Below are 57671 nucleotides of genomic sequence, written 5' to 3'. Positions count from 1 at the left end.
CGTAAACCATTGTAGGAACAATAACAATACTTCTTATGCCTTTGTTTGCAGATTGCAAAACATAATTGTTAATCAGTATTCTTGAGGCCATTTCCAGTCTTGGCTGCAAAGGAAAATCCTCTCTGAAGATAAAATCACTTTTTTTACCATTCTCTCTTCCTCCAAAAATAGCAGAACCTGAAGTGAAGATAAGTGTTTTATGACTTCCTTCCAGAGCTTTGATAAAGTTATCCGCAGCGTAGGCATCATCTGCTGAATCAGCATTGTGAATAACTGCATCTACACCGGAAACTGCTGTTCTGATCAGATCTTCATCATGAATATTCCCCACAATGGTTTTGATTCCTAATGATTCCAGCTGCTGAACATGAATTTCATTACGAACCAGGCCTGTCACTTCATAATTCCTGTCAAGGAGTTTTTTTGCGATAGTTCCGCCAATATAGCCGGTAATACCTGTGATCAGTATTTTTTTCATGATACCAGTTCCGGTTTCAATTCTTTTTCAAATACATTTCTTACATGCTCTCTGTACAATTTCATATCACGCTCTACGTCAGCATTTTTCTCTACATCATGAAAGTGAAAGCTTTCCATTTTTTCTAAGGATACAAAGGCATTCATTCTGTGGAAACCGAATAACGGGCCTTCATCCACACTTTTTTCACTGAAAAATTCTCCGGGAAGCGTGAAGGCAGTTGCAGGAGCATTCCAGCTGGTAGTCAGCATATATTTTCTTCCTCCAAGCATTCCTCCCGTACCGTAATTAATTTGAGGATTTTCAGCTTTTCTACCGTCACTCATATAGATTCCTTTGGCATGACCTGCTGTGAACACTTCATCAATATATTTTTTGAACCCGTTAGGAAGCTGGAACCACCAGATTGGAGTATGATAAACAATGTAGTCTGCCCATACAAACTTTTCCACTTCTTCATTTTTATCGTAGTTTTCACTTACATTGGTTATCTTTACTTCTACGTTCTCGAATTCTTTAAGAACCGTTAATGTATTTTCTGCAATAGTCTGATTATATTTTCCTCCGGAATGTCCGAAATTCTGTCCTCCGTTGATGATTAGTACTTTTTTCATTTTTTTATGATTGTTTAAATTTTACTCTGCAAAGTTAGAACGGATACTTGTATAATAAAAATAATATAAATTATAGAAAAGTATTATTTAAATGATAGTTTGTTGGATTCAAGGTTTTGGGTTTAAAATTTAAGGTTGTGTGTGAATAGTAAAAGGTCAATCCGCTTCACTAGTGAATTGGTTACGTGATTCGAGGTTGTGGGTGACAAATTTGTTAATTGATGCAAGTGTTGCTGACCAGCAGCTAATCATTCACCATTGACTTTGCGCAGCAAAAATTGACCATTCACCATTGACTATTTCCCTTTTCATGGTAAAATATCATATTCTCTCTGAACGGGAATTCCTTTCCGTCATGTAAATTTGTTTAACAAATTGAAGGACAATGATACAGATAGCTGTTTTTAGTGATGTACATGGGAATCTTCCTGCATTGGAAGTGGTGTTGAAGGATATAGAAGCAAGAGGAATTCATCAGAAATTCTGTTTGGGAGATCTGGTAGATTTTGCACCCTGGGGAAATGAGGTGATTGAAAAAATAAGAAATCTGAATATTCCTTGCCTCATGGGAAATCACGATGAAAGAATTGCTTTTGATATTCCTGTTGTTCCTTTGTCTAAGCATTCAGAAGAAGAGACCAGTGCTAGATTTGTAGCAATCGATCATTCTAAAAAACATATTACAGAACTGAACAAAAAGTTTCTCTCCGAACTTCCTTTTCATTTAAAATTAAATTACAAAACAGGTAACAAACACTGGAATATTCAACTGGTACATTCCAGTCTTGAAAGTAATGATACCTACTTATATGAATCGGAAAAGGATGAGGTTTTTGCATGTATGCTGAATAAAGCAGAAGCTGATCTTATTGTGATGGGGCACACCCATTTATCCTTTAAAAAACAGTTTGAAAATAATACATGGGCTGTCAACTGTGGTTCTGTAGGACGTTCCAAAGAAGAAAACAGACTCGCTTCTTATTTGGTTTTGACTTTAGATGAAGAAAAAATCTCTCCGGAAATTGTACAATTACCTTATCCGATTGATGAAACTGTCCGCCAGATAAGAGAAAGCGAAATACCAGATTATTATGCTTCCTTTTTAAAGAATGAAAAAGTATCAATATTATAATTATTTTGTAATTTTGAATTATAATATTAATAATTAAGTCATGGTTAATTTAGAATGGTATCGTACTTTTAAGGCGATCTATAAAACCGGGACATTAACGGGCGCTGCTGATGCGCTGTTTATTTCACAGCCAGGAGTAAGTCTTCACTTAAGTTCATTGGAAGCTTATGTAGGATACAAATTATTCGACAGAACGGGTAGGAAAATGATCCCTACAGAAAGAGGGAAAGTATTGTTTAATGCGGTTGCCGAACCACTTATTAAGCTGGAAGATGTAGAGAAAAACTTTCAAAAGTCTACAGAAAAGCATACTCCAACCATTAGTGTAGGAATGTGTTTTGAAACATTTCAGACTACTTTGGAACAGTATGTTTCTTCATTACCTTTTAATCTCATTATCAGTTTTGGAGAATATCCGGAAATGCTGGATCAATTGGACAAAGGGATTCTCGATCTTATCATCACTCCGAAAAAAGGATCTTCACCCAATATTGAGCACGAAGCATTTTCTTCCGAGCAGATCATCCTGGTAGGAGGGAAGGGTGTAGATAAAACAGCTTTCAATAAAGTGTTGAAAACAAAAGATGCAGAGCAGATTGAAGAATGGCTGAAAAATGAAAAATGGTACGGAACCACCGGAGATATGGAACACCTTTTCCAGTACTGGATATTGAATTTTGGTCATAAACCCAATTTCCGTCCCAATTATATCGTCCCGAACATGAATTCAATCATCCGTTGTCTGAAAGGAGGAACAGGGCTAGCCGTTGTTCCCGATTTTCTATGCAAAAAAGATATTGAAAGCGGTGATATTCAGCTCATCTGGGAAGGGAAAAAGAAATTTGAAAATACCCTGTATTTCGGATGCCGTAAGAAAACCAATTATCAAACCGAAATTGAACATATCAAAGGGTTATTCCGCAAGGTGATGGCTTAATAAGACCATGTCTTTCATCTGTAAACCGTTTTCATAGATAGGAGCTGGATAGTTTTCAATAAAGAAATCTTTCAAAACTCCACTTTTAATGAAACCGTTTTTCTCATAAAATCTGATTTGTTGGAAGCCCGTGTTCGAGGTTCCAACAGTCAGTGTTTTGTAATGATTTTCTTTCGCAATTTCTTTTGCTTTATTCATCAAGATGCTTCCGATTCCTTTGCTTCGGTAGCTTTCAATCACAGCAACGTTTTTAATTTCCAGTTCAGAATTATTTTTTCTGTATAATGCCATCACAGCAATATTTTCTGTACCGTCATGCAACAGATAGATGTCAGAGCTGAAAATATATTGATTAATCGCTTCCTTGGTCTCATCCGCCAACAGCAATAAATGATAAGGAATCTCTGAATCAGAAGGTAATAGACTGAAAGTGAAATCTTCCATTTACAGGCTCATATGAATAAGTGGATAATCTTTTCCTGAACCATCTTTCTCAGACCTTCCCGTCTTTTTGAACCCCATTTTTTCATAAAACCCGATAGCTTGGGAATTTTGTTCATTTACATCCACTTTCGTTAGTCCGGTTTTCTCTTTCATAAACTGATAAAGTATTTTTCCGTAGCCTTTTCCACGCGTGTCATTATGAATGAAAAGCATTTCCAGATTGCCTTCTGCTACAGATGCAAAACCTTTGGTGTCATTGTCTTCAGTAATTAAATAGACTTCCAGATGAGGAAGATAGTCTCTTGGAATGGCTTCTTTGAAATAATTGAAATCCTCCTGAGAAAGGAAATCATGTGTTGCTTTCACTGCAGATTCCCATATTTCCATAATTCTCGGATAATCCTCTGCTGTAGCCAATCTGATATTTTGTGACATGATTTTTAATTTTAAACAAAAATAGAGAAAATTTGAGGAAGTAAGATAGATGCTGAAAGTTAGAAGCTAGAAGTGACATGATAGGTTTTATCGACCACAATCATTTCCCTTCCATGAAGGGGTGGATTTTTGCAAAGCAAAAGACGGGGTAGTTTAAAGATTATCCTAAATCTCTTATAAAGCAGCTGTTTTTAGAAGAAACAGTAAAATTGGTAGGCAGAATTTTCAATTTTTTGTTGCAAATTTGTTTATCACTTTATATTAATCATTAAAATAAAGACTTATGCAAAAGAAAACCTATACAGGGCAGCCTGTGGTAACATTAAATAACGGAGTGGATATTCCGGCTTTAGGATTCGGAGTGTGGCAGATGGAAGACCTGAAAGAATGTGAAAATGCGGTAATCAAAGCTATTCAGACGGGATATAGAATGATAGATACGGCAGCCATTTATCAGAATGAAACAGCAGTAGGAGCTGGGGTAAAAAATAGCGGAGTAAACAGAGATGAGCTGTTTATCACCTCAAAAGTATGGGTTCAGGATCATGGATACGAAAAAACGAAAAGCGCTTTTCAGAGAACATTAGACAGGTTACAGATGGATTATCTGGATATGTACCTTGTGCACTGGCCGTACGGAGATTTTTTAGGTACATGGAAAGCTTTGGAAGAATTGTATCATGAAGGAAAGATAAAAGCCATTGGAGTATGCAATTTTACCGTTGAAAAGCTGGAAGAACTGAAAGCGAATTCTACGGTTTTACCAGTGATTAATCAGATTGAGCTGCATCCTGTATTCCAGCAGAAAGAATTACAGGTATATGACAGAGAGAATAATATCGTAACACAACCTTGGAGCCCACTAGGAAACGGTAACGCGAATCTTTTAAGCAACCCTTACTTGAAAGCTATTGCAGAGAAATACGGAAAAACAGTAGCGCAGGTCATTCTGAGATGGCACCTGCAGGAAGGATTTGTGGTGATTCCAAAATCTGTAACTCCATCCAGAATTGAAGAAAACTTTAATGTATTTGATTTTGAACTTACAGAAGATGAAATGAACGTTGTCCGTTCTTTAGATACAGGAAAAAGATTATTCTTTGATCCTAAAGATCCTGAATGGGAGCAAAAAATGCTAAACTCCGTAGCAGATATTTAATTTCAGAATTAAAAATAAAATACTCCCGCAGCTTTCACAGATTGACAGATTATGAATCTGAGTCATTGTGAGATCTGCGGGATTTTTAAATCAATACTATTTCCATGACAGCAGAAGAATTCATAGAAACACTCGCTTTATTTAAGAATGAAAAAGAGCTCAATAAAGTTGATAAGTTTTTCAAAGGAAATGATGGTGTTACCAAGAGCTTTGGCGTAAAATTCGGAGATGTTTTTACTACGGCTAAGGAATTTTCGGAAATGTCTTTAGACGGGATCAGCAAGCTTCTTGACAGTGATTTTTATGAAATAAGAATGGGGGCGGTAAGCATCATGGATTTTCAGGCAAGGAGCAAAAAAACGTCTGAAGAACAAAGGAAAGCTCTTTTTGATTTGTATCTGAACCGTCACGATAGGCTCAATAACTGGGATTTTGTAGACAGAGCTGCCCGCAATATTATCGGAGAATATCTTATGGATAAACCGAGAGATATTTTGTATCAACTTGCTTATTCCGACAGTCCTTGGGAAAGAAGAACTGCCATTGTAAGCACTCATGCATTTATCAGGAAAAATGATGTACAGGATACTTTTGCTATTGCAGAAATCCTTGTTCATGATCCAAACGAGCTTGTGAATAAAGCTGTAGGAAGCTGGATCCGGGAAGCCGGAAAAAAAGACAGAAAGAAATTGCAGCATTTTCTCAACACGTATGTGAAAACCATGCCTGCTGTTACATTTTCTTATGCAACAGAAAAACTGGATCCGGAATCAAAATTGCACTATAAAAACCTCAGAAAAGAAAAATAGCCCCTGATTCATCCAGTGCACAATAGATGTTTATTCCCAATCACAAACTCTAAACCTTGAACTTTAAATCTTAAATCACTTATGTTTTGGCCAGATACAATCAGTAAAAAACTAGGGATAGAATATCCTCTTATTCAGGCTCCGATGTTTGGAGTAAGTACCATAGAGATGGCTGTTGCCGCAACGAAAGCAAATTGTCTGGGATCACTGGCATTGGCTGATCTTTCTGCAGATCAGTCTGTGGAATTAATCAGAGAAATGAAAAGGATGACAAGTCGACCTTTTGCTGCCAATATTTTTGTACATGATATTCCGGAAGTGACAGATGCTTTAAAAGAAAAATATACTAGAACCAAGCAGTTTATTGAGCATTTGGCAAAAGAAAATGCTATAGAAGTACATCTTCCGGATCTTGAAGAGATCAATGTAAATACTTATCATGCGCAGATAGATGCTCTTATCGAAGAAAACTGTAAAATTCTAAGTTTTACGTTTGGAAACCTGGATGATCAAAGTATTCGGAAACTAAAGGAAAACGGAGTTATTCTTATCGGAACCTGCACTTCTGTGAAAGAAGCTTTGCTGCTTGAAAAGTCAGGTATTGATATCATTTGTGTCCAGGGAATTGAAGCTGGAGGACACAGAGGAAGTTTTGAAGCAGAGAATATTCCGCAGATTGGAGGTTTATCTCTGCTGTCACAAGTCTATGACAGCGTAAATGTTCCTTTGATCTATGCCGGAGGAATTTATGGAGCAAAAACATTACTGGCCGCTAAAGACTTAGGCGCACAGGGTTTTCAGGTGGGAAATCTTTTATTAACTTCTCAGGAAAGTGCTTTGATGTCTTTTGAAAAAGAAAGACTGAAAAAAGTAAGAGAAGACGAAATTGTTTTAACAAAGAGTTTCTCCGGAAGATATGCCAGAGGAATTAAAAATCAGTTTATAAAAACAGTTGAAAATTCAGAATATATTCTACCGTATCCTTATCAGAACAAATTGACAAATGCGTTGCGTAAAGCCGCAAAATCCCTTCAAAATGCAGAATTTGTATCAATCTGGCTGGGGCAGTCTATTCACAAATACAGTGAGCTTTCTACAGAAGAAATTTTGAAAAAATTAATCGAAACATGTGAAAAATAGATGAATATACTTTTAATGTGACCGTAATTTTATATTTTCGTAACTCAGTATTATTAAATGTAGCCTAAAGCTATTTTTGAGAAAATCTTTCAGGCATTTATTGAATAAATTATAAAACTAAACCAGCGAAAACATACAATGAAATTTTCAGAAGGAATTCAGAGATCACTTCCGTTCGGCTACCTCTTTCTTGTGGTGATGGGAATATTAAAAGAGAGTGTTTTCTATTATCAGATAGGGATTAACATTCTGAAATATTCAACCATTATGGACATTCTTATAAGTCCGATTGCTACTTTGGCCTCTCATCCGGTCATATTGATTGCCCTCCTTATTATAGTTGTATCTTCGTTTGCTTTTCCCTCCTTTTTGTCAAAACAAGCCAATAAAAATAAAAAATGGGCACTGAAGATGGCTTCCCTCAAAGAGCATGAAACCATGACTAAGGAAGCTATTGAAAATCATTTTACCAATATGTTTGTAAGATTTCTTGCGATGATGTTACTGTCTTTCTTCGTAGGAATAGGGTGGGGTGAAGGAATGGGGCTCACAAGAAAAATAAGAGAAAACAAACTTAAATACGATTATCAATTAAACTACGGAGATGAAAGCCCTGAACAGGTTTATCTGATAGGATCCAACAGCATGTATTATATTTATCTGGCAAAAGGAAATAAAACGATAAAAATTTCACCGGTTGGCTCCATTAAAAGTATTGAACTGATCAACAATAAAAAATTAAGATAAGAATATAAAAAACTAAAGACAATCTTTAGTTTTTTATATAGATCATTCTGTAAATTATTAATACCAATGAAATATTATATTGTTTTTTTGCTGTATTGATTAGATAAATTGGCTATTGAATATTCTGAGAAGGAAAATTCTTATGGATATATTCTGAAGGGGTAATATCTTCTATTTGTTTAAATACCCTGTTGAAGGTAGTTTGGTTTGAAAATCCAGCTTCAGTGTAGATATACATCAGAGTGATTTTTTGAAGATCGGTTTCGGACATCAGCTTTTTTACATAGTTAATCCTATATTCATTCAGATAAGCATTGAAATTCTGATATCCTTTGTTTCGTATAATTTTGGAAAGATAATTATAATTAATATTCAATTGGATGCTCAGCATTGAAATGTTAAGTTTTGGATCCTTGAATAGTTTTTTTGTAGTCATAATATGGTTGAGTTTTTCAAATACCTCATTAACGGTTTTATGATCTATTGGAGTTTCTTTTTTTATTGATTTTACCGCGTCCGGAAATTCTGAATGCTGATCTATTGATTGGGCATTGAAATCCGGCTCAGTTTTGTTGATACCGGTAAGGATCTGTAATTTATTAAGCTTGTCATGATAAATAAATAGCAAAACAATAACTGCAAAGGTATATATGAAGTTAAGTATATCCGAAACAATAACCTCATTATGACCATATTTTGGGAAATGTATGTCAAAAACAGTTAAGGTGATATAGCATGCCAAAATATTCCCCAGCATATAAAGCAGATATCTGACTGCTGATTTTTTTGAAAAAAATACATAAGCAGCAAGGGGAAGCGGAAATAAGGTTGCAAATAAACTGATTGAGTTATTCCAAAAAGTAAGCATAATATAAAAATGATAAGCTGGCGCAATAATCATATATGCTCTTATGATCTGATTGGCAGAATATCTGTTTTTGATAAGGAAATTACTGTAAATCAGAAAAATAAGCCCGCCTAAAAGATAATATACCATCTTCGGGATATAAATATAGAACTGAAAAACAACAATGAGTATAATCAGTATACTATATGTGAGAGTATTATACTGCTGAATGAATCTTTTCTTAAGACGTTCAGTATTTTCTAAATAAAAATCTTCCATTACAAAGTGCTTTCCAAATAATTTTCAAAAATATTTTATTTAAATATCTTTTAAACAATATATTATCTTTTATTCAGTTGATATTGAATTTTGATTGATTCTCTGTTTACCTGATTTATTCAAACCTGTAGTTTTGCATTCAATACGAACTGATTGTCTACTGAGGTTGTAATCAATTATAAATAAAGACCGATAAAATTTCTACGATTATTTGATGCTGTAAAATTAGTAAAAATACTGAGATGCATAAAATTAGTAAAAATATTCTTGTGATATTTTTTTAGTAGAATTCAAGTTTTCATTTAAAGTATTCCATTGCAGCGTAAATATGCCCGGTGTAAAATATACTGCAATTGATGTTCTAATATTTTAATAATCTTCAAATAAATGAAAAAATACAAAAAAATCTATTCTCTTTTTATCTTTTTAATCTCATTACGATTGATCTCTCAGGTAGGCATAAACACAACAACTCCTAATGCGAAAGCAGCGCTTCATGTGATGTCTAAAAATAATAATACCGGAGTCCTTTTCCCACTGCTTACAACTGCACAAAGAGATGCTATTGGTGCGTCTGCAACAGAAGATGGTCTTATTATTTATAATACAGATCAGAAATGTTATAATTATTATAATGCCGGAAATACAGTGTGGATCAGCTTGTGTGGAAACGGTCAAAAGGCAGTTTATACAACAGACTGTACCTCAGTTAAGATATATGGAACCTATACACAGGGAACGCCATTGAATAGCAATAATTATGTATCGCTACCAGTTACAGTAACTACTGGAGGGTCTTATAATATTCTTGCTAAGGCACCCAATGGATATTATTTCGAAAAATCCGGAGTATTTCCCGGAGCAGGAACCTATGTTATCAATCTTAATGGGGTAGGTACACCTGTTACAGGACCACAAACAGATACACTTTCTTTTTCATATGACGGAATTACAGATACTGCATGTACTTCTAAAACGATAAACGTTCTGGGCTCTCAGGTAAGTTACGGGATTAGCTGCTCAGGATCTTCAGTGTCTGGAACCTACAACAGTCCGGTACAGCTTGACTATAATACAAACACAGTAAGTATTCCTCTTTCTAATGTAAATACCGCAGGGACTGTTAGTATTACTACCTCTACCAGTAACGGAGTAAGCTTTACCACAACAGAAAATATTACAACATCCAGTACCAGCTTTACACTGCATGGGGTAGGAACTCCGGCCGCAGCAGGTATTTATTCCTATTCTTTTACCACCAATGGAGCAAATCCTCAGGTATGTACCTTTAATGTTACTTTTGGAACTACGGTAGGAAGTTTTGCCAATCCTGCCAACCGATGCCTTGAAATTTTTAATGCCGGAAAAACAACAGACGGTTACTATTGGGTGAAGGATGCAAGCTCTAATCCCTATAAAACGTATTGTGATATGTCTAATGGTGGGTGGACTTTGATTAAATCTCTTTCCGAAAGACAGATTTTGGTAGTGGAACAAACACAAAGTGAGTCATGGTCTACTCAGGTTGCCAGAAACGCAGTAACTACACAAACAGGGATCTTTAATGAATATGCATTTTCTTTACCTGCAGCAGCTGTGAGCAATATAGGTAATAATACTTCCACTTCAAAAGAATATCGTTTTTCAATCAAAGAAAAAGGACAGACAGGTACTACTTTATCGGATGTAGAAAGTTCTACAGTTGCTCCTGTAAATGATAACTGGTCAAAAAATAACTATTTGAACACAATTGTTACGGATGGTAATCTGGCAACGGGGAACTATACTACCTATGGAAATACAACTACAGGAAAATTGTTCGGATTTGATTTTGGAAAACCTGTTACAGGAGTTACTTTATATAAATTAAATGGTGTTGATTTTCAATTAAATATACCAGGATTGTACAGTCAGGCTAGTTTCTTCACCGGAATTTTTGGAGGAAATGGATATGCATCCAACAATACACCTGCCAATAATCTTACTTATACCTATCCGGGTGGGCAGACTTACACTTTCAATAAATATTATGTGAATGATCTTTTTGGATTATACATGAATAACGAAAGCCAGCTTAACCATCATATTGGAACTTGTTCAAACAGTACAGATGATTATGGAGGCGCAAGCTTCTGTAATAATGGCTGGGCAAACTGGAGACCCCATAATTTCAATCTTAAATCAGGAAATTACGAAGGCCGTATTATTCAGTATTGGATAAAATAATCGGAAAAATTATAAACTGTAAAAACACAATACTTATATTTTTCATCAAAAAGCTTCAGATTATTTTCTGAAGCTTTTATTTTTTTATTCACTGTATTCAATAATGAGCTGGTTCATCGCAGAACCGGTAAAAGTGGTGGTTGCCCCGCTTAAGTCATTCCATCTTCTTTCTGCGTTTCCGGTGGTATTATAAATGTGAGTAGATCCTTCAGTTCCCCCGGAATTATTTGGTTCTCCCGTAGCAAACCAATTTTCTGTGGTGGCAGGGTTGGTAGACCAGTTCATTCTGAATTCTTCTCCGGTAATCCATTGAAGCCTGTCCGGATTTCCAGGTCTCTGAATTTTATTAAAGCCAATCCATATATTATTAGCCAAATTATAACCCGTTCCCGAAGCTACAATATTAGTGGCAACCCAGATCCTTTCCGCATCGTTAGGCATCGTCACCAGATAACCTCCCATTTGCTTTCCGAAGCTGTAGGCATTGAACCAGTTAATCCCCTGTGAAAGCTGATAAGCACAATAGGTATGATTATTTCCTGTCCATTTTTTGCATCCAATCTCAGTGGCTGTACCACCTCCCGGTACAGCACCAGGCGGCTGAGGTCTTGTGGCAACTGGTTTCGGATCATATCCTAAAATAGAATTATTGAATCCTGATGCAGTTCCTCCGCTAATGTCGGTCCGGGTAATCTTCCTTACATTTCCATTGGTATCGGCAGACAGTATATCATCAGTGGCAATACCTTGAGGTAATGTACGGGTTCTTAGTTCTCCGTTGATATCAAATGCTTTGGTAGGAGTATTTGTATTAATTCCAACTTGAGCAATTGAAAAATAAGGTAAGATAATGAATAGTAAAATTGATCTTTTCATAGGTGTTTTTATTATTCATTAAACTCAATAATAAGCTGGTTCATAGAAATGCTGGAATTGGCAGTCAACCCGCCATTTAAATCATTCCATCTTCTTTCAGCATTGGCACTGGCAGCAAATATGTGTGTGGCTCCTTCTACGCCTCCCGAATTGTTAGGCTCCCCGGGATTAAACCAGTTTTCTGTAGTGGCAGGATTGGTAGACCAGTTAATTCTAAATTCTTCTCCCGTAATCCACTGAAGTTGATCTGGATTTCCCGGCCTCTGAATTTTATTAAAACCTATCCATACATTGTTAGCCAGATTATAACCTGTCCCTGAAGCCACAATATTAGTATTCACCCAGGTTCTTTCGGCATCATTCGGCATAGTTACCAGATATCCGCCCATTTGTTTTCCAAAACTGTAGGCATTGAACCAGTTGATAGCCTGCGAAAGCTGATAAGCACAATAGGTGTGATTGTTGCCAGACCATTTCTTGCATCCAAGCTCAGTGGCTGTACCGCCTCCAGGTAACGCACCTGGTGGTTGAGGTCTTATAGCTACGGGTTTAGGATCATATCCCAAAATAGAGTTGTTGAACCCAGATGATGATCCGCCACTAAGATCCGTTCTGGAAACCTTTCTTATGTTACCATTGGCATCAGTAGAGAGAATATCATCAGCTGCTACTCCTACAGGTAAAGTACGGATTCTTAGTTCTCCGTTTATGTCAAGTGTTTTTGTAGGAGTGTTTGTGTTAATCCCAACTTGAGCATTTGAAGCAAACGGTAAAATCATAAATAAGATAGCTTTTTTCATTTTTATGCTTTTTATTCATCTCAAATATATAAAAATATTTCGCAAAAATAAATCACAATTTATTGATTATCAATTAATTAAATGATTGTTTTAAAATTATATTTATATGTGAATTTGTTTATATATGAATATTTTTCGCTAATAATTATTTTATGATAAAATAAATGAAACATATTTTGATTATTTCGATAACTTGTTTTATTAAAAAAATAAAAAACTTCTTTCAGCTGAAAGAAGTTTTTATCATATTGAGAATTGTTTCTTAATGTTAAATTTTTAAACCAAAGTGGCCAAAGTGGTCATTATTTTGTTAAATCTAGACCACCGAAATTACCGGAACTCATCATCAGATAAACACCATCCGTTTTATCCAATGTATTCCAGTAAGAATGAAGATCTTCTGCATTCGTGAAAACCCTTAATTTTTCATTTTTGAATTTTTCTTTAATGAATTCTGGAGAAATTGGTTCCATTCTCTTGATCTTCAAAGCGTCTTCAGAGTAGAAAACAACTGCTTCTTCCAGACCGTCCATAGCGTGGTCATATTGCTCAAGGAAAGCCGGATTTAAGCTGGAATAGGTGTGAAGTTCCAGAAATCCGTACTTCTTATCTTTTTTAAACTGTTCTGCAAAAGCCTTTACAGCTGCCTTCACTTTACTTGGTGCGTGGGCAAAATCTTTATAAAGAGTTCCCTTATCTTCTCTTTCTACTTTTTCAAGACGTTTGGAAGCTCCTTTGAAGCTCATAATAGCCTCATAGAAGTCCTCATCCATAATGCCAAGCTGCTGGCAGATATGTCTTGCGCCTTCCATATTCAACAGATTGTGCGCTCCAAAAACAGAAAGCGGAACATCGCCCATTTCTGTTTTTAAATATACTTTACCATTGTTGATTTCGTATTCAGGCGTTTTATAAGGAATCTTTCTGAAATAGTTCTCAGCATTTTCGACTACTTTCACTACTTCAGCATCCTCTTCGTTGTACACCAGAACTCCGCCTGCTGTAATGCTTGCCACAAACTTTCTGAACTGATCAATATAATCATCAAATGTTTTAAAAACATTGATATGATCCCATGCAATACCGCTCATTAAAGCAATATTGGGCTGATACAGTAAAAATTTTGAACGAAGATCAATAGGGGAAGAAAGGTATTCATCGCCTTCTAGCACCATGAAGTCATTATCCTGAGTCAGTTTCACCATACAGTCGAAACCTTCAAGCTGTGCACCTACCATGAAATCTACATCTTTCTGGTGGAAATTCAGTACGTGAAGAATCATTGAAGTAATGGTTGTTTTACCATGTGATCCTGCAATGACAACTCTGGTTTTGTTCTTAGACTGCTCGTACAGGAATTCAGGATAAGAATATATTTTCAGACCCAGTTCTTTTGCTCTTGCCAGCTCAGGATTGTCCTGATGTGCATGCATCCCAAGAATAACAGCATCAATATCCGGAGTGATCTTTTCCGGGAACCAGCCCATTTCCTGAGGCATAATTCCTTTCTTTTCCAGCCGGGATTTTGAAGGCTCAAAAATAGCGTCATCAGAGCCTGTTACCTGATATCCTTTGTCTTTTAGTGCAATGGCGAGATTATGCATGGCGCTTCCGCCAATGGCAATGAAATGGGTTTTCAATTCTATTTACTGTTTTTTAACATTAGTATTTATGATCTGCTGAAAAGCTTCAAGAATATTGTTCCAATGGGTCTGATAATTTGGAGTAATCATACTGGCATCCGATTTACTGCCTTCATTGGCACCTTTCTTGACATTGATGGAAGTTGAAATATTGTCGTACAATTTTTTATGATCTTCCTGTATTCTTCTAAAATTATTCTGAGAAAGCACCTGATCCAGTTTTTTCAGATCTTCATCAGAGATTTTAAAATCCTGTTTGTATTTTTTACCCTGCCCTTCAAAAGAGTAATGTACATTATTGCCTTTTATGAGCATGTTTTCATATACGGGTGCAAAGCCTCCGCTTTTCGAATAGCTGATATCAAAATCCGAATATACCTTCTGGCTGTTGCATGAAACTAATACTATGATTGCGAATAAGATTCCAAGTATTTTTTTCATAATTTTTCTATTTACTTTAATTATTTGAGTCCTTTTGTTCTAATTTTTTAGCTTTAAGTTCTTCATCATAACTGTGTAATAGATTGAAATCTTCTGTCTGCTCAATGGCAGTCATAATTTTCAGTAAGATTTCCGGTGCTTTTTCATTATCATAATCAATATCCAAAGGAGCTTTGAATTCCATCGTAGGTTTTACACCGGTTACCTTTACGCGGAGTCCTTTTTTATCAAAAGCTCTTCTGAATCCGTTTATTTTGATTGGAATTACAATAGGACGCTGATTTTTTACCAACTTGGCAGTTCCTCTTCGTCCCTGTGCAAAAGCTGATGTAGTTCCTTGAGGGAAAGTAGCTACCCAGCCATTGTCCAATGCTTTCATAATATTATCTACCTCACTCATGTCTACCATTCTGTTGACATTCTTTCCTTCTGCTCTCCAAGTTCTTTTTACGGTTACAGCTCCGGCGATTTTGAAAATCTTGGGAAGAATACCTTTATTCATGGTTTCTTCTGCTGCTACATAGTAAAAATCGATCTTTGGGTTCAGTAGGTAGATAGGGTTTTTTATCGTGTTTAAATATCCGTTGTTCACCGCACAGAAGGCATGATACATTGCTGCCACATCCGCAAAATAGGTTTGATGGTTGGATACAAAAAGTACGTTGGAGTCCGGAAGATCCACAAGGTGTTCCGTACCGGTTATTTTTAACTTATTAAAGCCATTGAATCTTCTGTAAGAAACAATTCCTAAAATAAAAATAATAAACCTTTTCAAAAAATAAGGAGTTCCGAATGCATCGGTGAAAATATTTTTCTTCGCCATCTCTCAATTAAACACGATAGTGCAAAGTTACATTTTTTTCAGCAACTGGCTGAATTCACTTAATATCATTGCTGTAGCACCCCAGATGATGTATCCGTTGAAATTGATCACAGGAACCTCATGCCCGCTTGCACTGGGCAGAGCCATAAGTTCAGGGGTATCTGACAGGTTCAGAAAGGACGTGATGGGAAATTCAATCGTTTCCACAGCTTCTGTTTGCTGGAGAACGAAGGTAGGATCCTTTTTAGTGTAAGAAATATAAGGATAGACGTAAAAATTGCTCGGTGGTATATAAATAGGAGACATTTCTCTGATAATCCTTACATAATGTTTATCTATTCCTATTTCTTCAGAAGTTTCCCGAACTGCAGTTTCAGCAAAATCTCTGTCCATTTCCTCACGCTTACCTCCAGGCAGGGATATCTGCCCGCTGTGTCTGTCGTGCTCATTAATCGTTCTTTGAATCAATGGAAAATACCACTCGTTGTCTTTTAGATATAAAACAATATTAACAGCGGCAAATTTGGGATTCTTTGCCAATACTTCATCATAAGTAAAAACAGGGCGGTAGGGAGGTGAGAATACCCCATGTGCATGCTCGCCGGGAAGTTCTACACTTTTTATTTTTCGTAATAAATCTTTTCCAAAATTTTCCATAGCTCAAATTTAACAATATATATTGAAGAAATAAATGCCTTAACATTAATTAACCTATGCAGAAATTAGGGTTAAAAGATGGTTGTAATAAATTGTATTTCAAAAGCAAATCATCCTGATTAGTAAGGAGTGAAATTTATAATTTAAATATTAAAGTTTTAATTAATTTATTTTAATCATCATTTTTTATTTATTAATGAATGAAAAATAACGAATTATGGCAAAAAAATTAAAACCCTGCACTGTGATGTTTTAACGCTATACAAAAAGTGAAATATTGAGTGGAAGCAGGGCCTGCAAACCGTGTAATATTCACCGTTAACGGACTTACTTTTCGGCTGAAACAGGATACCGTATTTTCCCGTCACTGAAAACAATGACAGCTGTACAACGGCAATTGGTGACCCCTCCAACTATAAACCGTGACTTTTGAAATTTACACTTTGATGGTGGTTTTTCACTTTGATGTAGAGGTTACCTTTGCCTTACTATTAACCAATTAATTTTTACTAAGATGAAAAATTTACTTACAGGTGTACTTACACTATTCGCCATGAGTTTCGGATTTGCACAATTCAATATTGATGTGACTACCCAAACAGGAAACTTAAATGTTGCTACTGTAGACCAGACTGGTCTTTTGAACGTCAATTCTCTTACCCAAACAGGGAATCGTAATACTGCAGATATTGACCAGATTGGAATTTTAAACACTAATAATGCACAAAGTATCGGAAACAGAAACTCTATAGATGTGGATCAGGTGGGTATCGGAAACTCAAATGAAGTAATGCAGATGGGTAACAGAAACTCTGCTTCAACATGGCAGTTAGGAGTACTTAACTCTACAGAACAAACTCAGATCGGAAGAAGAAATGATGCTTCTTCGGTGCAGCTTGGATTAGGAAACTCAGTCGTTCAATATCAGGAGGGAAGAAGGAATGATGCTTCGGCTATTCAGGTAGGTAGCGGTAATGAAGCTTATCAAATTCAGCTTGGAAGAAGAAATGATGCTACCGGAGTTCAGGTAGGTGCTAATAATATCCTTGTTCAGTATCAGGATGGTAATGATAACAGTGCTACCCATACACAGGCAGGAAACGGTAATATAGCAGCTTCTGTTCAGGTAGGTGATGATAACACTTCTGTAGGAGTACAAACAGGTAATGCCAACCAGCTTTATCAGTTCCAGATAGGAGATTCTAATACAGCTATTGATCTTCAAAGTGGTAATGGTAACTTTACCTGGGTAACTCAAAGCGGTGATTCTCATATCCATTTAGGAACTCAGATGGGTAACGGAAACTCTATGGTTGTGAATCAATCCAATTAAGCCCTATAACACATACTGTAAATCTTAGAAAATTGTAAAGGAGAAACTGCAGTGTTTCTCCTTTTTACCTTCACTTTTCATTGGTTTACATGATGTATAATACAAAATAGGTCATGCTTACTTTAAAATGGAGTGCATTTGCTCTTTTCGCAGTCATGCGATTGCAGGCACAGGAAATAGACTGGAATAAGATCAACAGTAATACAATCTTTAATCTTATAGCCAGGCAGCAGACAGATCAGAGTTCTTACGGTTCCAATATCATTCAGATGGGTGATTATAACAATGCTGAGCTTTCTCTTAACGCCCGAACCAATATTGTGGTAAAACAGCTGGGAGATTTCAATACCCTATATTTTATCAATTCATTTACAGATAAAGAAACGAAAGCTGCCGTTACTGCACAGGGAAGCAACAATATTATTGATGTTACCGGAAGCAACAGTATTTCAGACGGAATTCAGATCAATGTAAAGGGAGATAATAAAACGGTTTTCATGCGAAATTATTAAAACACAAATGATGAAACTTTTATCTTCCCTTAGCCTGAGCACTTTTTTTGCCTTCCTGTCTGTATGGGGTTATGGGCAGGAAGATAAAAAAGTAAACGCAAGAATAGAAAGCAGTCTCCTTGAAAATCAGGTTATACTAAAGGCTATTGTAATGAACAATACCACTGTTTATAAAGAGTTGAATTATCTTTTGGTTTCTATAAAAAAAGGAAACGGGGGAAATCTCTCCAACAATCAGCAGAGTGGTAAATTTTCAGTCAACCCCAATGAAGTCAAAATATTATCAGAGATCAGTGTAAACCTGGAGTCAAAAGATGCATTGAAAGCTTTCCTTTATATCCGGGATGAAGAAACGCAAAAACTTGTAGCCAAAGACAGCCTGGAACTGAACAGTGATCTTTTTAAAAAGAAAACTGCCAGGATAGAAGAAGATGCGGCCTATGAACTGAGAGGGCTTACCATAGATGAAACCAAAACGAAGGTGGGAAAAGATTTTTATGATCTGTTCTATATGCAGTACAGCCAGCTTCCGGATAAGAGCAGCAGCGCCGTTACCATTACAGAACTTCCTCTTCGGGGAACAAGCGGCCAGATCAATATCCAGATTGAGGATAAAATCATTTACAGCTTTATGACCAATCCCGCAGAAGACTATTTGAAAGAACAGCTGTCCTACAGCTTAAAATATATCAAGGAATTTAACGCTAAGAAAAACCTTATTAAAAATGAATTTATCTACTAAAAATGTCCGCCATGAAAACCTTTATGATTATTTTGACCTTTATTGCGGGTATTTTCTACGGAAAATCTCAGCAGCTCGTCTATAAACCGGTGAATCCGGCTTTCGGAGGAGATACGTTTAATTATCAGTGGCTTTTAAGCTCTGCTAATGCACAGAATCAATTTGATGAAAAGAATGATTACAGCAATTTGCTTGATCGTGTAAACTCTCTTGACAGCTTTACCCAGAGTCTGAACAGACAAATTCTCAGTGAACTTTCAAGAAAACTGTTTGATGAACAGTTTGGTGATGGAAATTTAAAACCCGGAAATTACCTTTTTGGATCGCTTTATTTACAGATCACCAATACTAATCAGGGACTTTTAATCAATATTTTGGATACCAGCAATGGCGATCAGTCCGAGATCGTAATCCCAAAATAAGGAAATAACTAAAAATAAACTTACCATGACAACCTACACTTACACCAGAATCTTTTTCTGTAGTTTCCTGCTATGTGTTCTGCAGGCTTGTAGTTCAATATTTGGTTTACCTTCGGATCCCGAAAAACCAACAATGGGAGAGGTTACCTCTTCTACCGCCGAATTGAAAAATCTTCCTCTTCCCAAAGAGAAGATTGTAATAGGAGTCTACAAATTCAGAGATCAGACCGGCCAGTACAAGCCTTCCGAAACCGGAAACAACTGGAGTACGGCAGTTCCCCAAGGTACCACTACCATTCTCATCAAAGCACTGGAAGACAGCCATTGGTTTATCCCTATTGAAAGGGAGAATATTGCGAATCTTCTTAATGAAAGACAAATCATCCGCTCCACACGTCAGGAGTACATAAAGGATGCAGACAAAAACAGCCAGGCGCTTCCCCCTCTTTTATACGCCGGAATTCTTCTTGAAGGCGGTGTCATTTCTTATGACAGTAATATTCTTACAGGTGGGCTTGGAGCCAGATATTTCGGTATCGGAGCTTCCACACAATATCGTCAGGACAGAATTACCATTTATCTTCGTGCGGTTTCTACGCTTAACGGGGAGATTCTTAAAACGGTTTATACCTCAAAAACAATTCTTTCAACCAGCGTAAATGGAAGTTTTTTCAGATATATTGATACAGAAAGACTCCTTGAAGCTGAAGTAGGACTCACTCAGAATGAGCCTGTGCAGCTTGCTGTAACCGAAGCCATTGAAAAAGCAGTGAAATCCCTTATCGTGGAAGGAATCAGAGATAAAATTTGGGGGAAAGCAGTAGATCCTAATGGACCCTACCAAACCTTAATCAATGATTATAATAAAGAACAGGATCAAAATGATGGAAGAGTAATAGGGGGCAGGTATCCTGAAAACTACAGACAGAAGTTTTCCGTATTTGCCAATATTGAAGGTCAGAAAGTAAGAGATGATTATGTAGGTCCTAAAATGAACGTAGGAGGAAAAGTGGGATTCAAATATTTTCTTACTCCTTACTTAAATGTAGAACTAAACGGCAATTATTTTACGCTTGAAAATTCAAATATTGTAAAAAGAAATTACTACGGCCCTGAAGTGAATCTGGAATACCTTCTTTTCCCAAAATACAGATTCAGTCCATACCTGTACGGTGGAGCAGGAGCCATGTATTCAAAATACCAGCCTCAATATAAAGCACAATTTGGTGGAGGGCTGGAATATATGATCAGCCATAATGTTTCACTGAGAGCATCCGCCCAATATGATTTGGGCTTCAAAGACAATTGGGAAGGCCTTGTGAACGGAAAAAGAAAAGATCAGGCTTTACGCTTTGGAATAGGAATCAATTTTTACTTCGGAAACAAATAAAAACACGAATTATGAAAACGTTAATTAAAATACTCAGCATATTCATCTTTGCTTTTTGTCTGTTTTCATGCAATGAAGACCTTGTAGAACAGGCTCAAACAGGAATTTTAAAAGGAAAAGTCGTAAAAAGAGGCAGCAATGTGCCGATTCCTAATGTGAAAATTTTTACCAATCCTACGACACAGACGGTATTCAGTGGCACAGACGGTTCATTTCAAATCGATGCCATGCCGGTGGGAAATTATTCTGTGAAAGCAGAACTTTCAGGATATATTACAACCTTTCAATCAGTCAATATACAAAACGAAAATCAGGTGGTAACGGTAGTTTTTGAGATGGATGATGATACTTCATTGAATTCTCCTCCTACTACACCACAGTTGTTAAGTCCGATAGATAACGCAGTAAATCAACCCTTGAGCGTCGAATTAACCTGGAGCGCAACAGATCCGGATACAGCGGATGTCTTAAAATACAGTTTGACAATTAAAAATAATCTTGACACTAATGTGATTCAGGTTAATGATTTGACAGCGAACCACTATACGCTGTCAAATCTGAAGTTTGGTGTAAGTTACTTCTGGCAGGTGTCTGTTTCGGACGGCATTCACCAGCCAGTTTTAAGCTCTATCAGTAAATTTACCACCAATACAGTTCCTGCCAACAGGTATCATTATACCCAAAAACAGAATGGAAACTTCGTTATCATTTCCAGTGATGATCAGGGAAATAACTTCCAGTTTACCAATTCTTCCTACAACAGCTGGCGCCCACGTAAGAACAATAATGCAGGCCTCATAGCATTTCTTCGTACAGAAGGCGGTAGTACCCATATTTATACGGCCAATCCTGACGGTTCCAATCCTTTTAAAGTGACAACGGTTCCTGTAGCAGGCTTTAATAATTATGAAATGGATTTTTCCTGGAGTACCAATGGTAAGGAGATTATTTATTCCAATTTCAATAAACTGTACAGAATTAATAAAGACGGCAGCGGCCTGACCTTAGTGTATACTACTCCGGACGGAAGTATGATTTCAGAATGCGACTGGAGCTATGACGGAAGTAAAATAGCACTGAAAACCAATGACTATAATGGATATAATACCAAAATCTATGTAATAGATATGATGGGAAGTGTTCTTAAAACCGTATTGTCCGGTTCTGCCGGAGCAAGTGGTGGTTTGAATTTCTCTGTAGACGGGCAGCTTCTTCTCTTTACCCGGGATGTTTCAGGATATATAGATGGAAGTGGAAACTACCGCCAGTTGGACTCCCATATCTTTGTCTATAACATGGTGACCGATGTTGTAAGCGATATCTCTGCAGAAAGCGAAAAAGTACTGGGAACCAATGACCTTGATCCAAGATTCTCACCCAACAATGCACAGATTATATTTATGAATACTTCCAATGATAATATCTCGCAGAGAAACATTATGGTAATTGACCTGAGTAGTACGCTGACTGATCTTACCCGTACTTCACTATTCAGCAACGGAGAAATGCCGGATTATGAATAAGGTTTAAGATTCAAAGTTTAATGTTTTAAGTTTAATGTTGTTTATAATTTTCATTGACATTTAATTTAATAATGGACTTTACTTACGAAATGATTATTACTACTATAAAGTCCAGGTTTTAAGGTTAAAGTTCCAGTAGTGAGCATGAGATTGGAAATTCGGGTTGTTTGCAAATGAAATAATAAGGTCTAAGCAATATAAGTTTTTAGTAGCCCGGTTTTCAATCTCTTTTTCTCACTTCCAGCCTTAAAATAAAGTTTATGAATGAGCCACCTGTCTGGTTATGAATTTAAAACCCAGTGCAGGCACAAAAAAATTCCAGACTGGAAAGTCTGGAATTTTTTCTGAATTTTTTTCATGGAAGAATTTCAGTCGATGATATGATTCTCAATAGCATATTTTACAATTCCGACTGAGTTTTTGGCATTGAGTTTTAAAAGAATTCTTTTTCTATGTGTTTCTACCGTATTGATACTTATAAAAAGTTTTTCAGAGATATCTTTGCTGCTGTTACCGTCGCAGATGAGTTTAAGAATTTCCATTTCGCGGCGGGTAAGAGGTTCTCTGATATGGGGATTGTGCTTTTCCTGTTCACTGCTGATAAAGCTGATCATTTTTTCCTTCGCATGATCGCAGATGTAAATTTCATTAAGAAGCAGGATATTGATAGATTTCAGAAATTCATCGTAAGTGCAGTTTTTGTCTAGGTAACCTTTGATGCCTTTGTTGAAGAGTTTCCGGATGTCAATTACATCATAAGAGTTTCCTATGATGATGATTTTCATATTTTTATGTTCAGAAATAATATTTTCCGTCAGTTTGCAAAGTTCCGTCAGCATAAGCATATTGGAGCTCATGATAAGCATTTCCGGAGGTTGATCTTTTAAACGTTTGGTGAGGGGTTCTAAAGAATTACAAATGTCAATGGTACTAAAAATATTACTTTGTGAAAGTAGTTTTGATAATCCCTCTGTATACAGCATGGGTTCATCAAAAATGGTCAATCTTGGTTTCATCATGGTCTGTTTTGTTTATATAAAAATAGGAAAAAAACTTTACATTTTGAATAAAATTGATAAATATTTTCAAATTATTGTGTTTTTATTGATAGTAAAACATTATTTTTATTGATTTTTCATTAAATAATTCTCTTTTTGTGGAGTTTTTTTAGAGTTATCACTGTTAAAATCTATTATCTATCACGATTTTTAGTTGTTATTTTGAAATGTGGTACTATTTAACTAACGTGGTAGGGATATGCTTTACCGGAAAATTGACCGAGTTGGCAATGAAACAAAATTCGTTGGCTTTATGATGAAGCTGTTCCGCTTTTTCCTTCATAGATTCTTCTGCTACAGTTACTATAGGGTGTAAAGTAACTTCTGTAAAATATCCGCTTCCGTTAGATGTTTCTGCCATTATACCTGTAGCTTCATCGGTATAATCTGTTACAATAATACCGGTTTCAGAACAAAAATGAAGATACCACAACATATGACATGATGAAAGTGAAGATAACAGCATATCTTCCGGATTGTGTTTCGTTTTATCACCACGGAACGCCGGATCAGATGAACCTTCAATAATAGCCTTATTTTCTGCTGAAATAGTATGGCTTCTTTCATAATCTCTATAGCTGCTGGTTCCGGTTCCCTGGTTTCCTGTCCATTGGATGGTGATTTTGTAGTGGTGGTTTTTCATATTTTAAAGATAAGTAATAAATGATGAATGATGAATGATGAATGATGAATGATGAATGATGAATGATGAATGATGAATGATGAATGATGAATGATGAATGATGAATGATATTGTTATTAAATATCTGGATTCAATAGTTCAATAGGGGTAGGCTTTAACCCGCCTGATAAAATAATTTAATCGTTCATGGCTTTTAGCTAAAACTTAAATCGTAAATCATACTCTATAAGTATAAATGCAAAACAAAAAAACCTCCAGAAAACTGAAGGTTTTAAATTTTTTAATTAGAGAATTCTATCAATTCTTCTTTTTTAGCATTGTAGATTTTGTATTCTAAGTATTTAAAAGAATCTCTTGGAACAATGGTTACCCACTTTTTGTATTTGATAAACCATTTCATCTGGATACTTTTAATGCCTTTTGTAAGGTAGGCTTCCACAAATGGATGTACATGCAGGTAGATTTTTCCTTTTTCTTTCTGCAGGATGTTTCTTAAGGTTTCACCCATTCTTTCCACAATAACAATTGGAGCTACAATTTCTCCGTCTTTGTTCGGGTTTTCTTCTTTGGTGTCGATCTGTTTTTCCGGACGGTTTCTTTGTCTGGTGATCTGGATCAGACCAAATTTACTTGGAGGAAGTATTTTGTGGCGAGCTTTGTCGCGCTTCATTTCCTCTTTCAGATGCTCATAAAGATCTCTTCTGTGATCAGAATTCGGCATATCTATGAAATCGATAACAATGATACCTCCCATATCGCGGAGGCGAAGTTGTCTTGCGATTTCTGTAGCAGCCATTTTGTTCACTTTCAGTGCATGCTCTTTGTTAACGGCTGTTCCGGTGGTAATATTATTACCGGAGTTCACATCAACTACGTGAAGGGCTTCTGTGTGTTCAATAACAAGATAGGCTCCTTTGGAACTCGGAATGTTTACGTGTTTTCCGAAGCTCTGTTTAAGCTGTTTTTCAACATTGTAATATTCCAGAAGTGGAATATGGGAATCATAAAACTGGACAATATTTTTCTTTTCAGGGGCAATTACTTCTACGTAATTTGTCATTTCATTCACCATTTGCTCGTCATCGCAGATGATATTCACGAAATCCTGATTAAAATTGTCTCTCAAAATAGCTGAAGCTTTGTCTTCTTCGCTTAAAACTTTAGACGGAACTTTATTTCTCTGGATATTTTTAAAAGTGCTTTCCCATTTCTGAACCAGCTGGTTCATGTCATTATGAAGGTCTGCTACTTTTTTTCCTTCGGCTACAGTTCTGATAATCACTCCGAAACCTTCAGGCTTAATGCTGTCGATAAGAGTTCTCAGTCTTTCTTTTTCCTCAGTACTTCTGATTTTTTTGGAAATAGAAACTTTGTTGTCGAAAGGAATTAAAACCAGAAAACGGCCTGTGAGTGAAATCTGGGTAGAAATTCTGGGTCCTTTTGTAGAAATTGGTTCTTTAGTAATTTGTAACAGAACCAGGTCATCTTTTGCAATTACCTTATCTACTGTTCCGTTTTTGTCTATTTCGGGTTGTATCTCGAAATTCTTTAAGCTCGAAGTGCTTTGTTTTTTGGAAATAGTATCCTTTAAAAACTTTCTGTATGTAAGATACTGAGGGCCCAGATCCTGATAATGCAGAAATGCATCCTTATCATACCCAATGTTTACGAATGCTGCATTCAGATTAGGTGCCAGTTTTTTTACTTTTCCTATAAACAGATCTCCAACTATAAAATCGCTTTTGTCCTCTTGCTCATGAAGTTCACATAGTCTTCCGTCTTCCAGCAGTGCAATCTTTGTAAGATCATCTTCATGCGAAACTATTAGTTCTTTCTTCATTTTTTATTAAGATAAAATTGTTAAGATTATAGGAAGTGGATGTTTTTCTAGATTAATTCATCTATTAAATATAAGGATTTTGAATGAAAACCATTATATGTTTATTAAAATAATATTTGGAAACCCTCCGCTTTCCGAGGAATCTTATAGTTGCAAACAAAAATATAGTCAGTGAACTTTAAAAATTTAAATCCACCAACTATATTATTATATTGTAAATCTCGAGAAAAAGAGATTATTTTTTCTTATGTCTGTTTGCTCTTCTTCTTTTCTTTCTTTTGTGAGTAGCAACCTTGTGTCTTTTTCTTTTCTTTCCGCTTGGCATAATTTTAATTTTTTAGTAACTAGTTAATATTCAGTTAATGTTCTTATTTTACTGCAACTTTAGTTTTTACTTTCTCTACAAAAGATTTTGAAGGTTTGAAAGCAGGAATGTTATGAGCAGGAATCTCAATTGCAGTGTTCTTAGAAATATTTCTTCCTGTTTTAGCAGCTCTTGTTTTAATGATAAAAGATCCAAAACCTCTCAGATAAACATTATCCCCATTATACATAGAAGTTCTGATCTCCTGCATAAAAGCTTCTACAACTTTCTGTGTTTCATTCTTTTCTGTTCCCAACTTATTTGAGATGGTGTTTACCAATTCTGCCTTTGTCATTTCCTTATTTTAATTTTAAATTTTAGGTGTGCAAATTTAGTTAAAAAAATTGAATACTAGCAAATTAGTGGCAAAATATTTTTATTCAAATCGTTGAGCTTTTAATGTGTACGCTGTATTAAGGTACTCTTTTGATAATTTAACAATAAAATAATGTAACGGGATAAAGGTACAAAAAATTAATGAACAAAATTTAATAAATGCCAATGGAGATAAGCTCTGAAGGGTTTTCTTATGGTTGTTTTAAAATAAATATACCGCTTCTGCCTCCATCTGTGATCCGGAATTTAAGACAAGGAATCTGAAACAAGAATTTTTTTATAAACTGGAATTATAATATCCATTTTCTACACAGAAACGGATAAGGTGAAGCTTTGTTTTTAATCCCAGCTTTTCTGTAAGCCGGTTAATGTAAGTATCAATAGTTCTCGTACTCAGATTGAGTTTTTCTGCAATTTCTTTATTACTGAAACCTTCATAGCAGAATCTCATCAGCTGTATTTCAGACGGAGAAAGCTCTTCCTGTCCCTTTTTCTGTCTGTCCATATACTCCTGTACAGCAAGAGGCTGCTGCTCCCAGTCTTTGGAATAGGCATGATAATCAAAATCATCGGAAGCAATGCTTCCTTTAATAATATCCTTGATAATAGTGCTCTTTTTCTGACAATAGTAGATATTGGGAATCTTGGAAAGGATTTCTGCCATATCTTCCTGGTAAGTACCGGAATACGTGATGATGGGAGTTTCCGAATTGTTTTTTCTGATGTATTTGATGGCTTCAATTCCGCTCAGTACAGGCATAAAGAGTTCTATAATGAACACATCTTCCTGCCTTCTGTAGATTCTGTTAACAAGCTCGTGCCCATTGTTACAGTCGTTAAGAAGCATATAAAAAGGATTTTCCATAAGTGTTTTGATCATTATTTTCTTAAAATAAAAATCGCTGTCAGCAATGGAGAAACGCACGGTATTAGATAGTATTTTACTCATTCTTAATATCGATTTGGCGAATGATATTTAAAATTTAGAGGTCTAATTTAGGAAAAACTTATCAAAGAGGAAATTAATATTAATTTAATCAGGGTTTTCACGAAACAGGTCTGGGGAAATTACGTATTGTGCATAAAATTTTTTTTTTATATTTTCACAGGCCAAACAAATCGCAAATTATGTCTTCTAACAGGGAAAAAAAATTAAACAAATCTGACGTCAGAGTAGGCATTTGGAAGTTTATTCTGTCTTTTGTTGTTTTATCGGTTGTATCTTTTTCGTGCTTATTTCTCTTCTTTAAGAGTTATGATATACAAAGGGAAGGGATCAGCCGGGAAGCGGAAGCCTATAAAGAACTCATGCTTCGAAGTGACGTACTGAGAGACCACATTGATGATATCTACGACAAAATGAACCAGCTTAGCATTAATAAGGTGGAGAATGATGTATTCCTCAGAACCAGTATTATGGATAACGTGAGAGATGCCAAAAATATTATGGGTAAAGACAGTACCCAGAGCTTCAAGCATTATGCTGTACTGATGAAGCAGATTGTACCCATGATGACTTTAAAAGCCAAGATCATTGAAGTAGAGTACCAGAAAAAAACCGTCTTAAGGGATCTGGATGAATGTATGGGTAAAATAAAAGTGACCAACAACGAGCTTAGAAAAGACCCTACGAGAAATTTCACAGGAAGTAAAAGAAGAAGATAAAAAAGAAAAGAAATGCAAGGACAAATCACACTATCTAAAAAAGAAAGGCATTATCAGTTTTTTTATTTAATACTGATGCTTGTGACGGCGATGTTATTTTTGGGAATCATCTTCTTAAAAGGATTTGTATCTCCCTTTTCTGATGAAGATGTAAGAGGAATTCAGAATCTGGAGCAGAAAGCAGAATTTGAACAGCACCAAAAAGTGGTTTTACCTATTATGGACAGCACTTATTCCATGATTACAAAACTTACCAATGACGGTCCGCAGCCATTTGTGGAGAATAATATTCAGCTGGGAGTAAATGATCTTAACAGCTATTTTAACGGAACAGATGTAGTAGACATCCGGAAAGATGCCTATCCTCAGATTGCTAAATTCTATAAAATGTACTTTGATGACAAAAAAGTGATCTCAACAACCTCAGAAGACATCAAGATTTTCCAGAAACAGGTAGATGAATGCAGAATCGGATTTAAAGATAAGCAGAACAAACTTTATCAGCGCGAGCAGGATCTGAAAGCAAGAATGCAGTAAGCAAAGAAATACTAGGAACTTTAAATAAAACACATCACAATTACTAACTATGAATTATTTTCAAAAGAACAAAAAGAACATTATTATCGGTGTAGTGGCAACGCTGCTCATTGCGGCACTGGTTGCACTATGGCTGCAGAAAAAGGTAATCCATTCTGCGGATGATATTGTTGGGGTAGTTTATCCGTCTTCACTGGCGGTAGGAGACACGCTTTTATTCGAAGATAAGACCCAATTTGCAAAAACCAAAAGATGGAATTTCGGAGACGGTACTACTTCAGACAAAAACAGCGGAATTCACTTCTATAATAAACCGGGATACTATCAGGTAAGTTTAATCGTAGACAATAAGTACACGAAATCCTTCCCTGTAATGGTAAGCGCAAGAAGCGTTCAGAAAGCAAAAGATACAGCAAAAGCAACCACTACTATCGAAGCCGCAAGTCAGGCAATGCAAAATGAAAACGTGCCTTTCCGTGCTGTTTCTGAAGCCAAGCAGTTTGCATGGAAATTCGGAGAAACAGGAAATACAGACTCTAAAGATAAGTTTACATTCTATTCTTATAAAAAACCCGGAGATTACGTAGTAACTCTATATACTGAGGAAACTCAGGAGCCTATCTACCACCGTATCAAAATTCTTCCTGCTTATGATGCTCTTGCAGAAGAGGAAGTATCGGTAGAAGATTCTTATGCAAAAGTAGATAACGATTTCAAATATCACCTGCAGCAGATTGCCAACGGAAACAGTTTCAATATGCATTACAATTATCTGTTGAAAACCTATCTGTGTAACAATGAAAACACGGTTGTAAAAGTGAATGACAGCAAAGTGAATAACTTCTACATGTACTGTGCCGGTCTGCAGTTTGACAAAAATACAGTGATTCAGACGGTAAAAGTAAATCTGGATGATACGCAGAACTGTGTAACCAAAGTAGAAATCAATCAAAGCAAATAATATCATCCGGTTGTACGGATGCGCCAATCATTAAAGATAAAATAGGATGAAAAATAAATTTCCTCTAGCAGCATATTATATAGGTTTATCAGTATTATTGACGAGTTGCCAGGTAAAACTGCCGTCAAAGAAAACCCCGGAGCCGTCACAATACGGTCAGGTGGATGCTTCCCCTGTCGTAAACGGTTATCCTAAAAAGTCAGTTCCATGGATCGTTATTTCAGACCGATCCAGAAATACGGCTTATTTGGATAAAGATGACGAGAAATCTTACAAAGAAGTAAAGTTCCTTGAGCCTTTAATGGTTTTAAAACATAGAGACGGAATGGTAAAAGTAGCAGAATATGTACCTGATGCTTTAATGAAAAAAGTTTCGTCAAAATCTATCAAAACATACGGATGGATTCCGGAATCTGATCTTCTTCTTTGGAACAATGCCCTGAGAAACGAAAAAACAGGATATCCTGTAAGAGTTGCCGTAGTACCTAATAACAGCGAAGTGATCAGAAGTGCTGAAAGATATTACAAAAATGACTCTATCATGGTGTTCAACTCACCAAGTCTCATCGAAGCAGCCAATGTTAAAATTCCAAACGGACAAATTGTATATGTTTACAAACAGGCTGAAAACAACAAACGATTTTTAGTAGGTAAAAAGCCTTCCATTGATATAGACAGTATTGGAAAAGGACTGTACGGATGGGTGAGCTCTAACGTAATTTCGAGTTGGGGAGAGCGTTCTGCTATCAAATTGAAAAACACAACAGGAATTACAGATACCACTTTAGGAATTCACGAAGGACATCCGGGAGGCTCAGCATCAGATGCAGAAAATAAAACAGCTATTCTTCTTACGGATGTTAACAGAAGAACACCGCTGGAAAATATTTTCCCGGTAAACCTTCCGTTAGAAGAAACACCTAGTCTTGATACTAAAACAAAATATTTTACCAATATTTTAGATTACAGCAAAAACTTTGTATCTAATGTATTAGGAGAGCCTATTTATTTTGACCGTTACAGAGAAATCACAGAAAGAGATAAAAACATCAATATCGTTTTTGCATTAGACGTAAGTGCTGCCAACGCACCTTATGCACCTATCGTAAAATCATTACTGCAGGATCTTCAGCTTAGATTCGAAAAACCATCTTATTTCAGCAATGTTAAATATGGTGTAGTTTTATACAAAAACAATCCTTGCGGAAATAATGTTTCTGTATCCAACTTAAGTTCAGATTACAGCAAGATCACTACGTTTATTGATCAGAAAACAAATGAAATGAACTGTGCAAGCACCAGCGGATATCAGCCGGTAGGAGAGGCCCTTACTGCAGCAGGAAACCTTCTTTCAAACGTTGCAGATGAAACCAATATTGTAGTAACTGTAGGTACTTCAGCTAATCAAAGCGGGAATATGTACAGTGTGATCAGTTCATTAACGCAGGCTCAGGCAAGACTGATCATGTTCCAGACCAGTGCAAGATCATCAGATAACTACAATGATTATGTATTGATGGCAGAAAATATTGTTACCAATACTGCCAAGAACATTGCAGAACTTAAAAAGCAAAAGATCATTAATCAAAATGATGTTCTTACTAAAAATAATTTCAGCTTAGTAGAAGGCGATGAAGGATTCTTCTCATTGGCTTACCCTAAACAGAGTATGTCTCAGGGATTCGTTATTTTCCCTAAAAAAGGGGATATTACTACACCTGGATTCCTGAAGAAATCTGTAGACAGCCTTATTGCCCAGGTTACCTTAGACAATCAGACCGTTGATAAATCTCTGAATGAATATTTCCATTCTTCAGTAGGAGCGGGAAGAACAGATGTGGATTTAAAATACAAATATCTGTATCCGGGACTTACCAACCCTGTTTCTGCGGGAATTGCCGCACAGCTGATTAATTATGGAAGCCCGTTCCTTGTGAAAGGATACATTCCAAAAGATCTGAAAGAATTTACGCCCGCCATAGAAAAAGGAATTCTTATTTCTGAATCAGAGTATGACAACCTGAAAGCATTCTATACTGAAGTATACAGAAACACTCAGGCAGACCGTGCAGACTTTAATCAGGCAAGAGCGGTGAAAGAGTATGTGAAGCTTCTGAAGAAATATAATCCAACCATAAAGTTCCTGGATAAAGGAGCACTTTATGAATTACCAATGTCTTACGCTATTGGAATGAGTACAGGATTTGACCTTTCTGAAGAAGAATTAATGGCTAAATATAAACTGAAAGGCTGGAAAAAGTCTAAAATCGTTCCTAATGAAACGGTGAAGAATTATTTCTACCATTATAAAAATTTAGCTGACAGATTGCTTGCCAACAGAAACAATCCTGCTGTAAAGATTCAGCAGAACGGGCAGACTTTCTACTGGCTTAATGAATACTTTACGCCATCAAGAATTCCTACAGAACAGCCGGAATACACAAAGCATTAAGAAATTCATTTTTTTTAATATCAAAAAGCAGAAGTACCTACTTCTGCTTTTTTTGTAATACCCCAACCCTCAAACCTTTTCATCCTCAAACTCTCCAACAAAACACCTTGTATCCCAATTATTTCTCCTCCCGGTGCAAAACTATTTTTTATCTTAAAATTGGGATTTAATTTAAAATGCCGTATTCATGGATATTATAAATAAGTGTGTAAATCTATGATCGTAGAATTACGATATGGAATCGTAGAACTACTACAATTTTTCAGATTTATCTTAAAAAGTTTTTTTTGGCGGAAAAGAGCCTCTATATTTGTTCTACAATCACCGAATCAAAAAATATTACTAACGATTAAAATTTATTAATCATGGCCGAAAGAAATTCAAGAGGAATCTTAAAATTCAACAATGGCGAAGGACAAAAGCTGTTGAAAATGAACTACAGTGTATCGAGATCTACAGACGTTTCAGGACGTGTAGCATCAGATCCTTCTAACGCGCTCATCAAGGTTACAGTAGAAGCTACTGAAAAATCTGATATACTGGAAAGCTTGTGAAATGGTAAATACAAGCCTACAGTAGGAGAAATTACCTTCAATAAGTCTCACGAAGAAGGAACATTGATTACCTTGAATTGGCAGAACGGATACGTAATTCAGCATCAGGTTGATTTCGATGCCATTGATAGTGACAGTATGCTGATCAGCTTCGTAGTAAGTGCAGAGACTATTGACTATGGTACTTCTCGGTTTGCAGGACTTTGGCCAACCAGCTAATATTTATACACATTATCAACATTCATAAGAAAAAAGACTGTCCCTATTTAGGCGGTCTTTTTTTGCCTGAAGGAAAGTACGATCATAAAAACTGATAAAAAGATTGATCCTTTAAAACTAAATAACCTTAAAAATATCAATGAACAAAATCACTGAGCATCTGAAATACCTTTCCAAACTATCCGCGGTCTTCATCATCAATATATTGAAAATCTATGCTATTGGAGCTATTTCAACCATTATTGTACTCGTCGTGGGAATCTATATTTTATCAGAAAAGCTGGGACCGTCTTTGGGGGACAGTGGTGCTGGAGGATTTTTGATAACTACTATTACAGCTAAACCTCTTTCAGTAAGCCTTTTCTATCTGCTGATTATTATTGCTCCATTTTTTACGTTTGCTTTTGCTACAAAATATGCAATGTCTGTAGTCATTAATAAATTACTTCAAGATCATTCAAAAACCATTGTAATACCTTTTATAGATAAAGTTATATCAGTATTTAAAGCGAAGCAGCCATCCGTGATCCGGACAAGCGCAGATTTTGCAATAGCTAAAATAAAGCTCTTGAATGAGTTCAAAAATAGCTCAGAAAACAAAATACTCAAAAAAATAGTAGGGTATGCCCTGAACAAAATAAAATTTGATGAACTGAATCTGGGAGATGAAAATGCTGACTTCTCAGAAATTATTAAAAAAACGCTGATGGAAAAACTATATGAACTGGCAGAACCTTCAGCCATGTTGTTCTATATCTACATCGGACTGCAATGGCTCACCCTGATTTTATTGTATTTTTTGAATATATAGAAGACAAGAGGGTTTAGAGTCACAATTTGTCATGAATTTATAACATACAATGAAAGGCTAAAAACAAAAAAATGCCGTTATTACTTCTCTAATTGAAGAATTAACTATCTTTATCTCGTTTAGAATAAAATATTTAATTTTAGCTGGACAGAATAAGAAATTTGATTCCCGGAAATACGACGGGATGAAAACAGATCAATACCATCAAATCTGAAGCACATATAACAGAACGCAAATATATTAATATAAGAAAATTATAAATGGGAGTACTAGTAACCAACGAAACCGTAAAGCAACTATTCCATATTGCACAGTCGATAGCGAAGGAAAATTATAATGGAACCTACGGAGGCCCGCACATTCTGCAGGCTCTGATGCATAAAGATATCGGACTTAATGAATTCCTGAAAAGTATAGATAAAGATCCCGGCTATTTCTACGAATGGGCAGATGTCCGCATTGAAGAATATCCAAAAACTAACCATCTTCCAGATGAAGTAGGGCAGGATGACGCCATAGATACTTTAATTGAAGAAGCTGATGATATCCGTTTAAAATTAGGATTGGATGAGATTACACCTATCTGTATTCTTACAGCCATTGTAAAACCACAGGTTGTATTCTCGCTTCAGCAGTTGAAGTCACTTCCGTTGAGAGAACATGAAATTTTCAACCTGTACAGAAAAGATACGCCATTTACTGTTTCTGAAGATGGTGATTTTTCATCCTTATTTTCAAATAACGGCTCAGATTATTCAGACAGCTCATTTCCTTCCATCAAAAGCTATTGTGTAGACAGAACAGCACAGGCAAGAAAAGGAGACATTGAAAATATTATTGGTAGAGATAAAGAACTCAGAATGCTGGTTGAAATTCTTTGCCGAAGAAGCAAACCCAATGTTATCATCATCGGAGAACCCGGAGTTGGAAAAACAGCTTTGGTAGAAGGTTTTGCAACAGAAATTATGAAAGGAAATGTTCCTGAAATGCTTAAAAACGGTACCCTTTTAGAACTGGACACCGGGGCACTTTTAGCAGGAACTTCTTACAAAGGTGAAATTGAAGACCGCCTGAAAAAAGTAATCAATGAATGCAAGAAAATTGAAAAAGCCATTCTTTTCATTGACGAAATTCACACCCTTTTAGACCCGAAAGGAAGCATCGGAAACGTTGCCAACCTTCTGAAACCAGAGCTGGCCAGAGGTGAAATTACCGTAATAGGAGCTACCACTCAGGAAGAATACAGAAAAATTATAGAGCCGGAACAGGCTTTCAACCGTCGTTTTGAAGTTTTGACTGTCCTTGAACCGGATGAAAAAACCTGCGTGAAAATGATTGATGTACTTCTTGAAGGCTATAAAAAACACCATGGTATCGAAGTTGAAAAAACTGCTCTTCCGGAATGTGTACGTTTAGCAAAAAGATATGCAAAAGGTAAAAAGTTGCCGGACGCAGCTATTGATCTATTAGACAGAACAATGGCGGCCATCAAAATGCTGGATGAGTTATCAGAAAAAGAATTGGACAGCTGGAAAGAAAGCTACGATGCTATCTTAACTGAAGAATATGCAGACAGTAAAGATAAAGCAGATGAGCTGATCTGGACCTACAACCTGTTAAGAGATAAAATAAGCCCAATTTTATGGGGTTCATTGAGTGAGCAGCCTGCAATTGACAATTCTATGCCGGTAGATCAGATTCAAAAAATTATTGAAGATACCTACGCAGAGCTTTTACAACATGCTGCAAAGAAAAGAGAAAAAGTAGACAGACTTGAATTGGCTGCTGTAATGGCAGCTAAAACCAATATCCCAATCGGGAAAATCCAGGCTCAGGAAAAAGAAAAACTCCTTAATATGGAATCTCTTCTATTAAACAGGGTAGTAGGCCAGGATCATGCGCTAAAAATCCTTTCCGATGCTATTGTTGAAAACCGAAGCGGATTGAATAAACCAGGCCAGCCAATTGGATCTTTTTTCCTTCTGGGACCTACCGGAACTGGTAAAACAGAGCTGGCAAAATCAATGGCAGAATTACTTTTCAATGATGAAAAGGCAATGGTACGCTTTGATATGTCAGAATTTAAAGAAGAACATTCTGCAGCATTGCTATACGGAGCACCTCCGGGATATGTAGGATATGAAGAAGGGGGTATGTTGGTGAATAAAATCAGACAGCAGCCTTATACCGTAGTTTTATTTGACGAAATTGAAAAAGCCCATCACTCAGTTTTTGATGTATTCCTTCAGATTATGGACGAAGGAAAAGTGCATGATAAACTTGGGAAAGAAGGAGATTTCAGTAACGCATTGATCCTGTTTACCTCCAACATCGGAAGTGAAGAAATTGTAAAACAGTTTGAAGAAGGCAAAATTCCGGAATCATCTTCATTGATGCAGATTATGTCGAATTCAGGACGGTTCAGACCTGAATTCTTAGCGAGAATTACAGAAATTATTCCTTTTGCACCAATCACGGAATCCATTGCAGAAAGAATCTTTAATATTCAGCTGAAATCACTTCATACTTCACTGACTAGATTAGGAATTACCTTGAAAATCAGTGATGATGCCGTAAGAAGCCTTGCATTAGGCGGATTCAGCAGTAAGTATGGAGCAAGACAGATCTCAGGAGTAATCCGTGCACAGCTTGCCAGACCTATCTCCAAAATGATTGTTAGAGAAGAAGTAAAATCCGGCCAGACCATTTATGTAGACTGGAACAAAGAAGAAGATAAAATTAGCTGGAAAGTAGAATGATAAAGCAGAAAGGCAGATCTGTAAATTTGTCTTTTTGCCCATAAATAAAACTAAAATGAAAACAATTGTCAGAAATATCTTTACAGGTTTTCTATTATTAGGATCCGTTATCTTGATAAACGGACAGTTTCTTGCCGCCTCCGACACTTCGGAAAGCAGTGTGAAAAAATACAAAGGAATCATTAATGCCAATAAAGATCTTGTAGAGTTTATAGAACAGCTGCTGCTACAGAAAGGGCTTCCCAAACATTTGAGAAACCTGGCGCTCATAGAATCTCATTTTGACAGAAATATCACCTCCGGAGCCGGCGCAGTTGGAGTCTGGCAGTTTATGACGGCACATGCCAACCAGTATGGACTTACGGAACAGGGACGAACCGATCTTTATAAAAGCACAAAAACAGCTGCTATTTCTTTAAGTAACCTGTATAAAAAATATAATAACTGGGTAACAGTAGTAGCTGCTTATAACTGTGGTGAAGGAAATATTGCCAAAGCAATGGAAGCTGCAGGCTCCTCCCAATACCATGAGTTTTATAAATACCTTCCGGCAGAAACCATTAATCATGTGAAGAAATACCTGAATGCATGCTATGCGACAGGAGAACTTCAGAGTGTATTGAATAACTATAATTCATCCAGAATCAATAAAGTTTTCTTTGAAGGAGACAGAAAGACAACTCAGGCAGCTCTCTCCGAAACGGAGATCAATGCCGGTTTCAGCTTAAAAGTTGTAGCAGATGAACTGAATATAGACGTAGATAAAATCCTGGCTTGGAATCCCGGAATTGTAGAAGAACTGCAGAGAAAAGGAGAAAGCTCCTTCTATCTCCCGGTTGATCTGATGCCTGATTTTTTACTTAGAAAGAATAAAATATTGGTTCGCTCCATAAAAGAAGGATCCAATACACAACAGTAAGTTTGTCTCAAATTAAAATAATAATGGCAGTCAGTTTTTTAACTGGTTGCTTTTTTTATGAACATCTGCTCTGTTAAATCATCTTAATTTTATACTAAAGAAATCTTAATATTTCTCGTTTAAGTGGAAAATTACTGTTTTTATTATTCTTTTCCATTAAGCTAAAATCCTCTATTAATAATGTTTTGAATGAATTTGTTAAATCCATTGTCGTAGAATTACTACAAGAAATCGTAGAATTACTACAATTTTTCAGATTTCCTTTTAAAAGCTTTTTTTAGCGAAAAAGAGCCTCTATCTTTGCTATACAATCACCGAATCACAAAATATTAACGATCAAAATTTACAATCATGGCAGAAAGAAATTCAAGAGGAATCTTAAAATTCAACAATGGTGAAGGACAGAAGCTGTTAAAAATGAACTACAGCGTATCAAGATCTACAGACGTTTCAGGACGTGTAGCATCAGATCCTTCTAACGCATTAATCAAAGTAACAGTAGAAGCTACAGAAAAGTCAGACATTCTTGAAAGCTTGTTAAATGGAAAATACAAACCGACTGTAGGAGAAATCACATTCAACAAATCCCACGAAGAAGGAACACTGATCACTTTGAAATGGGAGAACGGATATGTGATCCAGCATGAAGTAGACTTCGATGCTATTGACAGCAACAGTATGCTGATCAGCTTCGTAGTAAGTGCTGAAACCATTGACTACGGTACTTCTCAGTTCGCTGGACTATGGCCTTCAGCAGGTAAATAAGCCTATTCATCATCTTAGTAAAAATAAAATTGGTACAGAACAGTACACCCATCCGGGTATACTGTTCTGTTTTTTTATGTTATCTCAGCCTGTGCAATTGAAATGTGAAAAATCAGCGGTTTTTTACTTTCTTTATGATACTTTTTAAATATTTTATTTCCCTTTTTTGTGTAATAAATGGTTGGTTTTTATAAATTTACATTTGTGTTTAAAATATTTATTTATAGAATGTTATGTTTTGTTTTAAATCTTTTGTCGTAGAATTACGACATGAAATCGTAGAACTACTACACTTTTTCAGATTTCCTTTCAAAAGCTTTTTTTTCAAAATCAAGGGGGTTATCTTTGTTATATAATTATTGAATTACAATTTATTACTAACGATTAAAAATTTACAATCATGGCAGAAAGAAATTCAAGAGGAATCTTAAAATTCAACAACGGTGAAGGACAGAAACTGTTAAAAATGAACTACAGCGTATCAAGATCTACAGACGTTTCAGGACGTGTAGCATCAGATCCTTCTAACGCATTAATCAAGGTTACAGTAGAAGCTACTGAAAAATCAGACATCCTTGAAAGCTTATTAAACGGTAAATATAAGCCGACAGTAGGAGAAATCACGTTCAACAAATCTCACGAAGAAGGAACATTGATCACTTTGAAATGGGAAAACGGATATGTGATCCAGCACGAAGTAGACTTCGATGCTATTGACAGCAACAGTATGCTGATCAGTTTCGTAGTAAGTGCAGAAACTATCGACTACGGTACTTCTCAGTTTGCCGGACTATGGCCTTCAGCAGGTAAATAATCCCATAAACTTAAATAAAAAAGAAACAGTATGCCTTTTGGTATGCTGTTTTGCTTTTATAAAGGAATAATAATCAACAAAGAAACAGAGAACCATCGAAATAAAATAGAATTAATCAATTTTCCAAACCACTACCATTAAAAAACATTCTCCTTATCCCGCAACCCCGCACTCCGAAACCCTTCCCCAAACTACCAACTTTTACTCCTATTTTCATATATTTGTTCATTATTCAAAATATGGACGCAACAAAAGATAAAAGGCTGTTTCTCATCGATGCCTATGCGATGATTTTCAGAGGATACTACGCATTAATCAGGAATCCAAGACTTACCAGCAAAGGCCTGGATACTTCTGCCATCTTTGGTTTTACCAACTCTTTAATCGAATTAATCAGAAGAGAGAAACCTACCCATCTGGCAGTAGTTTTTGATGTAGGGCAGGCGAGTGTAAGAACTGATGATTATTCAGACTACAAAGCCAACAGAAGTGAGACTCCTGAAGCGATCAAAATTGCGGTTCCATACATTCACAAAATTCTGGAAGCAATGCATATTCCACGCCTTGGAGTAGAAGGATATGAAGCGGATGATGTTATTGGGACTATAGCATGCAAAGCAGAGAAGGAAGGTTATACCACTTTCATGGTAACTCCGGATAAAGATTTTGCACAGCTGGTTACTGATAAAATCAAAATTTATAAGCCAGGGCTAAAAGGCGGTGATATTGAAATTCTTGGAGTAGAAGAAGTAAAAGCAAAATACGAGATTGAAGATCCTAAGCAGGTGATAGATTTCCTTGCTATGATGGGAGATGCAGTGGATAATATTCCGGGACTGGAAGGGGTAGGAGAGAAAACTGCCATGAAATTCCTGAAAGAATTCGGGAACATCGAAACTTTATTGGCCAATACAGATAAGCTGAAAGGTAAACTGAAGGAAAAAGTAGAAGCTTCCGCAGAACGTGGTATTTTGTCTAAAAAATTAGCAACCATTATCTGTGATGCTCCTGTAGAATTCCATCAGGAACAATATGATCTTGAGACTCCGGATTTTGAAAAGGTAAAAGAAGTTTTTGATGAAATAGAATTCAGAAGACTTTACGAAAACCTTTACAGAGCTTTTGCTCCTGCAGCCACCGAAACAGTAGTGGTAAGCGAGGTAGAAGTGACACAGACTCCGTCAGGAACAGAAGTAAAAGGACAGGTTATGCAGCTTGATCTTTTTGCCAACTTTGAAGAATTGGAACAGGCTACTTCTACAAAATCCACCATTGAGAATAATGATCATCTTTATCAGTATATCGATAATCCAAAAGCTCAGAAAAAACTGGTAGATAACCTGCTGCTGCAAAAAGTTGTTTGTTTTGATACAGAAACAACCTCATTAAACGAACTGGAAGCAGAGTTAGTAGGGATGAGTTTCTCTTATAAAAAAGGACTTGCTTATTATATTCCTCTTTCTGAAAAAAGAGAAGAAGTGTTGCAGACCTTGGAGATTTTCAGACCGTTTTTCGAAAAAGAAGATCTGCTGAAAATTGCACATAATCTTAAATATGATTATAAAGTTTTAAAGCAATACGACATCACCGTAAAAGGTGCCATGTTTGATACTATGATTGCCCACTACCTGCTGAATCCGGACGGAAGACACGGGATGGACTATCTTTCAGAAGTGTACCTGAACTACAAGCCGGTATCTATTGAAACTATTATTGGGAAGAAAGGTAAAAAACAGGGCAGTTTCAGAGATGCTGATATAAGAACACAGACAGATTATGCGGCGGAAGATGCAGATATCACTTTCCAGTTGTATGAGCTTTTCGCACCACAGCTGAAAAAAGAAAATCTAGAAGAACTTTTCTTTAATATTGAAATGCCTTTGATGGAAGTTCTTGCAAAAATGGAATTGGCAGGGATTTCTCTGGATGAAAAATGGCTGGCACAGGAAAGCGTTGACCTTGAGAATGATCTGAAGCAGCTGGAAACGAAGATTTTTGAGCTTTCAGAAGAAGAATTCAACATGAATTCACCTAAACAGCTGGGAGAGATTCTGTTTGAAAAATTACAGCTGGATCCAAAAGCTAAGAAAACAAAAACAGGACAGTATGCAACCTCGGAAGATGTTCTTCAGAAACTATCATCAAAACATGAGATCATCAAGCATATTCTGGAATACAGAACCTATCAGAAATTAAAATCAACCTATGTAGACGCTTTGCCTTCACAGATTGAGAAAAAAGATAACAGGGTACATACCAACTTCTCACAGACCACAGCTGCTACAGGCCGTTTGGCGAGTGTAAACCCGAACCTGCAGAATATCCCGATCCGAACAGTGAGAGGGCAGCAGATTCGTGGAGCCTTTGTTTCAGGAGAAGGAAAGAAGATTATTTCTGCCGATTATTCACAGATCGAACTTCGTTTGATTGCTGAAATTTCAGGAGAAGATAACATGATCAAAGCTTTCCAGGATGGTGAAGATATCCACGCTTCCACAGCGGCTAAACTCTTTAAAATTCCTTTGGATGAGGTTTCCAAAACCCAGAGAAGTCAGGCTAAGACCGTAAACTTCGGGATTATCTACGGACAGGGAGCTTTTGCTTTGGCAGAACAAACCGGATTGTCCCGTACAGAAGCCAAACAAATGATCGAAGCGTATTTCGAAACCTATCCGAAATTAAAGGAATATATGGCAGAACAGGTGAGTAAAGCTCGTCAGTTAGGCTATGTAGAAACTATTTTAGGTAGAAAGCGTCATTTGAAAGATATCAATTCCAATAATTTCGTAGTAAGAGGTCATGCAGAAAGAAACGCTGTGAATGCGCCCGTTCAGGGAAGTGCCGCAGATGTTGTAAAGCTTGCCATGATCAAAATAGACAGAGAGCTTGAAGAACAACAGCTTAAAACAAAAATGCTGCTTCAGGTACATGACGAATTGATATTCGAATCTCCGGTAGATGAGATTGAATCCGCTTCAAAACTGATCAAAACCGAAATGGAGAATGCCTTAAAGACACAGGTTCCTCTATTGGTAGAAATTGGAGTAGGAGATAACTGGTTAGAGGCACATTAATCAATACGATTTATTCTTAACAATAAAAAAACTTCCGTCTTTAGGCGGAAGTTTTTTTTTATTAGGGTCATGAGATCTTTATTTTTTTTCTGCAGAATCATAAGCACTGCTTACAACATCATCCAGTGAAACATGTTCAAATAAATATCTCTCTCTTTTTACCTGAGCTTTTTGTGTTGTTGATGGCATTTCCTCTTCCATTGTATTGATGCTCTCCAGTGTAATTTTACCTTTCATTGGCTCGTAATAGAGTGCAGAATGAGAACCGGCTCCCATATTATAAGTTTCAATATAAGTAAGAATCAGGTGATTATCAATATATTTAAATTTACTGAATTGATTGCCGTTGGGCCCGATATCGTAGAGATTGATATTCAATGTTCCCTTATTAATACTGATATCTTCAGTTTCGTGCATTTTATAACCTGATCCATTATACTCTTCAGGAAAAACGGTTTCAGAACTTTTAAATAAACGGTACGTTTGATCAGGATTTTTTAAAAGAATAATCGTCTTTCTCTGGGCTAAAGTGTCCTCTTTTTCTCTTAAAACGAGAGCTTTATCTTCAAGACCATCCTGATTGAGATCGCCTTCAGCTTCATATTGAATTTCATACTGATTTGAAACAAAATCTGAAATGTGTTTTCCAGCTGTTGATGATTCTTTTACAAGTTGTGTTGAATCTTTTTTTATAGTGGGTGAAGAACTTTTTGGTGCATCTGCTTTGGTTTTATCGCAAGAATAAACGATTAAAGAAGACAAAATTAAAATAGAAATGATTTTTTTCAATGGTTGTTGTTTTTAAGCTGCAAATCTAGCTTTTATTTTCTGATAATGTAAAAGCAAAACACACAAACATCCCAGAAAAATAACCGGAAAAAAAGAAAGCGATATAGTATATTGAATCTCTGTATTGAAGTCATAAGTGCTCCATGAGGACTCTCTGTCTACAAATAGCGAGTAATTCCAAAATAACCAGACGAAGATCAGCAGAAAAAATTCAAGACTAACTTTGACCAATATCTTTTTAAAGGAAAAAGAGGAAATACAGCACTCAGAAAAATACCGGTGATCAATGACATCAATAATGCATCTTCAACAAACCGACATTCCAGGCAACCACTTGACATACGGTCTGAAAATGTTCCCATTGACCAGTAAAATTGTACAAATGTAACTGCGGAAATAAGAACTGTACCAATGGACAGACTTTTCAGAAATGAGTAGAGCCGATGAGGTTTGGATTGTTTGACAATGAGATTTCTCTCCATGATATAGTTTACAGATTAAATGATCACTTTCTATGTCATTTCAGAATCTTTGATCAATAACAGATGACTACATTGCTGAAACCACCTGTTATTAATGACATTATTAAATATCATATTCTATTTCACCCACATAATGCAGCGAAAAATCATCATTTTCCACAGAAATAGGATTGGGAATCACAAATCTTGTTGCGAAAATGATAGCATTCACAGGAGTGTCTAAACTTAATTCATTCAGTTTTCTTTCCAGGATCGGAAGCCATTGGTCAGCATAAGAATATTCTGCAAACTTGTCATAAAGGCTAAGACTTTCATCCTCGAAGCCATATTCTATAAAATCATCATCAAACCATTTGATGTTCTGAGATTCGGCAAACTTGGAAACATACTGATCATCAGTTTCTTCCTCTATATAATAATTTTCATCTTCTTCTATGAAACTGTAAAAATCTTCTTCATTTTTGAAATATCCTAACCAGAAATGTGAAATTTCTTTATCCATAATACTATTTTTTATTCTAATCTTTTTGATTGTTTACTTATATCAATGACTTTTTCAAGCCGGGAAAGTCTTGTCTTTTCCTGTTTGGCACTTGTGATCCAGTGGATAATAACCTTTTTGTATGACGGAGCCTGACTTTCAAAAAAATCCCAGGCAGCCGGATGATCCATAAACTGTTCCTGATAAATCCTATCAAGTGAAACATCCGCTTTTTCATGAGAATAAATCCCGGATTTGTCCTCTTTTCTAAGATCGAATGCTTTTTGCCCCGCAGAAGTCATTAGCCCTGCTTTGGTAAGCTGTTCAACCTTTTTTATATTAATATTGCTCCAGATACTGGATGATTTTCTTGGCGTGAAGCGTATAGAATAGCTTTCATGATCTATTGACTTTCTTACACCGTCTATCCAGCCAAAGCACAAAGCCTGATCTACAGATTCAGACCAGGTCATAGAAGGTTTTCCACTGCCGGTTTTGTAGAACCCTGTCAGGAGTTCTCTCTCATCTTCGTGGTGCTTCTCCAGCCATTCTCTGAATTTTTCTTTTGTTGAAAAAAATGTAGGTTCCATAACTCCTGTACTTGCCTTTTCCATTGAATCTGTAATATTACGAAAGTTTTCAGTCAAATAAAATCTTATTGCCCTAAACAAAGTTAAGGGATCGCATTACAGATGATTTTTTTGTTGTAATTTTATTCTACGCTTAAATTTTAAAAAATGGATTTTCTTCAGGACCATTACGCTGTTAAAAACGAATTATTGCTTATTCTTATCTCCGTTATTTTAGGATTGTTCATTGGTGCTGAACGAGAATACCGCAATAAATCTGCCGGACTTAGAACCTTTATTCTGGTGTGTTTCGGGGCCTGTCTGTTTACCATACTTTCCATCAAAATAGGTGTAGCCAATCCGGATCGTCTGGCAGCCAATATTATTACCGGAATCGGATTTCTGGGAGCTGGTGTTATTTTTAAAGGAGATAATAAAATTGAAGGAATTACCACTGCAACTACCATTTGGGCTACAGCTTCCATAGGAATGGCAGTAGGCTCAGGATATGTTTATATTGCCATGCTGGGAACTGCTTTGGTGTTGATTATTTTGAGCGCCTTAACCTATTTGCAGAATTTTATTGACAATTATAATAAAATCAGAGAATACAGAATAGCAGTCAACAGCTCAGGAGATATTCAATATTGTGAAAATATATTTAAAGAAAACCATTTGGCTTATCTCATGATCAGACAACAGTATTCACAGGAAGGTTTTACGGTTATCTGGAGAATTACAGGGAAAAACAGCCATCATGAAGGATTAACCAGGCGTTTGGTAGATGATCCTAAGATTAAGGCGTATCAGTTTTAATAGTGTAGTAGACAAAAAAATAAAGGCCGAAGCCTTTATTTTTATTTTTTCTTGAATACATAAAGATCCTTGTTCGGTCCATCAATTTCTTTTCCTTCCATATCCAGCTGTATCAGCATATTTTCCCCCACTTTGTATTTGTAGTTGGCAGATTTTCCTTTTAAAGTAATCATGCTTCCCGTAGCATCCCACGCAAAAGTTCCTTTATCCTGATTTTTTGAATTTCTGTCAAGATATTCTTCACTAATGCTGAATGTTTTGTCATTGTTCAAGGTTAAAGAAGTCTTGATTCCCGGGCAGTCAGCACAAGGAACTGTCGCTTCATAAGTTCCTGCCCAGTCCAATGCATTTTCAGAGGTATCACCAGCTGCTGTCGGCGTTGCTTTAGTGATGCTGTCTGTAGAGGCAGGTTGCACAGCTGTAGCAGAATCTGTTGTGGCAGCCGTAGTTTCGGCAGTTTCTTTTTTAGTACATGAAGCCAGGAATAGAGCGGATATCATTCCCAACATGAGCATTTTGCTTTTCATCATAATAATTTATTTAAGGATGTTTTTTTAATAATAATGTGATTTCCAAGGAACAAAAATTAAGCCAGAGGAGAGGGGAAAGGATGAGGAAATAGTGAATGGTCAATAGTCAATTCGCTTCACTTGTCAATTTTTAATGAATTTATGATCAGCAGGGAGTTTCGTCTAATCATAAACATTCACCATTCACTTGCGAAGCAAAATTCACTATTGACTGTCCGTCTTTTCAAAAATGACCTCATAATAACTTTTCCAGCCGTTTTATGAAGCCTATTCCTATTTTTCTTTGTAAATTGGGGCAAAATTTTGATTATGACAAAAAAGATACTTTTATCTGTATTTCTTTTGCCTGCTGCAATGGCATTTGCACAACAATATGGCGGAATGTGGATCCCTACAGAGCTGAATGAAAAGGAAATGAAGGATTTGGGAATGAAGATCTCTGCAAAGGATATTTTCAACCCTCAGAAACCAAGCATTAAAGATGCGGTAGTACAGTTTAATGGCGGATGTACTGCAGAAATTATTTCGCCTAAAGGATTGCTTTTAACAAACCACCATTGTGGTTTCAGCCAGATTCAGGCGCATTCTACCGTTCAGAATGATCTTCTTTCTAACGGTTTTTGGGCAAAAAATACAGCAGGGGAACTTGTTAACCCGGGATTAAAAGTAGATTTTATTGTAGATATAAAAGAAGCTACTGATCAGATTTTAGAAGGTACAGACAATCTTACGGAACCTGAGCTTACTAAAAGGATCAACAACAATATTGAGGTGTACAAAAACGCTCAGAAAATTGAACCTTACCAGTCGATCATGGTAAAGCCTATGTATTATGGAAATAAATACTATGCTTACACCATCGAAACATATAAAGATATCCGTCTTGTAGGAGCTCCGCCTCAAAGCATAGGGAAATTCGGTAGTGATACAGATAACTGGGTTTGGCCCAGACATACCGGAGATTTCTCTATGTTCAGAATCTATGCAGACAAGAACAACAAACCTGCAGAATATTCAAAAGACAATGTACCTTACGTTCCAAAACACTATTTACCGGTTTCTATAAAAGATAAAAATGAAAACGATTTTACTTTTGTATTCGGATTCCCGGGAAAAACTACGGAATATCTTCCTGCAGTTGGTGTAGAGAAGATCATGAAGGATATTGACCCTGCAAGAATTGCGGTACGTGATGTGGCTTTGAAAACATTAGACGAAAAAATGCGTGTTGATAATGAAACTCGTATTAAATATGCTTCAAAATATGCTTCTGTAGCCAATTATTGGAAAAAATGGATCGGTGAAGTGGAAGGATTGAAAAAATCCAATGCGGTAGAAAAGAAAGTAATGTATGAAGGTTCTTTGGTCGCTAAAAATCCTGAGATCAAAACTACTTTGGATCAGCTGAATAAATTGTACAATGATCAGGCTCCTTATGCATTAAACAATGCTTACTACACGGAAGTAGTGAAAAATGCAGAAACATTAAAGCTTGCCGGAGATTATTATGATTTCGTAGCTTCTGTAGAAGCCGGAAGAATGGATGAAAAAGAACTTTCCAAGTTAAAAACAAAATTAACTTCTTTCTATAAAGATTACAGCGCAGAGCTTGATGCTAAAGTAACGGCGAAACTATTGGCTTTATACACTAATAAAACAGCGCCACAGTTTTTACCAGCCGGATTCATTAAATATAAAGATGAAAATGCCAATATTCCTGTCATTGAAGATATGTCTAAAAACTCTATTATCACAGGAAGAGCTGCTGTAAACGGAGGAGCATTAACTACAGATATTGACAAAGCATTTTCTAATCAGGATAAATTAATCAAGACTTTAAAGAAAGACCCGATTTACCAATTATATGTTTCCATGAGAGAAACGTATATGAAAACTGCAGATCCGCAATACACTTCAATGCAGGCAAAAATAGATGCCTTACAGAAGAAGTTTATGGCGCAGCAGATGCAGACGGATAAAGACAGAAAATTCTTCCCGGATGCGAACTCAACACTTCGTGTAACGTATGGTAAAGTAAAAGGTTCTACGCCTAGAGATGCCGTTTCTTACGGATACCAGACTCACCTTGCTGGTGTGATGGAAAAATATGTTCCGGGAGATTATGAATTCGATGTTCCAAAGAAGCTGATTGATCTTTATAACAAAAAAGATTTCGGAATCTATAAAGATAAAACAGGAGACGTTCCTGTAGGATTCACTGCTACCAACCACACTACAGGAGGAAATTCAGGAAGCCCGGCACTTGATGCGAACGGAAACCTTGTGGGATTAAATTTCGACAGACAGTGGGAGGGAACAATGAGTGATATCAACTATGATCCGCGTTTCAGCAGAAATATCATGGTAGACACGAAATACATCCTTTTCATCATCGAGAAGTTCGCAGACTCCAAGTGGCTTGTTGATGAAATGAAGATTATAAAATAATTTTTAAAAGTTATACCTTTAAGAATCTATTTGAACTGAGTTTTGAATAGATTCTTTTTTATTTAAATCAAGATGAAAGAAAGGATCATTAATGTTTTGGCAGCTTTTGAATCTGAAAATATCGGGAAATCTTTTCCGCTGGATTACTGTCTGCCCCTTTATCACAGTGTTTCAGATAAAGAACTTTCCCATATAAAACACGTGATCCGTTATAAAACGACAAAACAGTTTGAAAACGATCTGGATCATTTGTCAAAGAATTTTCAGTTTGTAGACTGGCAGGAGTTTAAAGCATTTACCGCCCGAAATTTTAAACCTAAGAAAAAGATTGCTTTACTCACTTTTGATGATGGTTTCAGGGAATTTTATGATGTTGTGGCACCCATTTTGGAACGAAAAGGAATTTATGCCTGCAATTTTGTAAATCCGGCTTTTATAGATAATAAAGATATGATGTTCAGATGCAAAGCAAGCCTTCTTGTTGGTGCTGTTGAGAAAAACAAAACTATAGATCCGGAAGTTTATCGTATATTTTCTCTTGACAATCATGTGGAAAAAGGTATTTTACAGAAGAAAATTTTATCAGTCAATTATCAGGGAAGAGATATTTTGGATCAGCTTGCGGAAAAACTTGAGATAGATTTTCAGGCGTATGCAAAAGAACATCAACCTTATTTAAGTACAGAAGAATTAAAAGAGCTCACCCGAAAAGGTTTCGGAATTTCTTCACACAGCTGGGATCATCCAAAATATGGAGACTTATCTTTGAAAGAACAGATGGAAACTACAGACAAGACTTTTGCTTATTTAAAGAAAAATGGTTTCCTGTACGAAAGTTTTGCCTTTCCGTTTACAGATTTTGAAGTGAAGAAAGATTTTTTTGATGAACTTTTTAAAAATGAAGAAATCTATTGCAGTTTCGGATGCGCAGGAATAAAGCTGGACAGTGTGAAAAAAAATTTCCAGAGGATTCCAATGGAAATGGGAGAGAGCGGAGCACAGATCCTGAAAAAAGAAATCGCTTATTTCAGACTGAAAAACCTGATCAATAAAAATACGATTATAAGAGAATGATAACGCTGAAAACGTTTAACAGAAAAGAACTGGAAGATTTTATATACTCCGGAACTTTCCAGCAATATGATTTTCTCCCGATTACAAAGCACCGGGCTTTATCCCACCTGAAAAATCCTAAGGCAGCAGATGGAGACACACTTCTTATTCTTGCTTTTTATGAAGAAAAGCTGATAGGTTACGTAGGATGTTTCCCAGACCGTTTTGTTGTTGCCGGTAAAGAAATCCGTTACGCATGGCTGAGTACTTTATATGTAAATCCCGAATATAGAAAGAAAAGACCGGCAAAAGCTCTGTTGAAAAAGGCTTTTGAAGAATACGAAGGCAGAATTGCCATTACGGAATTCACCAAAGAAGCGGAAGCGCTCTACAATATTATGGGGGTTTTTGAATATGTCTTTCCTAAGGAAGGGAAGAGGTATTATTTCAAAACCGATGCAGCTAAGATTATTCCTGAAAAAAAGCCAGGAGTAAAACCTTTGAAACCTCTGTTTAAGACGTTGGATGCCGCTGCCAATTTATTCATCTCAATCAAGAATCTACCTGTCAGGAAACCGGATTTCAAATATGAAATTATTGATCGTATAGATAAAGAAAGTGCTGATTTCATCAATGCGTTTCCAGGAGTACGCAACGCAGACGAAATCAATACTTTTATAGATCATTCATGGGTTTTGGAAGGAAAGAAAGATGAGAGATATCTTTTTTCAAGTTTTGCAGATACTTTTACCTATTTCTGGATCAAGATTTTTGATCATAATAATAAGCTTAAAGCTTGTCTACTGTTACAGCTTCGTGACGGGTATCTTAAAGTTCCTTATCTTTTTTCGACTGCTGATTTAAATGAAGCCGTTCAGTTTTTAAATTATTTCATTGTTTCGAATAAAATAAAAGCATTTACAAGCTATCAAACTAAGCTTAATGAAGTGATACAACAATCGAAAGCATTTTCTCCTGTCTACAAGCGGGATTTCCACAGAGAATATCTCTTTCATAAAAACCTGTTGGAACTTCTTCCGAAAAATTTTAACCCCAATTACCAGGATGGAGATGGGGATTGTATGATGACGTAAAGTAATAATGAATGATAAATTATGAATTATAAGTTATGAGTTATGAGTTATGGAATCATCATTCGTCAATTATCATTTATAAAAAAAACAAACCGCCCGATAGAGATATCAGGCGGTTTGTTTTTTTTAATGTCCAAAGATATCTTTCAGACTTACTTCTTTAAATGTTCCCATCTTATTGACAGCGTCCATATCAAGGTTTTCTTTTTTACCGATAATGGCTGTGTTGAAATGTACAGATTTGATTCTTGTCTTATAAAACTCTGTCAAATCTTCAAATGTAAGATCCTGGATCTGCTCATAGATATCTTTTCTGAAATCATGATAGATATTGAGCTTTTTCAAATCTAATGTGTTGAAAAATATATTTTCACGGGTGACTCTTGTAGATACAATTTGTTTAAGGGATGCATTTCTTGCATTTTCAAACTGAATAGGTACTTTAGGAAGTTCTTCCATCAGCTCGTTCAATGTGTCAACAGCAATCATAAGCTTGTCTGGCTGTGTTCCGATATAAGTAGTAACATAATCAGGATGCTTAATTTCCGAATTGGCTGCATATGAAACATAAGCAGTATAAGCAAGACTTTTGCTCTCTCGCATTTCCTGGAAAACAATGGCAGATAATCCTCTTCCGAAATATTCGTTGAATACATTTACTTTACCGAAATATTGTGGATTCACCTCACTTCCTTTTCCTATTTTGCTCATTTCTACCTGAACCATATCATAATTAACAAAATAAACATTCCCTCCTGTATCAGGCTCAGGATATTGTTTGGCTTCAGGGATCAAAACGCTCTCTGTTTCAATATACTTATCAACATAACCATTGAAATTTTCAAAATCTTTACCATAAAAGAAGATTTGATAAGGAGATTTAAAAAGATTTGTTATTCTATTGGTAAATGTTTCAGCAGTACTGCTTTCGAGCTCTTCTTTAGAAATGATATCTGTAAAACGGGAAAAGGTACCCAATTTTGTATAATTAGTAAGGGCAGTCATAATACGGTTTTTATCCTTTTTAATGGCTTGACGGTTTTCTATGACACTTTTTACAAATTGATTGTAGATATCCTGGTCCGGTTTTACATCTGCCATCCAGTGCTGAAGCAACGCTATTCCTTTTTCTATATTTTCTTCCAGTCCGCTTAAGGTAATGGTGAGTTGATCATGCAATGTTTTGAAATCATTGGTGATCCCGATTTTGAAGAATTCCTTTTTTAAATCTTCAGGCGAAAACTGATCGGTTCCCAAATACTGCAGAAATTGAGTTGAAATAGCCAAATCTCTGTCATTGTCACTTCCAAAAGGGAAAATAAAATGTACCTGGGCGATATCGTTATATTTATTTTTAACAAAGCTCAGTTTCTTTCCTTTTATGTCAGCAGTAGTAATTTCTTTATGATAGTCAATGAATACAGGTTGTATATCCTCCGTTTTATCCGCTAAAATTTCCGTTAAAAACTCAGACTGGCTGTCACGGTTTATTTTAATAGGTGTAATTCCTGGGTTTTCCACTCTGATTAGCCTGTCATTAACGCCTTTTTCCTTATCAACGATAACATAGTTTTCTTTGAAAAAATCATTGGCAAAGTTCACAATGTCTTCCTTTGTAAAGGAAGCATATTCATCCATTTCGTTCAGCTCCTGTTCCCAGGTTCTTCCTTTTATATACGTGTCATAAAGATTGGTGGCCAGCCCCTCCGTTGTTTCCAGAGCTTTCATCCTTTGAAGTTTGAAATCATTAATGATGGCGGGTAGCATCCAGTCCGGGAAATCTCCTTTTTTGATCAATTCAACTTCTTCCAGTACAATATTCTTGGCCTCTTCCAGTGTTTGAGTTTCTTTTGGAACGGCGACGATGGAGAAATATCCATATTGCTTCAGTCCTACAGAAAAAGCCTGTGCCCAAAGCATTTTTTGAGTCTGATTGATGTGAAGATCCAGTAATCCGGCTTCTCCTCTGTTGCTGAGAATATTGGCTGTAATATCCGCCAGCATGGCTTCACAGGTTCCATAGTTATCTGTTCTCCATGCCAGCTGAGTGCGTGGAGTAGTAGGACTTTGTACTGTTCTTTTTATAATTTTTGTTATCGGCTTTTCAATAACAGGCGATTTTTTAGGAAGTTCCTTATAAGGTAAGGTTCCAAAATAAGTGTCAATTAATTGAATGGTTTTTTCAAAATCAAGATCCCCTACCAATACCAAAGCATAATTATTAGGAACATAATACTCATCAAAATATTTGTGAATAGCCTTCATAGATGGATTTTTCAAATGTTCCGGTTTTCCTAATGTCGTTTGTTGCCCATTGGGATGAGTAGGAAAGAGGGCGTCCATTAATTCATAATTAACAAGCCTTGAATCATTATCCTGCGCCCTGTTGAACTCCTCATATACAGATTCCAGCTCAGTATGAAAAAGACGAAGGACAATTTCAGAGAATCTTTCCTTTTCAATCTTCAGCCATTTCTCAAGCTCATTATTTGGAATATTATTTTTGTAAACTGTTTCATCAAACCAGGTATGAGCATTCGTTCCACTGGCTCCCAGAGAAGAAATAGATTTATCATATTCATTGGCGATGGCATATTGACTGGCTTCCTGAGAAACTTCGTCTATCTTTTTATAAATCTCTTTTTTCTTTTCAGGATCCTGTTCTGCCTTGTGTTTTTCATACAGTTCAGAAATCTGATCAAGAAATACCTTTTCTTTTTCCCAGTTTTGGGTTCCTATCTTAGATGTGCCTTTAAACATCATATGTTCTAGGTAATGAGCCAATCCTGTATTATCAGACGGGTCATTATTGCTTCCCGTTCTTACCGGAATAAAAGTCTGTATCCTTGGAGAAATAAAATTTTGGGCAAGAAAAACCTTTAATCCATTTTTCAAGGTATAGATTCTGACTTTATTTTCGTCGTGGGTTACCGTAATATATTCGTAATTGTTTTTATCAGTATGAACCGTTTCCTTATATTTTCTTTCTGTCATATAAAACTCATTTCATTCCTTAGAATCCGGAATGTCTTACAAATGTAAGCAATCAAAAAAGGATGATGCAGGTTTTTAGAGCAATTGCATCTATTCTTATAGTTGAAAACTTAAATCACGAAAAGAAAAACCACTGTTAGGCATAGATTAAGATCAATTACTCTGGATTACTTTTATATATTATAATATACCCTTTGTCACTCATTACGCTCTCCAACTCTCGAACATTTTCAGGAGCTTTATCCTGCTATCCATTCATACTCCTCGCGCCTGCGCTTTGCCACGCTCAATCCTTCGGGCTCTCCAATGCAAGCTGTGGGGTAACCATTTCTATCAGGGCTAGGGGAGGATCAATTATAAATTATGAATGATAAATGAAATGATGAATGATGAGTGATGATGATATTGAGTTTTCAGGTTATTATTATCAATATTATCTCATTGGCTTATTCTTTATATTCCTGACGATTTTCTGTTCCCACCAAAAATTATCACTGCTTTATATATATTAGCTGTATCATGATCTGTGTAAATCTGTGTAATCCGTGGTTATTAAAAATATTCACCCCAACTTATCCTTTCTATATAAAAGCTATAAAATGGAAGTTTTCTAGAAAGATGTCTACTATTATATATTATATATTATATATAGGTATACCTTCCATTACCCATTACCCATTACCCATGAAAATCCCCTCCCACGCTCAGACTCTCCCGCTCTCCCACCCACCTTCCCCTGTATTCCAAACAAATGTTTAAAATTTTTCTCTCTGCGTTCCAGGGTCTTAGGGCTAAATATTACGGGAAGGTGAAATTTATGTTAAATAAAGTTGCTTGGTGTGTGGTAAGTTTCTATCTTTGCCCCACTGAAAAACGAAAGAGATTCGGTAGCGCAGAAGAGCTTTTAGATAAGCAAAAACAGTATTACTTCAAAAAGAAGCAGACGAAAAAAACTTGAAAATTTTTCAAAAAAAAGTTGTCAGTTAAAAAAGAGTTTGTATCTTTGCAGTCCCAATTAGAGGGAGCGCAGGAGTGAAGGGATTGAGGTTATGAGAGGGATTAAGGTTACTAAAAAAACTTTAAAATTTTCTTTCAAAACATTTGGTCATTACGAAATAAAGTTTTACTTTTGCACTCGCAAATACGGAGCGACACTGACAGAGAGATTGCTTCGTTACAAAGCGGAAGAAGAAAAGATCATTGACATACAATATAACAACCAAGTAAGGAAAAACTAAAGCGTTAAAAACTTTGAGTGAGTCAGACAAACATACAATGGAGAGTTTGATCCTGGCTCAGGATGAACGCTAGCGGGAGGCCTAACACATGCAAGCCGAGCGGTAGAGTTTCTTCGGAAACTTGAGAGCGGCGTACGGGTGCGGAACACGTGTGCAACCTGCCTTTATCAGGGGGATAGCCTTTCGAAAGGAAGATTAATACCCCATAATATTTAGAATGGCATCATTTTAAATTGAAAACTCCGGTGGATAGAGATGGGCACGCGCAAGATTAGATAGTTGGTGAGGTAACGGCTCACCAAGTCTGCGATCTTTAGGGGGCCTGAGAGGGTGATCCCCCACACTGGTACTGAGACACGGACCAGACTCCTACGGGAGGCAGCAGTGAGGAATATTGGACAATGGGTGCGAGCCTGATCCAGCCATCCCGCGTGAAGGACGACGGCCCTATGGGTTGTAAACTTCTTTTGTATAGGGATAAACCTACCCTCGTGAGGGTAGCTGAAGGTACTATACGAATAAGCACCGGCTAACTCCGTGCCAGCAGCCGCGGTAATACGGAGGGTGCAAGCGTTATCCGGATTTATTGGGTTTAAAGGGTTCGTAGGCGGATCTGTAAGTCAGTGGTGAAATCTCACAGCTTAACTGTGAAACTGCCATTGATACTGCAGGTCTTGAGTGTTGTTGAAGTAGCTGGAATAAGTAGTGTAGCGGTGAAATGCATAGATATTACTTAGAACACCAATTGCGAAGGCAGGTTACTAAGCAACAACTGACGCTGATGGACGAAAGCGTGGGGAGCGAACAGGATTAGATACCCTGGTAGTCCACGCCGTAAACGATGCTAACTCGTTTTTGGATTTTCGGATTCAGAGACTAAGCGAAAGTGATAAGTTAGCCACCTGGGGAGTACGTTCGCAAGAATGAAACTCAAAGGAATTGACGGGGGCCCGCACAAGCGGTGGATTATGTGGTTTAATTCGATGATACGCGAGGAACCTTACCAAGGCTTAAATGGGAAATGACAGGTTTAGAAATAGACTTTTCTTCGGACATTTTTCAAGGTGCTGCATGGTTGTCGTCAGCTCGTGCCGTGAGGTGTTAGGTTAAGTCCTGCAACGAGCGCAACCCCTGTCACTAGTTGCCATCATTAAGTTGGGGACTCTAGTGAGACTGCCTACGCAAGTAGAGAGGAAGGTGGGGATGACGTCAAATCATCACGGCCCTTACGCCTTGGGCCACACACGTAATACAATGGCCGGTACAGAGGGCAGCTACACAGCGATGTGATGCAAATCTCGAAAGCCGGTCTCAGTTCGGATTGGAGTCTGCAACTCGACTCTATGAAGCTGGAATCGCTAGTAATCGCGCATCAGCCATGGCGCGGTGAATACGTTCCCGGGCCTTGTACACACCGCCCGTCAAGCCATGGAAGTCTGGGGTACCTGAAGTCGGTGACCGTAACAGGAGCTGCCTAGGGTAAAACAGGTAACTAGGGCTAAGTCGTAACAAGGTAGCCGTACCGGAAGGTGCGGCTGGAACATCTCATTTTAGAGCGTCTTATGACGTTAAACAAAATCAGTACGCAAGTACATATACTTACTTAAAGTATAGCTTTAGTTTTTTGTTTGGTTGGTTTATAAGTAAAAAGGTAAAAGTGAAAAGAGCCAAGTAATTGGATCTTAAAAAATTACTCATTACCCATTACTTATAGATATATAAAAAATAAAACCCACTAGAAATTAGTATAGGGAAGAGATACAAGAGCCCAGAGCCAAGAACCAAGACGAATGAAAGTTTTGTATCTAGCATCTAGGATCTATAAGTCTAAACAGACAGTCTCGTAGCTCAGCTGGTTAGAGCGCTACACTGATAATGTAGAGGTCGGCAGTTCGAGCCTGCCCGAGACTACTAATTGAAAAAGACGGGAAGATAAAAGAGCCAAGAGCCAAGACTACCAAGTAAAAAGTCTTGAATCTAGCATCTTGAATCTCTTAGTCTACTAGCGGGGAATTAGCTCAGCTGGCTAGAGCGCCTGCCTTGCACGCAGGAGGTCAAGGGTTCGACTCCCTTATTCTCCACAGTTTTGGAAGATTGATTTAAAAGTTACGGATGGAGCCAAAAACAACATCTGTTCATCAGTCGGAAAGAAGAATTAAAGATCATTGACATTAACGGTAAAGACATCCAAAGAGAAAACCGAGCGCATAAGCGCTTGAGTAACCAATAGGAAGAAATCGTTAAGGGCGTATGGCGGATGCCTAGGCTTTCAGAGGCGAAGAAGGACGTGGTAAGCTGCGAAAAGCTGCGGGGATTGGCACACACGAATTGATCCGCAGATGTCGAATGGGGCAACCCAATACATTGAAGATGTATTACCTCTTAGGAGGAGCAAACCCGGAGAACTGAAACATCTAAGTACCGGAGGAAAAGAAATCGAAGAGATTCCGTAAGTAGTGGCGAGCGAAAGCGGATTAGCCCAAAAGCTAATATATGTTTAATAGAATGTTCTGGAAAGAACAGCCATAGAGGGTGATAGCCCGTATATGAAAGGCATATTTGAGTGATAAATGAGTAGGGCGGGACACGTGAAATCCTGTCTGAATATGGGGGACCATCCTCCAAGGCTAAATACTCCTGAAAACCGATAGTGAACAAGTACTGTGAAGGAAAGGTGAAAAGCACTTCGAATAGAAGGGTGAAATAGAACCTGAAACCGTACGCCTACAAGCGGTCGGAGCAGCATTAAGCTGTGACGGCGTGCCTTTTGCATAATGAGCCTACGAGTTAATTTTACTAGCGAGGTTAAGGTATTAAGTACCGGAGCCGGAGCGAAAGCGAGTCTGAATAGGGCGCATAGTTAGTAGGATTAGACGCGAAACCTTGTGATCTCCCATGGGCAGGTTGAAGCTCTGGTAACACAGAGTGGAGGACCGAACCGGTTGACGTTGAAAAGTCTTCGGATGACCTGTGGGTAGGGGTGAAAGGCCAATCAAA

General features: G+C 36.7%; 48 protein-coding genes, 2 tRNA genes, 2 rRNA genes and 1 pseudogene (1 of these 53 running past the window's edge). 32 read left to right on the top strand and 21 right to left on the bottom strand.

What is annotated here, in order from left to right; translation table 11 throughout:
- On the bottom strand, window positions 1-478 hold the 5' portion of the coding sequence (locus tag CLU97_RS21985) for an NAD-dependent epimerase/dehydratase family protein (protein WP_121490004.1). Its footprint begins 407 nt before the window's first position; 478 of the gene's 885 nt are visible here — the first part of the coding sequence; it begins with the start codon at window positions 476-478; the stop codon falls past the left edge of the window.
- A complete protein-coding gene (locus CLU97_RS21980) occupies window positions 475-1092 on the bottom strand; it encodes an NAD(P)H-dependent oxidoreductase (RefSeq protein WP_121490003.1) in 618 nt (205 codons plus the stop codon). The genes CLU97_RS21985 and CLU97_RS21980 overlap by 4 nt, the downstream gene beginning before the upstream one ends.
- A 385-nt stretch (window positions 1093-1477) precedes the next feature.
- Between CLU97_RS21980 and CLU97_RS21975 the strand changes: the two genes are divergently transcribed.
- Both CLU97_RS21975 and CLU97_RS21970 read left to right on the top strand, forming a co-directional pair.
- Entirely contained in the window at window positions 1478-2224 is a 747-nt protein-coding gene (locus CLU97_RS21975; RefSeq protein WP_121490002.1) for a metallophosphoesterase family protein, read from the top strand.
- 40 nt (window positions 2225-2264) lie between these two features.
- Complete coding sequence (locus CLU97_RS21970) at window positions 2265-3161, top strand: LysR family transcriptional regulator (RefSeq protein ID WP_121490001.1); 897 nt, start codon at window positions 2265-2267, stop codon at window positions 3159-3161.
- On the opposite strand, the gene CLU97_RS21965 is transcribed toward CLU97_RS21970, so the two are convergent.
- A complete protein-coding gene (locus tag CLU97_RS21965; protein WP_121490000.1) occupies window positions 3138-3605 on the bottom strand; it encodes a GNAT family N-acetyltransferase in 468 nt (155 codons plus the stop codon). The genes CLU97_RS21970 and CLU97_RS21965 overlap by 24 nt on opposite strands.
- Window positions 3606-4040, bottom strand: coding sequence for an acetyltransferase (locus CLU97_RS21960; RefSeq protein WP_121489999.1), 435 nt, complete (start codon window positions 4038-4040; stop codon window positions 3606-3608).
- Between the two features lie 283 nt (window positions 4041-4323).
- Here CLU97_RS21960 and CLU97_RS21955 point away from each other — a divergent pair, with 283 nt between their 5' ends.
- The 4 genes from CLU97_RS21955 (at window position 4324) to CLU97_RS21940 (ending at window position 7895) form a co-directional block, all read left to right on the top strand.
- Window positions 4324-5199, top strand: a complete 876-nt coding sequence (locus CLU97_RS21955) for an aldo/keto reductase (protein ID WP_121489998.1) — start codon at window positions 4324-4326, stop codon at window positions 5197-5199.
- 104 nt (window positions 5200-5303) lie between these two features.
- Window positions 5304-6008, top strand: a complete 705-nt coding sequence (locus CLU97_RS21950) for a DNA alkylation repair protein (RefSeq protein ID WP_121489997.1) — start codon at window positions 5304-5306, stop codon at window positions 6006-6008.
- A gap of 81 nt (window positions 6009-6089) precedes the next feature.
- Window positions 6090-7148 carry an NAD(P)H-dependent flavin oxidoreductase gene (locus CLU97_RS21945; protein WP_121489996.1) on the top strand — a complete coding sequence of 353 codons (1059 nt, stop codon included), beginning with the start codon at window positions 6090-6092 and terminating at the stop codon, window positions 7146-7148.
- A 138-nt stretch (window positions 7149-7286) separates the two neighbouring features.
- Window positions 7287-7895 (top strand): hypothetical protein, encoded by a 609-nt coding sequence (locus CLU97_RS21940; protein WP_121489995.1) that lies wholly within the window; start codon window positions 7287-7289, stop codon window positions 7893-7895.
- Window positions 7896-8007: 112 nt separating this feature from the next.
- Here CLU97_RS21940 and CLU97_RS21935 read toward each other — a convergent pair whose 3' ends face one another.
- Entirely contained in the window at window positions 8008-9021 is a 1014-nt protein-coding gene (locus tag CLU97_RS21935; protein WP_121489994.1) for a helix-turn-helix transcriptional regulator, read from the bottom strand.
- 387 nt (window positions 9022-9408) lie between these two features.
- Between CLU97_RS21935 and CLU97_RS21930 the strand changes: the two genes are divergently transcribed.
- A complete protein-coding gene (locus CLU97_RS21930; protein WP_121489993.1) occupies window positions 9409-11247 on the top strand; it encodes a fibrinogen-like YCDxxxxGGGW domain-containing protein in 1839 nt (612 codons plus the stop codon).
- A gap of 84 nt (window positions 11248-11331) precedes the next feature.
- On the opposite strand, the gene CLU97_RS21925 is transcribed toward CLU97_RS21930, so the two are convergent.
- From CLU97_RS21925 to CLU97_RS21900, 6 genes are all read right to left on the bottom strand, one after another.
- A complete protein-coding gene (locus CLU97_RS21925) occupies window positions 11332-12123 on the bottom strand; it encodes a C-type lectin domain-containing protein (protein WP_121489992.1) in 792 nt (263 codons plus the stop codon).
- Between the two features lie 11 nt (window positions 12124-12134).
- Entirely contained in the window at window positions 12135-12923 is a 789-nt protein-coding gene (locus CLU97_RS21920; protein WP_121489991.1) for a C-type lectin domain-containing protein, read from the bottom strand.
- 302 nt (window positions 12924-13225) lie between these two features.
- Complete coding sequence (locus CLU97_RS21915) at window positions 13226-14563, bottom strand: UDP-N-acetylmuramate--L-alanine ligase (RefSeq protein WP_121489990.1); 1338 nt, start codon at window positions 14561-14563, stop codon at window positions 13226-13228.
- Window positions 14564-14569: 6 nt separating this feature from the next.
- A complete protein-coding gene (locus CLU97_RS21910) occupies window positions 14570-15007 on the bottom strand; it encodes a hypothetical protein (RefSeq protein ID WP_121489989.1) in 438 nt (145 codons plus the stop codon).
- A 16-nt stretch (window positions 15008-15023) separates the two neighbouring features.
- Complete coding sequence (locus CLU97_RS21905) at window positions 15024-15830, bottom strand: lysophospholipid acyltransferase family protein (RefSeq protein WP_047429431.1); 807 nt, start codon at window positions 15828-15830, stop codon at window positions 15024-15026.
- Window positions 15831-15857: 27 nt separating this feature from the next.
- Window positions 15858-16487 carry an NUDIX hydrolase gene (locus CLU97_RS21900; protein WP_121489988.1) on the bottom strand — a complete coding sequence of 210 codons (630 nt, stop codon included), beginning with the start codon at window positions 16485-16487 and terminating at the stop codon, window positions 15858-15860.
- Between the two features lie 514 nt (window positions 16488-17001).
- On the opposite strand from CLU97_RS21900, the gene CLU97_RS21895 reads away from it, so the two are divergent.
- From CLU97_RS21895 to CLU97_RS21870, 6 genes are all read left to right on the top strand, one after another.
- The gene (locus tag CLU97_RS21895) at window positions 17002-17820 is read left to right on the top strand and encodes a hypothetical protein (protein WP_121489987.1); all 819 of its coding nucleotides are present in this window, start codon (window positions 17002-17004) and stop codon (window positions 17818-17820) included.
- 113 nt (window positions 17821-17933) lie between these two features.
- A complete protein-coding gene (locus CLU97_RS21890) occupies window positions 17934-18332 on the top strand; it encodes a hypothetical protein (RefSeq protein ID WP_121489986.1) in 399 nt (132 codons plus the stop codon).
- Window positions 18333-18339: 7 nt separating this feature from the next.
- The gene (locus CLU97_RS21885) at window positions 18340-19074 is read left to right on the top strand and encodes a curli production assembly/transport protein CsgE (RefSeq protein ID WP_228437906.1); all 735 of its coding nucleotides are present in this window, start codon (window positions 18340-18342) and stop codon (window positions 19072-19074) included.
- Window positions 19075-19085: 11 nt separating this feature from the next.
- Window positions 19086-19496, top strand: a complete 411-nt coding sequence (locus CLU97_RS21880) for a curli production assembly/transport component CsgF (protein WP_121490108.1) — start codon at window positions 19086-19088, stop codon at window positions 19494-19496.
- A gap of 25 nt (window positions 19497-19521) precedes the next feature.
- Entirely contained in the window at window positions 19522-20886 is a 1365-nt protein-coding gene (locus tag CLU97_RS21875; RefSeq protein WP_121489985.1) for a CsgG/HfaB family protein, read from the top strand.
- A gap of 11 nt (window positions 20887-20897) precedes the next feature.
- A complete protein-coding gene (locus CLU97_RS21870) occupies window positions 20898-22409 on the top strand; it encodes a carboxypeptidase-like regulatory domain-containing protein (protein ID WP_121489984.1) in 1512 nt (503 codons plus the stop codon).
- A 368-nt stretch (window positions 22410-22777) separates the two neighbouring features.
- Here the strand turns inward: CLU97_RS21870 and CLU97_RS21865 are convergent, their stop codons facing one another.
- The 5 genes from CLU97_RS21865 to CLU97_RS21845 form a co-directional block, all read right to left on the bottom strand.
- The gene (locus tag CLU97_RS21865; protein ID WP_228437905.1) at window positions 22778-23428 is read right to left on the bottom strand and encodes a response regulator transcription factor; all 651 of its coding nucleotides are present in this window, start codon (window positions 23426-23428) and stop codon (window positions 22778-22780) included.
- 214 nt (window positions 23429-23642) lie between these two features.
- On the bottom strand, window positions 23643-24110 hold the full coding sequence (locus CLU97_RS21860) for an OsmC family protein (RefSeq protein WP_121489983.1): 468 nt from the start codon (window positions 24108-24110) through the stop codon (window positions 23643-23645).
- 280 nt (window positions 24111-24390) lie between these two features.
- The gene (locus CLU97_RS21855) at window positions 24391-25950 is read right to left on the bottom strand and encodes a ribonuclease E/G (RefSeq protein WP_121489982.1); all 1560 of its coding nucleotides are present in this window, start codon (window positions 25948-25950) and stop codon (window positions 24391-24393) included.
- A 368-nt stretch (window positions 25951-26318) separates the two neighbouring features.
- Window positions 26319-26609, bottom strand: coding sequence for an HU family DNA-binding protein (locus CLU97_RS21850; protein WP_002984212.1), 291 nt, complete (start codon window positions 26607-26609; stop codon window positions 26319-26321).
- A 318-nt stretch (window positions 26610-26927) separates the two neighbouring features.
- The gene (locus CLU97_RS21845; protein ID WP_121489981.1) at window positions 26928-27599 is read right to left on the bottom strand and encodes a response regulator transcription factor; all 672 of its coding nucleotides are present in this window, start codon (window positions 27597-27599) and stop codon (window positions 26928-26930) included.
- 179 nt (window positions 27600-27778) lie between these two features.
- On the opposite strand from CLU97_RS21845, the gene tssO reads away from it, so the two are divergent.
- From tssO to polA, 11 genes and pseudogenes are all read left to right on the top strand, one after another.
- On the top strand, window positions 27779-28315 hold the full coding sequence (gene tssO / locus CLU97_RS21840) for a type VI secretion system TssO (protein ID WP_121489980.1): 537 nt from the start codon (window positions 27779-27781) through the stop codon (window positions 28313-28315).
- Between the two features lie 12 nt (window positions 28316-28327).
- Window positions 28328-28852, top strand: a complete 525-nt coding sequence (locus CLU97_RS21835; protein ID WP_121489979.1) for a type VI secretion system transmembrane protein TssO — start codon at window positions 28328-28330, stop codon at window positions 28850-28852.
- Window positions 28853-28901: 49 nt separating this feature from the next.
- Entirely contained in the window at window positions 28902-29813 is a 912-nt protein-coding gene (locus CLU97_RS21830) for a PKD domain-containing protein (protein WP_121489978.1), read from the top strand.
- 46 nt (window positions 29814-29859) lie between these two features.
- Window positions 29860-32265 (top strand): type VI secretion system protein TssR domain-containing protein, encoded by a 2406-nt coding sequence (gene tssR / locus CLU97_RS21825; protein ID WP_121489977.1) that lies wholly within the window; start codon window positions 29860-29862, stop codon window positions 32263-32265.
- 365 nt (window positions 32266-32630) lie between these two features.
- Window positions 32631-33038: pseudogene (gene tssD, locus CLU97_RS21820) on the top strand (type VI secretion system tube protein TssD).
- Window positions 33039-33177: 139 nt separating this feature from the next.
- Window positions 33178-33849, top strand: a complete 672-nt coding sequence (locus CLU97_RS21815) for a hypothetical protein (protein ID WP_121489976.1) — start codon at window positions 33178-33180, stop codon at window positions 33847-33849.
- Window positions 33850-34109: 260 nt separating this feature from the next.
- Entirely contained in the window at window positions 34110-36608 is a 2499-nt protein-coding gene (locus CLU97_RS21810) for an ATP-dependent Clp protease ATP-binding subunit (RefSeq protein WP_121489975.1), read from the top strand.
- 55 nt (window positions 36609-36663) lie between these two features.
- Window positions 36664-37527 carry a lytic transglycosylase domain-containing protein gene (locus CLU97_RS21805; RefSeq protein ID WP_121489974.1) on the top strand — a complete coding sequence of 288 codons (864 nt, stop codon included), beginning with the start codon at window positions 36664-36666 and terminating at the stop codon, window positions 37525-37527.
- Between the two features lie 351 nt (window positions 37528-37878).
- Window positions 37879-38292: a type VI secretion system tube protein TssD gene (tssD, locus tag CLU97_RS21800; RefSeq protein ID WP_105704352.1), complete on the top strand. Its 414-nt coding sequence runs from the start codon at window positions 37879-37881 to the stop codon at window positions 38290-38292.
- A gap of 400 nt (window positions 38293-38692) precedes the next feature.
- Window positions 38693-39106 carry a type VI secretion system tube protein TssD gene (gene tssD, locus CLU97_RS21795; protein WP_105704352.1) on the top strand — a complete coding sequence of 138 codons (414 nt, stop codon included), beginning with the start codon at window positions 38693-38695 and terminating at the stop codon, window positions 39104-39106.
- A gap of 239 nt (window positions 39107-39345) precedes the next feature.
- Window positions 39346-42180 carry a DNA polymerase I gene (gene polA, locus CLU97_RS21790; protein ID WP_121489973.1) on the top strand — a complete coding sequence of 945 codons (2835 nt, stop codon included), beginning with the start codon at window positions 39346-39348 and terminating at the stop codon, window positions 42178-42180.
- 78 nt (window positions 42181-42258) lie between these two features.
- Here the strand turns inward: polA and CLU97_RS21785 are convergent, their stop codons facing one another.
- The 3 genes from CLU97_RS21785 to CLU97_RS21775 form a co-directional block, all read right to left on the bottom strand.
- Window positions 42259-42969 (bottom strand): hypothetical protein, encoded by a 711-nt coding sequence (locus tag CLU97_RS21785; protein WP_121489972.1) that lies wholly within the window; start codon window positions 42967-42969, stop codon window positions 42259-42261.
- A gap of 585 nt (window positions 42970-43554) precedes the next feature.
- Window positions 43555-43953, bottom strand: coding sequence for an immunity 22 family protein (locus tag CLU97_RS21780; protein WP_121489971.1), 399 nt, complete (start codon window positions 43951-43953; stop codon window positions 43555-43557).
- A gap of 11 nt (window positions 43954-43964) precedes the next feature.
- Window positions 43965-44522 (bottom strand): YdeI/OmpD-associated family protein, encoded by a 558-nt coding sequence (locus CLU97_RS21775; RefSeq protein ID WP_121490106.1) that lies wholly within the window; start codon window positions 44520-44522, stop codon window positions 43965-43967.
- Between the two features lie 147 nt (window positions 44523-44669).
- Between CLU97_RS21775 and CLU97_RS21770 the strand changes: the two genes are divergently transcribed.
- Entirely contained in the window at window positions 44670-45317 is a 648-nt protein-coding gene (locus CLU97_RS21770) for an MgtC/SapB family protein (RefSeq protein ID WP_121489970.1), read from the top strand.
- A gap of 41 nt (window positions 45318-45358) precedes the next feature.
- On the opposite strand, the gene CLU97_RS21765 is transcribed toward CLU97_RS21770, so the two are convergent.
- Window positions 45359-45847, bottom strand: a complete 489-nt coding sequence (locus CLU97_RS21765; protein ID WP_228437904.1) for a copper resistance protein NlpE — start codon at window positions 45845-45847, stop codon at window positions 45359-45361.
- A 309-nt stretch (window positions 45848-46156) separates the two neighbouring features.
- Between CLU97_RS21765 and CLU97_RS21760 the strand changes: the two genes are divergently transcribed.
- The 3 genes from CLU97_RS21760 to CLU97_RS21750 all read left to right on the top strand — a co-directional run bounded on the left by CLU97_RS21760 (window position 46157) and on the right by CLU97_RS21750 (window position 50442).
- Window positions 46157-48295 (top strand): S46 family peptidase, encoded by a 2139-nt coding sequence (locus CLU97_RS21760; RefSeq protein WP_121489969.1) that lies wholly within the window; start codon window positions 46157-46159, stop codon window positions 48293-48295.
- A gap of 72 nt (window positions 48296-48367) precedes the next feature.
- Window positions 48368-49369, top strand: a complete 1002-nt coding sequence (locus CLU97_RS21755) for a polysaccharide deacetylase family protein (RefSeq protein WP_121489968.1) — start codon at window positions 48368-48370, stop codon at window positions 49367-49369.
- Window positions 49366-50442, top strand: a complete 1077-nt coding sequence (locus CLU97_RS21750; protein WP_121489967.1) for a GNAT family N-acetyltransferase — start codon at window positions 49366-49368, stop codon at window positions 50440-50442. Before CLU97_RS21755 ends, CLU97_RS21750 begins: the two co-directional genes overlap by 4 nt.
- Before the next feature lie 126 nt (window positions 50443-50568).
- Here the strand turns inward: CLU97_RS21750 and CLU97_RS21745 are convergent, their stop codons facing one another.
- Window positions 50569-53436 (bottom strand): M16 family metallopeptidase, encoded by a 2868-nt coding sequence (locus CLU97_RS21745; protein WP_121489966.1) that lies wholly within the window; start codon window positions 53434-53436, stop codon window positions 50569-50571.
- Window positions 53437-54708: 1272 nt separating this feature from the next.
- Between CLU97_RS21745 and CLU97_RS21735 the strand changes: the two genes are divergently transcribed.
- The 4 genes from CLU97_RS21735 to CLU97_RS21720 form a co-directional block, all read left to right on the top strand.
- Window positions 54709-56225 (top strand): 16S ribosomal RNA (locus CLU97_RS21735).
- Window positions 56226-56511: 286 nt separating this feature from the next.
- Window positions 56512-56585 (top strand) — tRNA-Ile (locus tag CLU97_RS21730).
- Window positions 56586-56681: 96 nt separating this feature from the next.
- Window positions 56682-56755, top strand: a tRNA-Ala gene (locus CLU97_RS21725).
- Window positions 56756-56904: 149 nt separating this feature from the next.
- Window positions 56905-57671: ribosomal RNA gene (locus tag CLU97_RS21720) — 23S ribosomal RNA — on the top strand; the annotation flags it as partial.

It is taken from the genome of Chryseobacterium sp. 7, from assembly GCF_003663845.1.
In the GTDB taxonomy this organism is placed as follows: Bacteria; Bacteroidota; Bacteroidia; order Flavobacteriales; family Weeksellaceae; genus Chryseobacterium.
This window is presented reverse-complemented; position numbering and strand designations above follow the sequence as displayed.

What these genes read in the sequence shown, in the direction of transcription:
- CLU97_RS21980 (WP_121490003.1), bottom strand. Translation starts at nt 1,092, where the DNA reads ATGAAAAAAGTACTAATCATCAACGGAGGACAGAATTTCGGACATTCC.
- CLU97_RS21975 (WP_121490002.1), top strand. Translation starts at nt 1,478, where the DNA reads ATGATACAGATAGCTGTTTTTAGTGATGTACATGGGAATCTTCCTGCA.
- CLU97_RS21970 (WP_121490001.1), top strand. Translation starts at nt 2,265, where the DNA reads ATGGTTAATTTAGAATGGTATCGTACTTTTAAGGCGATCTATAAAACC.
- CLU97_RS21965 (WP_121490000.1), bottom strand. Translation starts at nt 3,605, where the DNA reads ATGGAAGATTTCACTTTCAGTCTATTACCTTCTGATTCAGAGATTCCT.
- CLU97_RS21960 (WP_121489999.1), bottom strand. Translation starts at nt 4,040, where the DNA reads ATGTCACAAAATATCAGATTGGCTACAGCAGAGGATTATCCGAGAATT.
- CLU97_RS21955 (WP_121489998.1), top strand. Translation starts at nt 4,324, where the DNA reads ATGCAAAAGAAAACCTATACAGGGCAGCCTGTGGTAACATTAAATAAC.
- CLU97_RS21950 (WP_121489997.1), top strand. Translation starts at nt 5,304, where the DNA reads ATGACAGCAGAAGAATTCATAGAAACACTCGCTTTATTTAAGAATGAA.
- CLU97_RS21945 (WP_121489996.1), top strand. Translation starts at nt 6,090, where the DNA reads ATGTTTTGGCCAGATACAATCAGTAAAAAACTAGGGATAGAATATCCT.
- CLU97_RS21940 (WP_121489995.1), top strand. Translation starts at nt 7,287, where the DNA reads ATGAAATTTTCAGAAGGAATTCAGAGATCACTTCCGTTCGGCTACCTC.
- CLU97_RS21935 (WP_121489994.1), bottom strand. Translation starts at nt 9,021, where the DNA reads ATGGAAGATTTTTATTTAGAAAATACTGAACGTCTTAAGAAAAGATTC.
- CLU97_RS21930 (WP_121489993.1), top strand. Translation starts at nt 9,409, where the DNA reads ATGAAAAAATACAAAAAAATCTATTCTCTTTTTATCTTTTTAATCTCA.
- CLU97_RS21925 (WP_121489992.1), bottom strand. Translation starts at nt 12,123, where the DNA reads ATGAAAAGATCAATTTTACTATTCATTATCTTACCTTATTTTTCAATT.
- CLU97_RS21920 (WP_121489991.1), bottom strand. Translation starts at nt 12,923, where the DNA reads ATGAAAAAAGCTATCTTATTTATGATTTTACCGTTTGCTTCAAATGCT.
- CLU97_RS21910 (WP_121489989.1), bottom strand. Translation starts at nt 15,007, where the DNA reads ATGAAAAAAATACTTGGAATCTTATTCGCAATCATAGTATTAGTTTCA.
- CLU97_RS21905 (WP_047429431.1), bottom strand. Translation starts at nt 15,830, where the DNA reads ATGGCGAAGAAAAATATTTTCACCGATGCATTCGGAACTCCTTATTTT.
- CLU97_RS21900 (WP_121489988.1), bottom strand. Translation starts at nt 16,487, where the DNA reads ATGGAAAATTTTGGAAAAGATTTATTACGAAAAATAAAAAGTGTAGAA.
- CLU97_RS21895 (WP_121489987.1), top strand. Translation starts at nt 17,002, where the DNA reads ATGAAAAATTTACTTACAGGTGTACTTACACTATTCGCCATGAGTTTC.
- CLU97_RS21890 (WP_121489986.1), top strand. Translation starts at nt 17,934, where the DNA reads ATGCTTACTTTAAAATGGAGTGCATTTGCTCTTTTCGCAGTCATGCGA.
- CLU97_RS21885 (WP_228437906.1), top strand. Translation starts at nt 18,340, where the DNA reads ATGATGAAACTTTTATCTTCCCTTAGCCTGAGCACTTTTTTTGCCTTC.
- CLU97_RS21880 (WP_121490108.1), top strand. Translation starts at nt 19,086, where the DNA reads ATGAAAACCTTTATGATTATTTTGACCTTTATTGCGGGTATTTTCTAC.
- CLU97_RS21875 (WP_121489985.1), top strand. Translation starts at nt 19,522, where the DNA reads ATGACAACCTACACTTACACCAGAATCTTTTTCTGTAGTTTCCTGCTA.
- CLU97_RS21870 (WP_121489984.1), top strand. Translation starts at nt 20,898, where the DNA reads ATGAAAACGTTAATTAAAATACTCAGCATATTCATCTTTGCTTTTTGT.
- CLU97_RS21865 (WP_228437905.1), bottom strand. Translation starts at nt 23,428, where the DNA reads ATGATGAAACCAAGATTGACCATTTTTGATGAACCCATGCTGTATACA.
- CLU97_RS21860 (WP_121489983.1), bottom strand. Translation starts at nt 24,110, where the DNA reads ATGAAAAACCACCACTACAAAATCACCATCCAATGGACAGGAAACCAG.
- CLU97_RS21855 (WP_121489982.1), bottom strand. Translation starts at nt 25,950, where the DNA reads ATGAAGAAAGAACTAATAGTTTCGCATGAAGATGATCTTACAAAGATT.
- CLU97_RS21850 (WP_002984212.1), bottom strand. Translation starts at nt 26,609, where the DNA reads ATGACAAAGGCAGAATTGGTAAACACCATCTCAAATAAGTTGGGAACA.
- CLU97_RS21845 (WP_121489981.1), bottom strand. Translation starts at nt 27,599, where the DNA reads ATGAGTAAAATACTATCTAATACCGTGCGTTTCTCCATTGCTGACAGC.
- tssO (WP_121489980.1), top strand. Translation starts at nt 27,779, where the DNA reads ATGTCTTCTAACAGGGAAAAAAAATTAAACAAATCTGACGTCAGAGTA.
- CLU97_RS21835 (WP_121489979.1), top strand. Translation starts at nt 28,328, where the DNA reads ATGCAAGGACAAATCACACTATCTAAAAAAGAAAGGCATTATCAGTTT.
- CLU97_RS21830 (WP_121489978.1), top strand. Translation starts at nt 28,902, where the DNA reads ATGAATTATTTTCAAAAGAACAAAAAGAACATTATTATCGGTGTAGTG.
- tssR (WP_121489977.1), top strand. Translation starts at nt 29,860, where the DNA reads ATGAAAAATAAATTTCCTCTAGCAGCATATTATATAGGTTTATCAGTA.
- CLU97_RS21815 (WP_121489976.1), top strand. Translation starts at nt 33,178, where the DNA reads ATGAACAAAATCACTGAGCATCTGAAATACCTTTCCAAACTATCCGCG.
- CLU97_RS21810 (WP_121489975.1), top strand. Translation starts at nt 34,110, where the DNA reads ATGGGAGTACTAGTAACCAACGAAACCGTAAAGCAACTATTCCATATT.
- CLU97_RS21805 (WP_121489974.1), top strand. Translation starts at nt 36,664, where the DNA reads ATGAAAACAATTGTCAGAAATATCTTTACAGGTTTTCTATTATTAGGA.
- tssD (WP_105704352.1), top strand. Translation starts at nt 37,879, where the DNA reads ATGGCAGAAAGAAATTCAAGAGGAATCTTAAAATTCAACAATGGTGAA.
- tssD (WP_105704352.1), top strand. Translation starts at nt 38,693, where the DNA reads ATGGCAGAAAGAAATTCAAGAGGAATCTTAAAATTCAACAACGGTGAA.
- polA (WP_121489973.1), top strand. Translation starts at nt 39,346, where the DNA reads ATGGACGCAACAAAAGATAAAAGGCTGTTTCTCATCGATGCCTATGCG.
- CLU97_RS21780 (WP_121489971.1), bottom strand. Translation starts at nt 43,953, where the DNA reads ATGGATAAAGAAATTTCACATTTCTGGTTAGGATATTTCAAAAATGAA.
- CLU97_RS21775 (WP_121490106.1), bottom strand. Translation starts at nt 44,522, where the DNA reads ATGGAACCTACATTTTTTTCAACAAAAGAAAAATTCAGAGAATGGCTG.
- CLU97_RS21770 (WP_121489970.1), top strand. Translation starts at nt 44,670, where the DNA reads ATGGATTTTCTTCAGGACCATTACGCTGTTAAAAACGAATTATTGCTT.
- CLU97_RS21765 (WP_228437904.1), bottom strand. Translation starts at nt 45,847, where the DNA reads ATGATGAAAAGCAAAATGCTCATGTTGGGAATGATATCCGCTCTATTC.
- CLU97_RS21760 (WP_121489969.1), top strand. Translation starts at nt 46,157, where the DNA reads ATGACAAAAAAGATACTTTTATCTGTATTTCTTTTGCCTGCTGCAATG.
- CLU97_RS21755 (WP_121489968.1), top strand. Translation starts at nt 48,368, where the DNA reads ATGAAAGAAAGGATCATTAATGTTTTGGCAGCTTTTGAATCTGAAAAT.
- CLU97_RS21750 (WP_121489967.1), top strand. Translation starts at nt 49,366, where the DNA reads ATGATAACGCTGAAAACGTTTAACAGAAAAGAACTGGAAGATTTTATA.
- CLU97_RS21745 (WP_121489966.1), bottom strand. Translation starts at nt 53,436, where the DNA reads ATGACAGAAAGAAAATATAAGGAAACGGTTCATACTGATAAAAACAAT.